Genomic DNA, 57,671 nt, shown 5'->3' with positions numbered 1-57,671 from the left:
CATGGGTTTCGTTGCTGGCTTTGACGTAGGTACCGATACCGCCGTTCCAAATCAGGTCGACCGGCATCATCAAACATTCCCGGATCAGCTCATTTGGCGTCATGCTCGTTTTGGTCGTGCCCAGCATCTCTTTCATTTGCGGGCTTAACTTAATTGACTTGGCGCTACGGGCGAACACGCCACCGCCTTCAGAAATCAGTGCTTTATCATAATCATCCCAGGTAGATGTCGGCAGATTAAATAAACGCTCACGCTCTTTAAAGGAGCTGGCCGCATCCGGATTCGGGTCAATAAAGATATGCATATGGTTAAAGGCAGCCTGTAAGCGAATATGCTTAGACAGCAACATGCCGTTACCGAACACGTCACCGGCCATATCACCAATAGCAACACAGGTGAAATCGGTGGTCTGGCAATCGATACCAATTTCGCGGAAGTGCCGTTTTACTGCTTCCCAGCCGCCACGGGCCGTGATGCCCATTTTCTTATGGTCATAGCCGTTCGAACCGCCGGAGGCAAAGGCATCGCCCAACCAGAAACCGTAATCTTCCGAGATACCATTAGAAATATCCGAGAAGGTCGCAGTACCTTTGTCGGCCGCAACAACCAGGTAAGGATCATCTTCATCTAAACGCACCACATCTTTTGGCGGCACGATCTGACCCTGTTTAATATTGTCAGTAATATCCAGCAAGCCACGGATAAAGGTGCGGTAACACTCTTTACCTTCATTGATAAAGGCTTCGCGACCGCCGGTTTCCGGCAACTTCTTACAAACAAAACCGCCCTTGGCACCAGATGGTACTATTACGGTGTTCTTCACCTGCTGTGCTTTTACCAGGCCCAGCACTTCGGTACGGAAATCTTCGCGTCGATCAGACCAGCGTAAACCGCCACGGGCGACCTTACCGAAACGCAGATGCACACCTTCAACCCGTGGTGAGTAGACGAAGATTTCAAACATCGGCATTGGTAACGGCATTTCCGGGATCAGATCAGGTTTGATCTTAAAGGAAATATAAGGTTTTTCAGCACCATCGTCATAACGCTGGAAGAAGTTAGTACGCAGGGTAGCGTTAATCATATCTACAAAACGCCGGATAATGCGGTCGTCATCGAGGTTAGCCACATTTTCCAGCTGAGCAGCGATTTGCTCTTCCAGTTTCTCCAGCTGTTTGGCGCTGGTTTTTTCGCTGGGTGAGAACTTGGCATTAAACAACTGTACCAGTAAACCGGCCAGGGTCGCATAACGGGCAAAGGTGCTCTCGACATAGCTCTGACTAAAGGTGCTGCCAATCTGGCGCTTATATTTGGCGTACGCACGCAGAATAGAGGCTTCACGCCCGCTCAGACCGGCACCGAGGATCAGGCGGTTAAAACCGTCATCTTCCAGTTGGCCCGCCCAGACTTTCGTCAGTGAGTCCTGGAAGCTTTGCGACGCAGCAGCGAAATCGGCAGGCACTTCACCGTTTAACTCCATTGCGAAGTTCAGGATCCAGCTCACCGAGCCGTCCGGGCACTTAACAGCATAAGGTGTTTCACCGATAACCCGTAAACCGAAGTTTTCCAGCATCGGCAACACATCAGACAAATGAATTGGGTGATCTTTATGGAACAGATTCAGCCGCACAGCTTTACTGTCCTTGCCCTCTTCCTGTGGCCGGTAGAACAACATTTCCAGTTTATGTTCGGCAGATAAAGACTCCAGTTTACCGATGTCGACCAGCGCATCATTCGGTAACATGTCTTCTTTATAGGCGCGCGGGAAGGCATTAACATACTTGCGGCTTAACTCGCGGCCGCGGGCTTCGCCGTACACACCGATCAAAGCTGTTTCCAGTTTATCTTCCCAGGTGCGGGCCGCTTCAACCAGATTACGTTCGATTTCTTTCACATTATACTCGACTTGGCTATCGTTGATCCGCACCAGATAATGGGTGCGAGCCAACACAGATTCTGAAAAATAGGTCGTAAATTCAACCGGCTCGGTTGAGCCAAAGGCCTGCGCCAGGATGGCCTGGGTGTCTTTACGCAACTGGGTGTTGTAGCGCTCACGCGGTACATACACCATCGCCGTGACAAAGCGGCCAAAGGTATCTTCACGCACAAACAGCCGTGTCATATCCCTTTCCTGCATTTGTAACACACCACGGCTTACGTCTAACAACTCGTCAGCATTAGCCTGAATCAGCTCATCGCGGGGATAGGTTTCCAGAATATTCAGTAAGGCTTTATAGGCGTGGGTCCCCACCGCAAACTCAGACTGCTCCATCACCTGTTGCAGCTTGTTTTTCAGCAGTGGAATATCGGCAGCGCTGTTGTTATACAGACTGGATGAATATAAGCCGATAAAGCGGTCTTCACCGACCACCTTACCGTTTTTGTCAAAACGCTTCACACCGATATAGTCAATATAGGCCGGACGATGGACCCGCGATTTAGCATTGGTTTTCGTCAGGATCAACAAGCCACTGGACAGCGCTTGCTGACGACCGCGCTCCGGTAATTCTGACAGCATCAGATCTCGCGGCTCAGAGCGGCGCATCAGACCCAGCGCCGAATCACGGTCACCGACAATCTGGTAATCACCTTTTACCGGCTTGATTTCATAAGAGCGGTAACCCAGCAGCGTAAAATTATCTTTTACCAGCCAGTTTAAAAACTCGGTGGTTTCGGCCAGCTCGGCTGCCGATGCCTTACCGGCATGTTTAGGTAAGGCTTTGATCACATCTAACAGCTTTTGCCGCGCCGGCTGCCAATCCTGCACCGCCAGCGACACATCTTCCATGACCGACAGCAGTTCGGCTTTTAACGCCGCTATTGCATCGGCATCGGTCATACGATCAATTTCAATATGGAATACGGTTTGCTGAGTACTGGCGTCGGCTAAGCGACCCAGCTTAGCGAACTCAGTGATGGCGTTTTTGCTATCACGTTTGGTTTGCAGCGGATAATGCAACAGTAAATGCGCAGTAATATTGTGCCGGTTTAGTGCCATCCGCACCGAATCGACCAGAAATGGCATATCCTGCACCACGATTTCAACAATGGTGTGTTTGGATTCCCAGCCATGACGGGCAATTTCCGGATTGAACACCCGGATCCGCGCTTGAGGTTCGGCATGTTGGTTAAAGGTTTGCCACAAACTTAATGCCGCACCGTACAGATCACTGTCGTTACGACCTACCAAATCTTCACTGGAAATATTGCCATACAAAGTATGGGCAAATTTATCGACCAGCTCGACCTGCTCTTTTACTTTTTGTTTGATGAGTTTGCTGACATTTTGTAGTAGTACTGAGGGTAGACCGTCTATCTTTGCCATTATTGCATCCTTTTATCAATCACTGCGACATTGCAGGATCCACAAAATTAACGGGGATGTTTTAAGCTGCGCAGTGTAGTAGCTATTGTAGCGCTTTTGAAGCGATATTTGTGGCTTTTAAGCTGGTTATACCACTGAATTGCAGGCAGTTCTGGCTGATTATTCAATGGCTCTAAATAGAAAATGGCCTTTCGGCCATTTTCTTGGTTTTCATTGCATAATTATTTGCAAAAATATTTTTTAATTATTTTTGCGCCAGAAAAATGCAGCCAGTGCCGGTAGTACTACTATCGCCCCTAACATGTTTACAATAAACATAAAGGTCAACAGGATCCCCATATCTACCTGGAACTTCAGCGCTGAGAATACCCAGGTGCTGACACCTATCGCCAGTGTAATACCGGTAAAGAGTACGGCGCTGCCGCGCTCTTTCAGCGCTTCAAAATAGGCCTGCCGCAGCGGCATACCATCGCGCAGCTGTTGGCTCATCGTCGACAGGATATAGATACCATAGTCAACACCGATACCGACACCCAATGCAATAACCGGTAAGGTCGAAACGGTTAAACCGATTTGTAGCTTGGTCATCAGTGCCGTTGCCAATACCGACACCACATACAGTGGGATGATCACGGCAGCGGTCGCTTTCACAGAGCGGAAGCTCAACAAACAAAGCACGATCACTGCAAGATAAACGTACCACATCATCGGTTGCTGGGCGGCGCTCACCGCCTCGTTGGTTGCGGCCATAACACCGGCAGGCCCGGTGGCTAACATAAAGCGGGTCTCGGCATCACCCAGTTCAGTACCGTGTAGCTTGGCAGCGCGCACAACCCGCTCAATGGTTTCAGCTTTGTGATCTTCCAGGAAAATCATTACCGGCATCACCGAGCAATCGGCGTTTAACAAACCGGTACTGGTTTCAACCCGTGACGAGGCTTGTACCAGGCTTTGGGTATTGCGCGGTAATACCCGCCATTTCGGATTGCCTTCGTTATAGGCGGCGTTAATCACTTTCGATACCGAGGACAAAGACACCGCTGACTGTACGCCGGGCACATTCTCCATTAACCACTGGAACTGATCGATCCGGTCCATAATGTCATGGCTGGTACAGGCACTTGGGATACTTTCAACCATCACATTGATATAGTCTACCGAGATCGCAAAACGGTCGGTGATCAAAAACGTATCTTGGTTATAGCGCGAATCTTCATGTAGCGCCGGTGCGCCGGCATGCAGATCGCCAATTTTCAGTTGCTGGCTCTGCCAATAACCGTAAGCGAACAGCGCGGCTGTACATACCAGGATCACCGCGGCGTAACGACGGGTCGCAAAGGCCGATAACGCATACCAGACTTTCTCGGTAGCCGGGCTTGGCTCTGACACCCGCTGCTGATAGCTCTTGCTAAAGCGCACAAAAGACATTAACACCGGCAACAGGATCAGGTTAGTCAGGATAATCACCGCCACACCCAGACTGGCAGTAATCGCCAGTTCGCGGATCACGCCGATTTCGATAATCAGCAGCGTCAGGAAACCGACCGTATCTGATAACAAGGCCACGCCGCCCGGTACCAGTAACTTACGGAAACTGGCTTGTGCGGCGGCCTTGGCATTCATGCCGGCGGCAACCCTTTTCCCGGTGGAGTTGATCATCTGCACGCCATGGCTGACGCCGATGGCAAATACCAGGAATGGCACCAGAATCGACATCGGGTCGATCCCAAAGCCTAGCACGGTTAACAGCCCCATCTGCCAGACCACCGCAATCAAGGAACAGGCTATCGGTAGTACCGTTAACATCACCGAGCGCGAGAACAGGAACACCATAATAGTCGTAATCACTATGGCGATACCAAAGAACGCCACTACGCCCTTGGCGCCTTCAGCGACATCGCCCACCATCTTGGCAAAACCGATAATATGGACGCTGATCTGCTCACTCTGATATTTACCGCGGATGTCATTTTCCAGCTTGCCGGCAAAGGCGATGGTATTAAGTGGTAGGTTGGTTTCCGGATCGATCTCCAGCAAGGAGGCGGTGATCATCGCACAGCTATAATCATCTGCGACCATGCGACCGACAATGCCCGCTTTCTCGGCGTTTTCTTTAACCCGGGCCAAACCTTCCGCATCGGCGGTAAAATCAGCCGGGATCACCGGGCCACCGGCAAAGCCGTCTTCTACCACTTCAATAAAGCGTGTACTGGGGCTAAACAGCGATTTAACCAGTACCCGTTCCACCCCCGGCGTATACACCACATCATCGTGAGCACGGCGGAAGTTATCAAAGAAGTTAGCATTGAAAATATCGCCACTGGCATCACACATGGCGATCAAGATGTTATTGGCGCCACCAAAATCCTGCTCATGCTTGAGGTAGGTTTGCATATATTCATGCTTGAGCGGAATATTCTTACTAAAGGCCGCGTCGAGCTTGATGTCGGTGGCCCGCCATAATAAAAACAGCGTGGCCAGCGCAAACAGCACCAGCACCGCCAGGCGATGTCGAAACAGGCTATATTCGAACTTATTAACCAGCCAATTTATACTCATATTATTCAGACTTACTTATCGAGGTTAATCTCACACCAGTTTCCGTCACCAGCACCAACTGTCCTGCCAGTGGCAGACCATTTAAAATTGCCCGACCGTCAGTTTGCGACAGATCGCGAAATGTTTGCCCATCATCGCTACTGAGTAACAGGGTGCCGGCATTCCCGGTCAGGAAAAGTTGTCCCTGTTCATCTTCAAAGATGCTATTAAGGGTTGCCGATTGCGGTAAGCTGATATCTTGCCAGCTTTCGCCGTCATCTGTGCTGCGAAACACATTACCGCGTAGCCCCGCTACCAGTAACGAACCCTGCTTGGTGCGATGCACATCAAACAAAGAGCCGTTATAAAAGTTTTCCAGCCGTTGCCAATTTTCTCCGCCATCCTGACTGACAGCAACAAAGCCCGCCTCGCCCACCATCAGGATTTCATCGCCTTGCACCATTAAGCGGTTAAAGTGCGGCAGTACCGACTCGCGCTCCAACAAATAGCCTTCCGGATCAGTCTCTGCTAACTCAGCCAGAAACTCCTGATCTTCTTCCGAAGCCAGTGCCAGATAAAAGGCCTTGTGCCAGCTGTCACCGCCATCCTGAGTGGTATAGAACATGCCGTAAGCACCAATGGCCATGCCACGCTGGCGGTCAAAGAAATAGACATCCATTAACGGCTTGTCGAGTTGTGGCAGAAATTGCTGGATCTGCCAGCTCTTGCCGCCATCCTGAGTGTGCAGAATAGTGGCATCGTGCCCAACGGCCCAACCATAATCCGCATCGACAAAATAAACGGAGGTCAGCAGTGCCTGCACCGGTACCTGCGCCTGCTGCCACTGCCGACCATCAGCACTTAACAATATATGACCGCGTTCTCCGACCGCAGCAAAACCAGCCGTTGGGATCGCGACCACATCCGTCAATAAACTGCGTTCGGCCAGTGGTACCATAAAGGCCGCCTTGGGTGCGGCATCGGCAATTTCATCGTCAGTTTCGGCAACGGCAATGGCCAGATGGGTCAGGGACAACACCGACATACAGCCGGCCAGAAAATACTTATGCATAGCTTAGTTACACGCTCTGATTATCAAGCGCAGGCTGATGCCTGCAGTTAAAAAAAAGGCTGGCTCGAGCCAGCCTTTTTCCGGCACCCGGTTTAGCGGGTACCCTCACGACGCAGCGATGCTGGTGTGAAGTCGTTATCAGATAAGGTGACAGAGAAGTCATACATCTTATCTTCGTTATCCAGACCAATCGCGATATAACGGCGCGAGTTCAGGTCATGATAAACTTCCAGCGTACTCCAGTGCGTTGGTACTTCGTAGTAGTTTAAACCGTGCGCCACGGCAACGCGGTACAGATCACCACGGTTGTCGTACAGATCGGCAACATGGATCTGCCAGCTATCCTCATCGATAAAGAACACCCGTTTGCCATAAACGTGTCGGGTACCCTCTTTCAAGGTCGCTTCCACTACCCAGACCCGGTGTTTCTCATAACGAACATGTTCAGGATTAATATGACCAGGCATCAGAATATCTGAGTACTTCAGATTATTGCTGTGCAACTTGTAGTCATTGTAAGCGATATACATTTCGCGCTTACCTTTTAACTCCCAGTTGTAACGGTCAGGCGAGCCGTTAAACATATCAAAATCATCGGTAGTACGCAGACCATCCGATGCCGTACCTGGCGCATCGTAGGCCACGTTTGGCGCGCGACGCACCCGACGCTGACCGGTGTTATAGGTCCAGGCCTGACGCGGCGTTGCCACCTGGTCCATGGTTTCGTGTACTAATAAAGCAGTACCGGCCAGACGGGCTGGCGTGGTGACGCTTTGCTTAAAGCGGAACAGAATATTTTCAGACTGCAGTACTTCCGGGGTCGCATCCGGGTGGGAATACTTAAACATAATCTGCTCGTCAAAGCCGATAATGGTATAAGCGCCCTGCGCAGTTGGTGCAGCCTGGCCACCATTACGGCTGGCCGCAACACCACGGTAACGGACGATATGGTTCCAAATCGCTTCCAGGCCATTGCTTGGGATCGGGAACGGAATACCAATGGCAGCATTACGCAGACCATTACCACCCTCAACTAATTCGGCGTTAGCGGCAATCTTCTTAGTAGCATCATAAAAATATTGTGGAAATGAAGCACTACGACGAGTTGGGTAGATATTCATTTTGAACGTATCAGGATACAGATCAAACAACGCAATCTGCCCCGGGCTCAGGAATTGCCGGTATTGCTCCAGGTTGGCTTTGGTAATAGTAAACAGGATTTTATCATCCGCAAACGGATTAGGATGATGATCACCTGGCTTATAACCCGCTGGTGCTGCCAGAATACCGCCAGTCCACTCTGGAATGGTACCGGCAGCATTACCTGCTTTCTCAGCGCCAACCGGCGTTAAGTCCTGCCCCAGACGCGCCACCTGATCTGCCGGTAACTTTGCCAGAGCATTACAACTGAACACCAGCGCAACAGCTGATGCTAATAGGGTGAGTTTTTTCATAATTCGCGCTCGTCCCTTAAATAGAGTACTTGATATTGAAAGAAATAAAGTCACGGTCAGCGGTGTTATTGGTAGTGCCCACGCCGCCCCAGAACCAGTTATAACTTAATTCGCCAGACCATTTGTTCAGGTAGTCGAAAGACACCGCATAAGAAGCGGACTTACGATCTTTGACAAACATAAACAACGGATCAGGTGTGATACCGTTCACATCATGTGAGAACACCAGACGCTGTGATAAGTTCACCCCGGCAAAAACGTTGTTGTAATCCGCCTTGGCTAACACCCGGTAACCCCAGGCCGATGCCGTTGGAAACGGGTTAGTTTCAGGGCCATTCGATAAACCAGTGTGTAAACCTTGTGACGGACCATTAGCACCAATTAATGGCGCGCCGCTACGGTCAGTATTAGGACCATTTAGCCGCAGCACGTCCTGCGCTGGCATATTGTTAATCCGCACGCCACCCACTTCCGCTAACATTGTGAAGTTATCTGCACCCAGCGTCGGGCCAAACAGATGAGTAATGGTTGTTTGTGCTTGCACGGTATCACGTAAGATATAGCCTTGGGCATAATCTCCCGGTGTCGCTTTGGTACCAATAAAACGACCAAGTTGCGAGATACCGACCAGATCCGGACGAATACCGGCATTACCTAGCTGCTCTGGCATACCGGCATACAGAATTTCCACGTCGTCGATCTGTAGCGGTTCATCTTTACGGTAAGCGATTTCACCGGCGACCGAGGTCGTACCCCAGTTGGTGTTAAAGCTAAAGCCGTAAAGTTTGATATCTTCCGGATATTCCAGTAAGCCTTTAGAGAAGGCCCGCAGGTTCTGTACATTGTCTTTGTTCAGATTACCGGCGTTTTGTACCAGATAACCCAGGTCGGCCTGAATCGCCTGCTGGCGGAAATCTGAGGCAATACCTGAGATCACCGGCACCCGGCTGTGATAATTCATGTAATACAGCGCAAACTCGGTATCGCCTAAGTTAGGCGCGAAATATTCCAGTTTAATACCGTACTGACCGCCATCATCGGGCTTAATTTCACCGGCATCACCAAAAGGCCGCAGTGCAACCTTGGTAGGATACGCCAGATAAATTTGTGATGCCTGGGCAGCAGAAATCTGACCGGCCGCTACCGCAGCACCTAAACCATTCAGATTTTGCAGTATGAACGCCAGGTCAATATCCGGGTTACCGGAGAAACCTAACTGAATATTCTGGGCATAACCACCGCGGCCAGCAAAGTCGTTAGTTGAGAAGTAAGTGCCCGGAGGTGGCAGATAGCTTTCCTGCCAGCTGTACTGATAGAACAACTCTGCTGACAGTTGATCGGTCAGACCGACAGCCAGCGTTACCATACCGGTAGGAATAAAGGCTTCTTTTAAATCCGCACCCGGTGCGCGCAGGATCCCGACGTCGACCGGCGTAATATTGATACCGTGCGGGATAAAGGTGCTTTCACCCCAGCTCAATACCTGATTACCCACCCGGATAGTGACCGGATTCATACCATCGTTAAAGGAGAAGTTGCCGTAAACAAAGGCATCAAGTAAACGTATATCTTTACAGGCGAGTTCGCGCGAGCGTTTATCGTCACAAGGATCAACCTTGTTACCACTGAGCGGATTAGTATAGGCAAAGCTGCCTCTGTTCATTGCTGTGTCATAGAAGTACATAAAACGGCTAAAGAAACCGATGTTATCTTTCTTAATCGACAACTCGTGCAAGCCTTTAAACATACTACTGAACATATCACCACGGTCGAAATTCAGGTTGCCGGCGTCGCCGTTGCTGGAATAGGCGCCCGGTCTGAGCCAAATTTCGGAGGGAGTATAGATAACGTTAGTCGCAGCGTTGTAACCGGTCCAGTTAAAGCGTGGATGATTGACTTTGGCAATAGTGTCCCAATTACGCTCCTCAGTGCGCCAACTGGCACCGTATGAGAAGGTCGAGTCAAACACCACTTCTACATCACCGAAATTAAAAGTGGCTGCCTGAGCCGGTGCATAAGACAGCGCGAACAGCGCGGTGGCAATACCGGCTGCCAACGGACTTTTTGCAAAGCGGATTGGCCTTTTCTTCATGTTGTTGTCTCCCCCCCTGTCCCGACAGGTAGTGTTATGTGCTTTTTTATTTATTGTGCTGGTAGCTGAGCAGAGCTCAAACCAGTTCCTTTCATTAAAATAATTACATCATTTACCGGCGTTAGCAAGGCTTGCCTAAATGTAAATCTGTTGATTTTTATTCAATTTTTAACCGTATTGCGGTATTAGGCGCTGGCATCGACGGTTTACAGTTTAACCTTGCAGGCCGGACCAGCTACACCTAAAGCTAAGCTAATGAAATTAAAGGTCAAACCAGCTAATAATGCAAGTTAATGTTTTAATCTCTTGTTTAAAGTATAAACTCTAATTAATTTTTTCCAGTTGCAAAAATTCTCCATTGTCCGTTACCGTTAACCGGAAACGGCCACGGATGCCAATGGCGCTGATAAAGGGTTGGAAATGCCGGAAAGCGAGCTGGATCCGCTCGCCACTGTCCGCGGTAACCAGCACGTAGCGCGATTGCCCTTGGTAATAACGCTGACATTTTTCAACTGACAAAAATGCCCCAAACAAATAGCTGCGACTCATACCAGGCTTCTACTAACCTTCTCATACAGGTCATCGGATAGATCACTACGCTTAGCCAATTGCTGTAGTAAGGCGATTAAAATCTGCTGCCGCTGCTGATCATAGCGCTGCCAGGATAACAGCGGCGTAATTAAGCGTGCCGCCAGCTGCGGATTAACCTGATCCAGCCGGCCTACGACATCGGCCAGCAGACGGTAACCCTCACCATCAGCCCGATGAAATTGCGCCGGATTACGCTGTGAAAATGCGCCATACACCGCCCTGACCCGGTTTGGATTCTTCCAGCTAAAGGCCGGATGCTCGGTTAACTGCACCATGGCAGCAAAAACTTGCGCTTTGGGCGAGCTGACGACCAGATTAAAGTACTTGTCCAATACCTGTACATCGTCAGCAAAGCGCGCCGCGAAATCCTTTAGCAAGGCGGCTGTTTCGGCTACTCCTGCTAACTGGCCACAACGCAAAGCCGCCAGACGATCGGTCATATTGTCAGCACTGTGGTATTGTTGCTGCATTAAAGCGGCACCCGCTGCACCGTGCACCAGATAGCTTAAACATAGATTCCGTAGCGCCCGGCAGCCAACTTGCGTTTGTTCATAAACATAAGGTGTTAGGGTTAAACGCTGGTAACAGGCCAACCAATCTTCATACAAGGCCGTGGCCAGTTGCTGCTGCAGGCTATCCAGCGCCTGCACCAACGCCTCGACCGGGATCTGCTGATACTGCTCAGCCAGACTATCAAAATCCGGCAGCTGTAACAGCTCCGCCGTTAACGCCAGATCAGCCAGCGGCTGTTGCAACCAACGGCGATACAGCGCAAGCAAAGCCGGACTTAACGTTGGTAGCTCAGCCGCAGCGATAGCCTGCTGTAACAACTGACTCCAGTATTGCTGCATCGCATCCCAGCGTGCAAAATCATTGCTGGCCAGCTCGGCAATGCTCAGCCACTGCCCGGCACTGTACTGGCAATGCAACTTAACCGGCGCGGAGAAATCCTCCAGCCAGACTATCAGGGGGCTATCAGCAATATCATTGAACAGAAATTCCCCCGACTCGGCACTTAACACCAACAGCTGTTGCTGGCGGCGACCCGTTGCAGGTTGCAGGATCTCAATTTTTACCGGGATCACCAACGGCAATTTGGACATTTGATCAGCTGTTGCAGCGGTGTGTTGACGCAGCTGCAGTCTGAGTTGCTGCTTGTCCGGATCATAATGGCTGGCAACGGTTAACTCCGGCGTACCGGACTGACTATACCAACGGCGGAACTGCGTTAGATCCTGACCGGTGGCATCCTGCATGGCCTGCACAAAATCATCACAGGTTACCGCCTGCCCATCATGGCGCTGTAAATACAGACTATGACCTGCAGTAAAGCCGTCACGTCCGAGCAAGGTTTGCAACATCCGGATCACCTCGGCGCCCTTATCATACACTGTGACCGTGTAGAAATTATTCATTTCCAGCACTTGCGGCGGGCGGATCGGATGCGCCATCGGGCTGGCATCTTCGGCAAATTGGGCAGTACGGATCAGCTTTACCGCATCAATCCGGGTCAGGGTGGCAGAGGCCATATCGGCGCTAAACTCCTGATCGCGAAATACTGTTAAGCCCTCTTTTAAACTCAGCTGAAACCAGTCGCGGCAGGTGACACGGTTGCCCGTCCAGTTATGAAAATATTCATGGCCGATAATAGATTCGATATTAAAGTAATCACGATCGGTGGCGGTAACATCGTCTGCCAGTACGTACTTGCTATTGAAAATATTCAGCCCTTTATTTTCCATCGCCCCCATATTAAAAAAATCAACGGCGACGACCATATAGCGATCAAGATCATATTCCAGACCAAAACGCTGCTCATCCCAACGCATCGCCCGCTTCAGTGACGACAGCGCAAAACCGGCACGACTGCCCTTACCTTTCTCGACAAAAAACTCCAGCTCTACCTCACGGCCACCGGCAGTGGTAAAACGATCAGCCAACCGGTCAAAATCGCCGGCAACCAGCGCAAACAAATAACTGGGTTTGGGAAAGGGATCATGCCAGGTAACCGCTGTACGGCCATCGGCCAGTAGCTCGGTTGCAACCTTGTTACCGTTCGACAGTAAAAACGGCAGCTGCGCCGTATCAGCGACCAGCGTAGTGGTAAATACTGACAGTACATCGGGTCGGTCCGGGTAATAGGTGATCCGCCGAAAGCCTTCCGCTTCACATTGTGTGCAATATACCCCTTCTGCCAGATATAAGCCTTCCAGCGCAGTATTCTGCTCAGGATTTATTTCAGTAACCAGTTGCAGGCTACCGCTTGCCCCCGGATCGGTGATCATTAGTCCTTTGTCATTCAGCTGATACTCTGTCTGCTGCAATGGCTGCCCATTCAGCTGGATACTGATTAAGGTTAAGGCCTGACCATCTAACCACAAAGGTCCTGCACTCTGGCGTCGGAATACTAACTCAGACTGCACCCGGGTTGCGGTCGGATGCAGCTCAATCCGCAACCTGGTTTGCTCAATCACAAAGGCCGGGATCTGATAGTCCGCTAAACGTTTTGGCTGACGAAGATCGCTCATACGATATATTCCTACTTCTACTGCTGTCTGATGTTAAAAAGCCTGAATCACTTCAGGCTTTTTTGCTAGCTATTTTTACCGGCTAAGATGGGGGCAACCGACTCCGGCGGCGTTAGGCGTAAGATCTTAATACCCAGATAGGCATAGATCACTGCCAGTACCGGGTTAATCAGGTTAAAGAAGGCATAGAACAGGTAATCCAGTGGATTAACGTTCAGTACGCCGTGCATGTAAGCACCACAGGTATTCCACGGGATTAAAGGGCTGGTAATGGTACCGCCATCCTCCAGTGCCCGCGACAGATTAACCGGCGCCAAGCCTCGGCGCTCATACTCTTCTTTATACATCCGACCCGGCATCACGATCGACATATACTGATCAGCGGTTAAGATATTGGTCGCCAGCGAAGTTGCCATAGTGCTGGTAATTAACGAACCTGTACTGCGGGCGAAGGCCAAAATCGACTCAACAAACTTACGCAATAAACCAATATGCTCAACCACAGCGCCAAACATCATCGCCGAGAAAATTAACCAAATCGTATTCAGCATGCTGGCCATACCGCCACCACTTAGCAAACTGTCCATATCGTCATTGCCGGTACTGATACTAAAACCAGCAAACAGTGTCTGCCATACCAGTTTAAATACCGCCACCAGTGCCGGTAATTGCTCATCCGCTAAGCGGCTAATCAGCTCTTGCTGGAAAAATAGCGCCCAGACACCACCGAGTAAAGCGCCGATAAAGACCGTCGGAAAAGCCGGGATCTTACGCATCGCCATCAGCAGCAGTACCGCCAGCGGGACCAATGTCCACAGACTGATATTAAACTGACTCTGCAACACTGCACTGATTTGCTCAATGTGCGCCAGGTCGGCACTGACGGTACTGTTAAAACCGATCAGCACAAAGCCAAGCAACGCCAGTACAATGCTGGGAATAGTGGTCCACAGCATATGCCGGATATGCTGGAACAGATCGGCACCCGCGACAGCCGGCGCCAGGTTAGTGGTTTCACTCAGTGGCGAAATCTTATCGCCAAAATAAGCACCTGAGACAATGGCACCGGCGGTAATAGCAGGCGATAAACCCAGGCCGGTCGCGACACCAATCAACGCCACACCTATAGTCGCGGCGGTGGTCCAGCTACTGCCGATACTCATCGCTACAACGCCACACAGGATACAGCTGGCGGCATAGAACCAGCTCGGGCTGAGTAGTTGCATACCAAAATAAATAAGCGTTGGAACTGTACCCGACAACAGCCAGGTGCCAATTAGTGCGCCCACCGCCAGCAGAATTAATACCGCTGCCAGCGATAGCGAAATCCCTTTTACCATGGCCTGTTCAATCGACTGCCAGCTATGGCCATTTTTCAGGCCAATCACCACAGCGACCGCAGCCGCAATAAAGAGCGCAATCTGGTTCGGCCCATAGGACGAGTCATCTTTAAACAGAAGCACTGACGCTGCCAATAAGGCAATCAGCACTACCATCGGCAGCAAGGCGTCAAGCAAACTCGGCGCTTTTTGTTTTGAGTTATCCATTTGCTGTTTCTCCGTTAGTTGCCGCTAAAGGCACGGAAGACATCCAGCACCCCAATCAGATTTAAAAACACAATAATCACCGCAACCGGCGTGATCCAACGGATAGCAAAGCGCCAGCACTGATACGCCAGCTTGCTGGTCGCCAACTCTTCACGGCTGGCCCGCTCCGACATCACCCAACCGGTAAAGATCGCGATAAAGAGCCCACCAATTGGCAACATAATTGCCGAAGTCAGATAATCTTTCAGTTCAAATAAACTGGCAATAGGTTTGCCGAGCAGAGTCCAGTCCAGCGTCGCCCAGGCAGCACCAGAGAATGAGAACACCGTTGCCAACCCGAGCAACCATAAAGAGATACCAGTACCTAATGTTGCCTGGTAACGCTTTAAGCCTTTCGTTTCAACCAGCCAGGCAACGGTCGACTCGATCATTGCTATGGCGGAAGTGAAGGCCGCAAAGACTAACATCACAAAAAACAGCGTACCAAATAAGGTACCAAAGGGCATAGCACCGAAGGCAATCGGTAAGGTAACAAAAATCAGGCCCGGGCCCTCGGCCGGGGTTAAACCATAACCGAATACCAGCGGAAAAATCGCTAAGCCGGCCAGTAAAGCCACAGCGGTATCACAGAGCGCGATTAATAGCGTGGTTTTGCCGATAGACACATTAGACGGTAGGTAAGCACCATAAATAATCATTGCACCTGAGGCCAGGCTTAAACTAAAAAAGGCATGCCCAAGCGCCAGCAGTACCCCATTCATAGTCAGCTTGGAGAAGTCAGGCTTAAACATAAACTCCAGCGCTTCGGCAAAGGCGCCGTTTAAAGCAGAGTAGATTGCCATCAATAACAACAACACAAACAACGCTGGCATCAGATAATTAACGGCTTTTTCCAGCCCCTTATGCACACCGCGGCCAACCACATAGATCGTCAGTGCCAGTACGACGGCGGAGAATCCCATTAATAAATAAGGATTACTGATAAACTGGCCAAATTCAGCGCCGACTTCGGCGGCTGGCATATCAACAAAGGTGCCGACGGCCGTTTTGTACACATAGTACAGCGCCCAACCGGCGATCACCGCATAGAACGACAGGATCAGGTAGCTGGCCGCCAGGCCACTCCAACCGGCGAGTTGCCAGCGGGTACTAGCATTGGCTTCCAGTGCCAGGGTTTTCACCGATAAACCGGGGCTTTGCCGGCCACGCCGGCCAATCAGCACTTCCGACATCATCACCGGAATACCGATTAGAAAAATACATAACAGGTAGACCAATACGAAGGCACCGCCGCCGTTTTGTCCCATAATGTAGGGGAATTTCCAGATATTACCTAAACCGACTGCAGCTCCGGTGGCTGCAAGAATAAAAGCCAGACGGCTCGACCAGAGGCCGTGCACGGATTGACGAGTTCCCGACATAGTTAACCTTTATAATTATTATGTTGTTGTAATACGTATTATTATTGAGAAAAGGCGGTAAAAACCGCCTTTTCTTGCTTTGGCTATTTCTTCGCCAGCCGGTTTAACTGCAACCAGTCAGACGTAATATAAGCGGCCTCTTCCAGCAGCGGATCCAGCTTGGAAAGCACTTCTGGTGCATCATCTACCGATTTCACGGTAGGCAGGGCCAGGCGCTTCAGACGCTCATTAGTGCGCTGCAGTGCTCTCGCTTCGTCGGCTTCGCGTTTGGCAATCCGCTCCGCTTTGTTCAGCGAAATGCGTTTTTCATCTTTCTGTTGCTGATACTCAGCAATATCCGCCAGCAGATAACTAAACTCCACTTCATTGGCGATGCGCCGCTGATGTTTCTTCACCAGTGCTGGCACCAACTGCTGAATATCCTGCTGCGCACTGTACTGTGCCGGGGCTATCGCATCCCAGGGTAAAGCATAATCTTCTTTGCTCTCGCCCCAATCTGCAGGGTCAATCGCCGATGGGAAGCTGATATCGGGGATCACGCCTTTGTGCTGGGTACTGCCGCCATTAATACGGTAGAATTTTGCCATCGTGTACTGCACGCTACCCAACGGCTGCTCAAACATATCGTAGATGCGGCCAATACCACGGTGCTGCTGCACTGTACCCTTACCAAAGGTTTGCTCACCAATCACCAGGGCCCGACCGTAGTCCTGCATCGCTGCGGCAAAGATCTCCGAGGCTGAAGCACTGTAACGGTCAACAAGTACCGTTAGCGGACCATCATAGTAAGAAATGCCATCGCGATCGCCATTTAAGTCAATTTTGCCATCACCGTAACGGATTTGCACCACCGGGCCACGCTCAATAAAGAGGCCGGTCAGCAGTGTCGCTTCCTGCAGTGAACCGCCGCCGTTACCACGCAAATCAACAATCAGCGCCTCGACTTTTTGCTCATTGGCTTCGGCCAGCAGCTTTTTCACATCTTCAGACAGGTTATTGTAGAAGCCCGGAATGGTAATAACACCCACCTTGCTTTGTAACTCGCCCAGTTTTGGCTGCAACACTTCAAATTTTGCCGCCCGATCTTCCAGTCGGATCTTGTCGCGCACAATCTCAACAATCTGTGTTTGATTATTCAGATCGCTGCCACCTAACACCTGTAACCGCACCCGGCTGCCTTTGGGACCTTTAATCAAATCCACCACATCGTCCAGGCGCCAGCCCACCACGTCCACGAAGTCTTTGTTATCCTGCGCCACACCAATAATCCGATCCTTCGGCTTTAGACGCTGGGTTAAGTCTGCCGGACCACCGGGCACCAGGCTCTGGATCACGGTATAGTCTTCTTCAGCACGCAGTACGGCACCGATGCCTTCCAATTGCAGGTTCATATCCTGCTGAAAGCGCTCTGCATTGCGCGGCGACAGATAAGAGGTGTGCGCTTCCACTGCCCGGCCGAACGAATTCATCACCAGCTGGAACACATCTTCGCTGTTAGTTTGCATTAAGCGTTTTTGGGTATTACGGTAACGCTTTTCCAGGATCTCTTTCGCTTCATCCAGCTTTTTGCCAGTCAGCTTCAGATTCAACAGGTCAAACTTAACTCTCTGCCGCCATAACTCGTCCAGCTCGGCGTTATCAACCGGCCAGGCCGCATCTTCACGATCGTAGACATAATAGTCATCGGCTTCAAAGTCATGCTCCTGCGCCAATTGGGCAATGGCAAAGTCAAAGCGTTCAAAACGGCGACGCTGCGCCAGATTAAACATATCAAAAGCGAAACTCAGATTGCCGCGGTTAATCGCATCGTCAAACTGATTGCGATATTGCTCAAACTGCGCCACATCACTGGCCAGCAGATGATTGCGGAAAAAATCGAGGTTTTTCAGATAGAGGTCGAAAATTCGCCCTGACAGCTCATCATTTAACTGTACCGGAATATAGTGAGCGCGGGTAAAGGTGGCTGCAACACGCTTACTCGCCGTGGCATGCTGCGGCGACTGACTGATCACCGGCAAGGCATTGATATCCGGTGGGTTCACCGACTCCGCTGCTACACCTAACGCTAAAAATAATCCAACCGCTATCAGGGAAAATTTCTTCATAACTCTCTCGTTTTACGTCAGGCCTGATACAGGCTATCCTGACGGGTTTTGATGACCATGCCTGAACTCAACTGCACTGTCACATCAGGCAAATTGACTTCGGTTACCGTCGCCGGCATTGGGCTTGAACCAAGTTTAACCAGCACCGCTGCGCCCACTTTCAGCTGTTCAGCAACCAAGGCCGTTAGTTGTACTACTGGCTGTACCACTGCAGGCTTTTCTGCTGCACGGGCTGGTTTTGCTGACCGCTGTGCAGCATTAGAGGCTGCTTTTGGATTTTTGTTCGCGGTTTTTTGTACCGGTCTTGCCACTTTGTCTTTCGCAGCTGCTCTGTCAGCCTGAGGCTTAGCAGTTTGCTGTGCCCGTTGCTCCTGCTGTTTTACCTTACGTTTCTCAGCGGCTTTTTGTTTACTTTCCGCCAATAATTTTGCCGCATGCTCTGCCTGTTGGGCGTCAATCAGCTCGGCCGGTTGGCCTTCCAAATCAATCCGGTTAACGCCTTCTTTAGTCGCCTCCAGGTAACGCCAACTGGACGTGTAAACCCGCAGCGCTTGGCGCAGCTGGGTTTTACTCACCGTCGCGTTCTCACCTAAGCGGGCGGCCAAGTCCTGAAAGATACCGACTTTTAATGGCTGTAAAGGTCCGCTGCTAATAAAGCATTTCGGAAAGCTCTGACATAGAAATGCCAGTACATCTTTAACATTAGCAGGTTTTTCTGATGTCGGAACAGCTTGTTGCTCGGTTGTTACTTGTTCCAGGGTTGTTGCTTGTTCCGGGGTTTCAGCCGTTACGGGGGTTGCAATGGTCATGCAGCATTCACTCTTCTTCGTCAGCAGCAGGCTCGTCATCAGCCATGCCTTCTTCTATTTGTTGTTGGATATAGGACAGCGCCCAATCAATCAGTTCGTCTTCGTCAGCGTCCAGTAATACCGTATCGCCGCGCAGCTGTTCCCACAATTGTGGCATCAATTGCTGGATTTGGGTAATACTCAGGCTGTCAGGCAAGGCATCCCATACACTATGCACTATGGCATTAAACTTATCGGCAACCAGCTCTTCTTCGCCGTCCCAGTCGCCGACTTCTTCAACCTGCAGCAGGTAATCCTGTACCGAGAGCAAGTCTTTCATCAGGCAGCAACCAAGGCTTGTTCAAACGCAGCAACCAAGGCAGCCAGGCCTTGCTGATCGACGTCGTCAAAGCGGTTCAGTGACGGACTATCAATATCCAGTACCGCAATAATCTCGCCGCCTTGCCGTACCGGTAACACGATCTCTGAGTTACTGGCAGCATCACAGGCGATATGACCCGGGAATTCATGCACATCGGCAACGCGTTGGATTTCACCTGTTGCAACACAGGTGCCACAGACGCCCTTGCCCACCGGGATCCGCACACACGCCACCTTACCCTGGAAAGGCCCCAGTACCAGTTCACCCTGGCGCATAATATAAAAGCCTGCCCAGTTTAAATCGGGCAGGCTTTGAAATAGTAAAGCACTGAAATTGGCCATATTGGCAATCAGATCAGTTTCTTCCTGCAGCAAAGCCTTAGCCTGCTGCAGCAATTCAGCATAGAGTGCGTGTTTTTCGCTCGACATCTTCGTTCGTAAAGTAAGTTAAGGTCAAAAGCAGTACATTACTTGTTTTAAGCGCTAATTTAAACCTTTTTTAGCGCGTCGCGCTTACGTCCAGGCGCAGTCAGTACACTAAACACGGCTAATTGCTGCTTATTTCAGCAAGGGCCGCCCGCGGCGTTAAACTGCAGCGGATTGGCGGGATACAACAGCTGTGGTGCCTGACTCTGGTGACTGAACTTGCGGGTGTCTTTATATGGCAGCTTCATAAAGCCCCCAACTCCGTCACCACTGATTAAACCCACCTTACTGAGAATACTCTGCAGTAGCCGGTTAAATTCTGGTTCAGCCGCCGGATCCAGCAGGCGGTAGTAGCTGTGGATCTTCATATACAAGGGCGTGACCTCAAAGATAATACAACCGGTATGCCGGATCAGGTTAAGCCGCGCGATATCGTCCATAATGGCATCGGGTAATACCAATTGCTCATCCGGATCCTTACCATCTTCAAAGTAAGAGTGCTGCTTACTGGCCTCTTCAGCACTGAGTACCGGCGCCAGCTGATACGGAATACGACTCTCTGGCGGCGCCACAAAGGGCTCCGCTTCCGATGCGCGGCTAATATGAATAGTATTGCGGGCATTAAATAAACAGGCTTTAAAGATCCCGACCTTGCCAATAGCGCGGGCCAGCGTCACCACGTTATTGACCGCCAGCGCGAAGGCCTGACTCAGGCTCTGATCATATAAATTCAGACTGCTGTCGATATAGATGCCGCCGGCCTGCCAGTGGATGGCTAAACCGCCCACTACCGGATAGCGCCCGAGCCGGCTCACGGCAGCGATAAAGGCTTTTTCGGTTTCGCCCATCCCTTCCAGATAGTTTTTGTAATAGCGTTCCAGCTGCACATCATCGACGTAGGCGATATCCAGCTCTTCGTTATGCTCGCGTAAAAAGGATTTGCGCGACGAGTACACCACGGTATCCAGCTCACGCCGCTGTGGGCTCACCCAAACCGGCAATACGGGGCTGTCATCAAACAGCGGCAGTTCCGGTAATACCAACTGCTTTAAGCGCGGCATCTGCTTAATAAAATAATCACCGGCCTGCTGGCGTAATGTCAGATCATCGGCCAGCATACTATCCAGTAAGGTGGCAAACTCCAGCGGCAAACCCAGACTACGTGCCGGAATAGCTTTGCGGCCGAAGCGGCAGGCCTGCCCCGAGGCCAGCGCATAGAGGGTACTGGCGACGCCCTGCTCGTCAAAGCGTGGGCTGGATAACTGCCCGCTGCGCTGTTCCGGGCCAATAAAATAGACATCGCCCATCCGGGCATTGGAGTGTTGCAGATCAGCTGACATCAGCTGCATCACATTATTCGACAGATAATGCCCCTCATGATCCAACTGAGCAAACACCGAGGAGCCCCAGTCAATCAGGCTCAGGTGGCCGCTTTGCTCCTCAAACACCAGATTAGACGGCTTAATATCGCCATGGACTATCGGCGCCGGCGCGCCGTCTTTTTCGATACTACGTAAATATTGCAGCAACTCAGCCAGTTGCGCCGCCAAATCCACCAGCAAACGCACCGGCAGGCGGCCGTGCTGCAGGCTGTATTGCTCTAAATCGATACCCGGCGCCCGATCCATCATCAGAATGCCCTGCTTGCGCACGACCTGATAGGTGATATAACGCGGCACCGCCGGATGTTGCACCTGCGACAACATATAGGCTTCATCGGCAAGCCGTTCCTGAATATGCTGCGGCAGATTGATGCGCGAGAACTTAAACACATAGCATTCGTCGTTAATGCCAAAGCCGGCAAAGGCAAAGCCATAAGCACCCTTACCGAGCAAATGGATATCCCGGTATCCCAGTTGTTGCAACTTGCTGATACAGAGCGCTACCCAATCTTTCAGCTTTTTCGCGTCATTGGCGTTCAGCAGATAGATCGACTGTTCTTCCGGGATATAGAAATTGCGCAGATTACGTTCTTGCATCAGGGCCATTACTCAGCAATTTGACTCAGCTATGTTATTTAACGATACCACGCGCCATCTGGGCACTGATATTAAAATACCAGTTAAACTCATGCTCATCGCGTGGATTAACGATAGTCATCAAATCAAAGGGTTGCTCCTGATGCCACACCAGCGCCTGAGCCTTAGCATTAAAACCATGCAGATTGATAAAGGTATAGAGCTCAGTGGTACTGGTACAGAAAAATGCGGTTTCCGGCGTTTTACCATCACCACTTTGCCAGATTGCGGCCATCAGACCGTCTAACACTTCCTGATGATACTCGCCCTGCTCGGTATTGCCCGACTCAAACTGACAGACCATAGCACCATAATGGCCGTTTAAGCTGATAAACTGCTCCGCTAATAGTTTGGTAGTATGACTCAAACACTGCTGCCAGTCTTTTTTGGCGATGGCTTCAAACATCAGGCTGGACAGTGCCCGCTCCACCATACTGTATGGCCGGTAAGCTGAGGTTTTGGTATAGGCCTGCCGCAAACTGGCCAGTCGCCTTGGCTCTGGTGCTTGCTGCACCTCTGAGAGCAACAGCTGATAGTGCTGGTCCGCCGCGTCTTGTTGCGCTCGCTGCGCATCAGACATTAGGGGCGTAGCAGACATCGCAGGCGCAGCAGACGCCGCAGCTGCGGCAGCCTGCTTTGGTTGAAGCGGTTGGGCACAGCCGCTCAGTAATAGCAGTAAAGCTGTTAAAATACCGATCCGAAACACCATAGTAGTATCCTTTGCTAATGGTTTTATTCATCTAGGGGCAAGCGCCCGGCCCGCACGGTGCGTCTTTGCACCGCCTGTTTCAGCACCTGATAGTCTGGCACCACCAGGGTCAGTTGCTTTGCCGCCCGGGTAATACCGGTATACAGCAGCTCGCGGCAGAGTACCGGGTTATCCCGCTCCGGCAACACCAGCACCGTATGGCGGAACTCCGAGCCCTGCGACTTATGCACTGTCATCGCAAAGACGGTTTCAACAGCGCCCAGGCGGCTGGGTAAGATCCACCTTAACTGGTTATCAGCATCGATAAAGACCACACGTTTTTGCTGATCCTGTGGTGAAACCAGGACAATGCCGATGTCACCGTTACGCAAATTCAGATTATAGTCATTACTGCTGATCATCACCGGCCGCCCCTCATACCAGCTATCCTGCTGCAAATTGCGACTGGCCGGCAGTTGTGGCAAGGCCTGTTGAACCAGCAGATTTAAACCGGCAACGCCAAAAGGACCTTCACGCACGGCCGTTAATAACTGAAATTGCTGATAGCTGTTAAGCACCGCCCGCGCCCACTGCTCAATAGCGCCCGCCTCGGCATCCGCTGCAGGTTTAGCCGCTAGCTGCTGCCAGTAGGCGGCAAAGCCACGGCGGCACAAGGCCGCTAACTGTTGCAGCGGATCTTGCTCCGGCTCCCCGGCTAATAACTGCAGATCCTGATAGCCCGCCTGACCTGATAACAAATAATAGACCTGCGCCTGCTCACCCTGATTGACCGCGCGGGCCAGAGCACCTATACCACTGTGCTGATCAAAACGCCGGCTAACCCGCAACATCACCACCTGTTGCAGCCGCTGCCGCGGCGTGCTGGTGGCCAACTGCGCCGGTATAGGTGCGGCACTGAATTGCTGCAGATAAGCCATAGTTTCTGCACTATAGCCACCCTGCTCGGCATCCTGACAAAGCTGTCCTAAAATAGCGCCAGCTTCCACTGAGGCCAACTGATCCTTATCACCTAATAAAATCAGGCGGCCATCCGCCGGCAGTGCCGCTAGCAGCGCCTGCATCAGCTCAATATCAATCATACTGGCTTCATCAACAATCAACACATCAAGCGCCAGCGGTTTACTGCGCTGATGCTTAAATTGCCGGCTGCCGGCTTGTACCCCCAATAATTTATGCAGGGTCGCGCTGTCGGCGCGGATTGCGGCAACCGCGCTCTGCCAGTCCTCTGCCAGCGCTTGTAAGCTTTGCATCGCCTGGGTAATCGCCTCTTTCATCCGCGCCGCGGCTTTACCGGTGGGTGCTGCCAGCTTGATAGTCAGTGGCGTGGCCGACAAACGCTGTAACAGCGCCAGTAAGCGCACCAGGGTATAGGTTTTACCGGTGCCCGGCCCGCCGGTGATCACACTAAAACGGCTACGCAGGCTATTGGCACAGGCCAGCTTTTGCCAATTGATCTGAGCGAAGGCATCGTCAGCGCTGGCTGCTACCGACTCAGCGCCAAACAGCTGATCCAGATAACGTTTTAGCTGCACCGGCTCTACCGGCAGGGTTACCGCTTGCATTAAAGCGCGCAAATCGGCGGCGATCTGTTGCTCTGCTGACCAGTAGCGGGCGAAATAGAGTATCTGTTGATCTAATACCAGCGGCCGTCCCGGCGCTGCGCTGGCAATCGATTCAGCGTTGGCCGGTGTTACGGTAAGCACCGTATCACACTGTGCCAGGCAGGCCTCCAGCTCTTCCAGACTGAATGACGCCAGCAGCTGCGACGGATCCGGTAACAGACTGCCATCTTGCTGGCTTAACGCCTCAGGGCTTAACTGCGCACTCTGGTAATTAAGTAGCTGTGGCGCATCGGCCAGTAAATCCGCCAGTGGTAAACAGACATGGCCGCGGCCAACCTGTCGTGACAGAAAGGCAGCAAGCAACAAACTCAGGGGTTGTACTGTGGGTGCGTTCTGCGCCAGAAAGCGGGCAAAGGCCAGGTCAAGCTGACTCAACAGCTGCTGGCGCTGATAGGCGGCCAGTAGCGCCAACATCGCCTGACGATCCTGTAGCCGTTGTAACACCTCAGGTAGCACTGCACTAATCAGCATTGGTGACCTCCACAGCAGATTGTGGCTCTTGTTGCATAAAGTATTGCTCTAAACTTAGGATCAACGACTCCGGTACCCGGTCAATAAAGGCGCCACGGCTACTGGCTTGCTGGCCACGCAAAAACAGATACACCACGCCGCCGACATGCTGCTGATAGCTATATGCGTCTTTTAAGCGGGCTTTTAAAAGCTTATGCAGGGCCAGGCTATAAAGCACATATTGCAGTTCATAGCGGCTTTGTAAGATTTTCTGTTGCATCGCTGCCGGGTGATAAGCCGCATCATCCGGCCCCAGATAGTTTGATTTGTAATCCAGCACGTAGTACTTACCCTGATGTTCAAACAGCAAGTCGATAAAGCCTTTTAACATGCCATTTAAGTAGTTGCGGCTCAGCTCAGGTCTGGCGGCACCGCCCAGCACAGCGGCGCTAACCTGCTTATCCAGTTGCCGGGTACTGACACCCTGCACGGCAAACCAGAACTCAGGCTCAGCCCGATAGCTGCGCAAGGCATTAAGTGCTACCTGCCCTCCACCCGGTAACGGAAAACTCAACTGCAGATAGCCATGTAACCAACGACCTAATAACTCAGCGCGCTGTGCCCAGCTGCCGTGGCGGCAACGCCGGGCAACCAGGCTTTGACACAGCTCAGGATCGGCTGCCACGGCGGCGAAGCCGTGCTCGGCCGCATCCTGCAACAAGTTATGCAGCAAGGTTCCCGGCCCGGCTCCACGTGGAAAGTCATGCAAACTGACCAAGTCTGGCGTTGCGGGCAAGGACTGCGCGACAGCGGCAAACTGCGCTGCATTGTCTGATGTTAAGGCTGCCGAAGATATATCCGACATGGCCTCCGCAAGCAGCGCACTGGCCTGCTCTTCCAACAGGTTATGCTCCAGCGCGGTATCGCCCTGACTGGCAGCACTATAGGTTAACGCCGAATAACTGGCGATCCACCAGGGCTCAAAAGGTTGCGCAGTATTGCGTTGCCGCGCGGCAAACTGTGAGGCTGAGCCACTAAGCACCGGCGGCAAATGCTGCGGTGTGCTAAAAGCAGGCAAGGCAACCACCTGAATGTCATTGGCATTAGCAGGCCACAGCGCCTCGGCTTGCTGTAGCAGCTGCAGCGGCTCTGTCGCCTGATCACAGCCCAGCAGATAGGCCAGCGCTGAGCGCTGCCAATCACCTACCGGACTTAAACTAAGCCAGGTCGCATATTTAGCCCGGGTCACTGCCACATAGAGCTTGCGGATATCTTCGCCCAGCCGCTCCTGATCGGCGGTTGCCAGTTCAAGCTTGCCGGGCGTCAGGCTTTGCACCAGTTCACCGGCTTCATTATGAAAGCTGACCAGCCGGTCATCATGACTTACCGGACGGCACAGGCTGATAAAGGGCAAGAATACCAGTGGATACTCCAGCCCTTTCGATTTATGGATGGTCACAATTTGGATCAGCTCTGCATCACTTTCCAGCCGCACTATCTGATCATCGGCAGGCTGGGCAATAGCTTCCTGCTGGTACAGATGCTGATAGAAATAGCGCAGCAACGCATGCACACCATCCAGTTTGACACTGGCCTGCTGCAACAGCTCGGCAAGATGCAGTAAATCGGTCAGATAGCGCTCGCCACCGGCGTTCGCTAACACCCGCTCTGCCACCTGAAACTGCTGCACTAACTGGCGGATCAGCGCCAATACGCCGCGCTGCTGCCAGCAGTGGCTAAACTGATAAAACCATTCCTGATACTGCTGCCAAAGCCTATCGTCATGCCTTAGCGCATCCAACTGCGCCAGCGGCAAGGCTACCAGTGGCGTATAGAGCGCGTTTAGCAACGCCTGCTGATTGGCCGGCTCGGCACAGGCCTGCAACAGTAAATACAGATCGCCGGCCACTTCACTGTCGAACACGGAATTACGATCCGATAAATACACGCTGGCCATACCGCGCTCGCGCAGCTGCTGCTGGATCAAATGCCCTTCCTGATGGGTACTGACCAAAATCGCAATATCTTTACTTTGCAGCGGTTGTAAGGTCGGCGCTGTCGCAGCCTCGTGCTGCAGCATAAAACCCGTGCGCCCGACGGCCGCACTGCCCAGCAAAGCGCCAATATAGTCAGCAACCCGGCCTGCCAACTGCTCCCGGTACAGGGTTTTACTCAATGCTTTGCTATCGTCTGCCCCCTCATCGAAACTACCGGCGCTGGCGGTCCACAGAGTTAAGGCAGCCGCGGCCGCTTGACCGTCAATCACCAGCTCAGCTTTAACGCCCCTGGCGTTAACTTCGGTAAAGGGCAACGGGTTGCCGCTGCTGTCAGCGAATAAAAATGCCTGCCTGGCGGCGCTTTGCTCGGCTGGCCGAAACAACGCATTAACGGCCGCCACCATCTGCTTAATGGAGCGGAAGTTGGTGGTCAGCGTATAGTGGCGCCCTAGGGTATCGCGGCGGGCTTGCAGATAGGTGAAAATATCACCGCCACGAAAGGCATAAATCGCCTGCTTCGGATCGCCAATCAAATAGACTGCCTGTGCCGCTGCATTGCTGGCCAGCTGGTATACCGCATTGAAAATGGCGTACTGCGCCGGATCGGTATCCTGAAACTCATCAATCATTGCCACCGGGTACTGCTGGCGTAAAATAGCAGCCAGTGCCGGCCCGGCATCCCCCTCCAGTGCACGCCGGCATTGCTGGATAATGTCATCAAAGCCCATTTTGGCTTGCTGCTGCAGTTGTTGCTCCAGCCGGGCCTTACACCAAGCTACCGCCTGTGGTAATAGTAATGGCCGCAGCGCCGGTCCCTCTGAGAGTAGCGCAACCAACTCCAGCAAGGCCGCCGGCCAGTCTGCTGCCAGCGGTTCGCCCTGATAATGTTGGTAAAACTGCTTGCCATAATTATCGACAAAAGAGGTTTTTAATTCAGGTAACTGCTGCAAGGCCTCAGCAACAGGTAAAGCCGTCCAATCCAGCAAGGGGGCAAAATCCTGACGGGCTTTTTTCAGATTATAGGTTCTGGGTTTACTAAAGCTGCCGGCCGCTTCGGCCGCGGCAATCCAATCCAGCCAGGCCGGTAACGCCTGTTGCCAGTAGTAAAAGGCGCGACTGAGCCGCTGCTGATAGGCTTGCTCGGCCGCCAACAGCAGCTCAGCTAATTGTACCGGCTCAGAACTGGCACTGGCCTGGGCCCATAACGGCCGTAGATCATCCAGTAAGGCTTCCGGTGTACGGTATAGGGCCTGGATCTGCTGCAGCTGTGCTTCTGGTAGCGGATAGCAGTAGCTGCGCCAAAAGTCTCTTACTGCCTCTAATTGCAAGGCACTAAGATCGGTCAGTAACTCCTGTTGAAACAAACTGCCGCTATTAAACGCATGCTCACGCAGTACCTGCTGGCACCAGCTATGGATGGTTTTTACACTGGCTTCATCCATGGCTTCGCTGGCCATTTGCAGCGCATAGGCGCATTCCGGCCAATGTTGCGAGGCAAAATCGGCTTTTAGTGCCTGTAACACCGGATCGGCACTAGTTACAGCGTCACGAAACACCGCCGCCGCCTCCACTAAACGCTGACGGATCCGATCCTTTAGCTCGGCTGTTGCCGCCTTGGTAAAGGTCACCACCAGAATATCCGCCGGCAATAGTGGTGTGCTGCGACTGGCTGCCGCTGTCAGCCTCGGCAGATGCGCCAGAATAAAACGTAAATACAGCGCTGCTATGGTATAGGTTTTACCGGTACCAGCACTGGCTTCAATCAGTACACTGCCGTGCAGCGGCAATTGCAGCGGGCTGGTTAATTCTTGGCTCATGGCTGCTCCTGGCTCGTGATTGCTAATGGCTTATGCTGCGCCTGAATCATGGCTACGCCTCCGCTGTTATATCCGCGGAATTCTGATCTAAAGTGCCTAACGATGCCACCAGGGCACTAAGCGGTTGTGCTGTTGCTGCCTGCAGCTGTTGGAAGAACGACCGGTAATACGCCACCCATTCGTTAAAGCCGGCATCCAACAGTTGCTGTGCCTGCGGGTAATAGCGCGCCAGATAAGGCGTATCGGCCCGCACCCCCTCCTGATACGCGTTCCCGTGATAACGGCCGGCAAGTTTCGACAGACTGTACTCTTCCTGCTTCTGCTCGGCTTTATACCAGTCTGCCGCCAGCTCTAATGCCAGTGGTAACGGCTGACGCAGCGCCTGTTGTAACCAAGCCGCAAGTTGCTCTAACTCTGCCCTGGCTTGCGACTCACTCAGCGGCGCCAGAGTCAGAAAACCATCGGCGCCCAGGATCACCGTGCTGGGTGCCTGCTTCAGCACAGTGCAGGCGACCAGATGTTTTAGATACCCTGTAACCAGATTGCGCCACTGATAACTGACACTACGCGGCTTGACCTCGACCACCTTACTGGCGGTCAGCTCCAGTTGCAGCATCGTCTCTGGTGTGGCATAGAGTGTGTTGAGCTCCGCCTCCAGCAAGACATCACCCAGTTGCAGCTGATAAGTCTTGGCCGCGAGCGGCGCACTTTGCTGCACCAGCGCAGAGCGTGCCTGATATAACGTCAACACGGCTTGCTCGGTGCGGGCCAGATCCGGCCCGGCTGCTGCACCATAGGGTAAGTCACCGGCTTGCTTCAGACGTTGTTGCTGCTGACGCAGCAGTGCTAAAGCTTGCTGATCATTTTGTGGCTGCTCTGCCAGCAATGCCGTCAGTAGCTGGTGTTTAACCTGCCACACTGCCAGTCCGTCCAAAGCAAAGGGCTCAACATCCGGCAAGGCCTCAGGCGTACTCTGCAGATAAACCCCTAAGCGGCGCCGGGCCAATAACTGCGCCGGCTCTTTTAACAGCAACTGTAAATCCAATAAGCTAAAGGGCGCTTCGGCCTGAAATGGCGCCAAAGGTTCAGCCTTGCCACCGGTAACGCGTACCGCACTACCCGACAACCCGGTTACGCGTTTCAACGGAGATTTATCACTATCCTGATGAATACTAAGCCATTCTTTGGCATAGCTAAAATAACGTGAGTCTGGCTGGGCAGCAAAGTATGCCGGCGCAAAAGGTTGCAGCTTATGGGCGGTGGTCAGGCGTGCGGCCAGTGTCGGGGTGCCCGCTGGCGCTGGCCAAAGTGCATTCAGTTGGTCCTGTAGCTGGCCGACCAGTACCGAAGGCGGCAGTTCACTGTTATCCTGGGCGCTGGCGCCAACCCAGCTGATATAGAGTTGTTGTCGGGCTGATAATAAGGCTTCTAAAAACAGATAGCGGTCATCTTCACGACGCGAGCGATCGCCGGGCCGGTAATGCAGGCGCATTAGATCAAAATCGGTTTTCGGGCTTTGCCGCGGGTAATCGCCCTCATTCATCCCCAGCAAACAAATGCGCTGAAACGGAATGGCCCGCATTGGCATCAGCGTGGCGAAGTTCACACTACCGGCCATAAACCGTTGCTGCAGGTTGGGCTCGTCGACACTGGCAAGCCACAGCTCCGCGACGATACTAACAGGTAAAACCGCCGTGAACTGTGCCTCCTGGGTACTCTGCAACCAATCATCCAGAGCATCGCGTAACCTAACCAGCAGCAACATTTCCTGCTCATTGTCTGCTGTAAACAGTTGATCTAAAAGGTTACTCAGCAGTTGATGCCAATTGGCCGGGCTGCGCTCAACCTGCAGCTGCTGCCAGCAGTGCTGTAAGGTTTCCACCAGAGCTGCCAGCGCCCCTATCGCTTGCGCTTCCAGTGCTGACACCTCAGCATAAGCGGCGATATCTTGCCAGGATGCGGCCGTGACGCCGGCAGCATAACCATAAAGCAAGCGGTTGAGCGCAAACTGCCAGCTGTTTTGCTGCCAGCTATAACTTAACCCGAGCCCCTGGCGCTGGGTAGCATCCAGACCCCAGCGTGCCCCTGCGGCGGCCGCCCATTGTTGTAGTTGACTGACCTGCTGCTCGCTCAAAGCGAAACGTCGGCGCAGTGCCGGGACCTGCAGTAAATCAAACAGTTCACTGTGACTAAAGCGCTGCGTTGGCGCCTGTAATATCAGCTCCAGCGCCTGCAATAGCGGGTTGCGCTGGCGCTGGCCCTGATCGGCCAGCGTATAGGGGATATAACGCGGATCATCCGCCGCCAGCCGGCCAAACACGGCAGCAATATAGGGCGCATAGCTGTTGATGTCAGGCACCATCACCATAATATCGCGCGGTTGTAAGCTGGGATCGGCATCAAAGGCCGCCAGCAAATGGTCATGTAACACTTCCACTTCCCGCAAAGCACTGTGACAACGCTGAAACACTATCGATTTATCCGTTAGCGGATCCGGCGCTGGCCAATGTTGCTGACTTTCCTGATTGGGTCTGAGGTGCAGAATATCGTGTTGCAGGCGGCCTAATAAATGCGTTGGCTCTGCCTCATCAAACAGATCAAACCGCAAATTGGTAAAGGCAGCCGCTTTGGCTGCGGTTTCATCAAATTCATCCAGCAGCCGGATATAGTCCCGCCCCTGTTTGCCCCAGGACGCCAGTAACGGCGGCGCATACTGATGCAGCTCTGACAGCAGCAGCGAGCCGGAGCTTTGGTTTTTGCTGCGAAATCTCGGCTTAGCATACTGGCGCAGCAGATCGCGGCCGGCAATAATATCGGCCCAATGATACTGACAGGGGTTATGGACGCAGAGCACGATCTGACATAGTCCTTTCAGAGCGTGCAGCACTTCCAGCGTTTGCCGGGGTAATGAGGAAATACCGAATACCACAATCCGCGGTGGTACGCCGTCTGGGCGCTGCTGTTGTGCCGTCAGGCTGGCTGCAGCGCTTAAAAAGCGCTGATGCAGTGCGGCCCTGTTGCTACAAATTTGCTCGGCACCAATATCCTGCACCAAAGCCTGCCATAGTTTCGCCTGCCAGCGCTGTTCGTCAGGCAAGGGGATGTTCCGCCCAGACTGGGCCAGTACCAGCTCACCACGGCCCCAACTATCCAGCCAGTCAGCCCGATACACCTGATATTGGTCAAACAGATCGGCCAGCTTGTCGCTTAACTGAAATAATTTGCGCTGATCAGGCCCGGCCAGACTGCTTTGCTGCTCGTCGGTGGCAGACTGCAGCTGGTGAGCCGCGGCCTTATCTGCCGGCGCGATATAATGCGCCAGCGCCTTAAAGTCTGGATCCGCAGCGACCAGTGCCGGCAATAACCGCAGAATACGCCAGCGCAGCCGTTGCTTATCAAAGGGGGACTGTTTCGGAATATCCGGGCCCAGCACACTGCGATAAAGCCGCCATACCAGACGCGCCGGCAAACTGACTTCCAGCATAGTCGCGATACCGGTCTGCCGTGCCAGCGCCTGCTTTAACCACTGCGCTATGCCATTGGATTGCACCAACAGCACTTCCTGCTCCAGCGGCGGCAGTGGATAGCGATCCAGCAATTCGACAGTTAGGGCGGTCAGGTCTTCAAGGCGGTGGCTATGCGCAACAATAAAACCGGGCGTCAGCATCAAGATTCCTTTTCACGGGTGACAGTGAACAGCAGGCCGACAGCATAGAAGATCCGGCTTCAGCTGTCAGACTGTAAATATATCCACTGTACCCTAAACCAGCAGTAGTGCAAGCCTGACACCGCTAACTGCCCGATATTTATCCAGATTATTTAAACTTAACCTCAAGTAGCGCCACCCGGCGATAGCTGGCGCTGTGTCCTGTTACCCATTCACCGTTTTGCAGATAACGCGCGCTCACGGTTAAGATATCGCCAGTCAGGGTACTGACTGACTCCACCATCGTAATGCCGTTGGCATTATTTTCGACTGCCTCGCGGGCGATGATCCGCTGATTATTATCTTCAAACGTCATACTGCCGTGGGTATAAAACCCGGCCGTCGTAAAATAGTAGTAATTGATGCTTTGTTTGGCTTCATCCCAATAAATAATCGACTCGCCGCCATAAACGCCATCATTAATCGAATGCACCGTTTTAATAGCGTTGCCGTTTAAAGCCCGCTGCCAGTGCGAGCGGTCAATCATTTTTTCGGCCGCGTCGCTTTGCGTCAGATCGCCCTGCCAGTAAGTATCCAGATAGGGTCTGAAGGGTTCAAGTTTTGGATGTAATGTTGATTGCTCGGCCTGTAGTGAGAAGTTCAACAGGCTCAATAGCAGGAACAGCAGGATTTGGCTTACTCGCAGCATGGGTTACTCCGTTATCGTTATCATTATTGGGGATCGGATACTAAGTAAAACCGATCAGGCCAATAACTGCAACTCGGCAAGCTCGCGATAAAGCGGACAAGTCGCCACCAGTTCGCTATGGCTGCCACTGGCCAGCAGCCGCCCCTGATCCAGCACCAGGATCCGGTCAGCATTTAATACCGTGCTCAGCCGATGGGCGATAATCAGCGTGGTTTTTTGCTGCATCAACTCCTGCAACGCCAGTTTGACCGCATGTTCACTGGCAGCATCCAGCGCACTGGTGGCTTCGTCCAGTAATAAAATTGGGCGATCCGCCAAAATGGCCCGGGCAATCGCAATACGCTGCTTCTGACCGCCAGACAGGCGCACGCCCCGCTCGCCCAGTTGAGTCTGATACCCTTCTGGCAAGTCGCGGATAAACTGATCAGCCCGCGCCGCAACACAGGCGGCAATCACCTGCTCCAGACTGGCCTCTGGCCGGCCATAACGCACGTTTTCCAGCACCGAGTTGGCAAAGATCACCGCCTCCTGTGGCACCAGCGCAAATTGGCGGCGCAATTGTGCCGGCTCGAGCGCTGTGATCGGCAGTTGGTCCAGATAAATCGACCCGGCGCTGACATCATAAAAACGCTGCAACAACTGAAAGAGGGTACTTTTACCCGCGCCACTGGGGCCAACTAAGGCCACCCGCTCACCCGCCCTCACCGCAAAGCTAAGCTGGTGCAGCACCTGTTGTGCCGGCGACAGCGGATAGGCAAAGCTGACCGCGTCAAAACGTAAATCGCCGCTCAGCTTTGCTGGCAGTGCTATCGGCTGCGCAGGCGCAGCGATTTGCACTGGTTCACTGGCCAGTTCCTGCAGCCGCTCTGCTGCACCCGCCGCCCGCTGCACTTCACCTATCACTTCGCTAATAGTGGCCATGCCGCCGGCGACCATCACGGCATAGAATAAAAACGCGGTAAGTTGGCCGGCGCTGATACTGCCGGTTAACACATTCTGCGCACCAATATAGCCAACTACTGTCACAGCGCCGATGCTAAGTAGCATCACCGAGGCAATAAGTAGGGCACGATAAAAGATCCGGCCCCGTGCCGCCTCCAGTACGGCATCGATTTTTTGCGCAAAATGCTGTTCATCGCGCAGTTCATGGCCATAGGATTGCACGGTATGAATTTCATGCAGGCTTTCATCAACATGAGCGCCAATATCAGCCAACCGATCCTGACTTTGCCTGGCCAGCTTGCGCACCTTTTTACCAAGGATAAAAATCGGTGCTAATACCAAGGGCACCGCCAGAAACACCAATAATGTCAGCTTAATACTGGTAAAGGCCATCATCGTCAGGCCACCGATAGCGGTAACCGCTGAGCGTAGCGCCATCGACAGGCTGGAACCAACCACGCTTTGTAATAAGGTAGTGTCAGCAGTAAAACGCGAAATCACCTCACCGGTGCGGGTTTCACTGTAAAACGCAGGTGACAGTTTAAGTAAATGTTGAAACACCTGGTTGCGCAGATCGGCACTGACCCGCTCACCGAGCCAGCTCATAAAGTAGAAGCGGAAAAATACCGCCACAGCCCCGACCAGCGTGATAGCCAGTACCAGTAACGTCAGTTCGTTTAAACGGCTGCTATTACCGGCAACAAAGCCTTCGTCTACCAGTAAACGTACACCCTGCCCTAAAGCCAGCCAGGCCAGCGAGCTAAGCAATAAAAACAGCAGCGCCGCTAACACCCGGCCGCGATAAGGATTTAAAAACCCGGCAACCCAGCGTAAAACACCTGGCTGCTTTTGTTGTGGCGAAGCACTCATCATTTATCCTGCAATTCAGCTCGGCTAAAAGCTCAGAGGTGGCGCCGCAAGCCGCATTAAACAAGAGGTCGACAGAAAATTTCAGCGTCCGCGCAAAATGCAGCTCAAATCTATGCGGCGACAGCCGATATAAAAATACTGACGTTAAACCCGTTCTGATCGGAGCTAAGCATGGCCAAATTTCATCCGCAGGCAATTACCCCGGAGCAAACCTCGGAACTGCGTTACTTACATAAAGTGATGCAGGCACTGGATATTCTGGGGGAGCACCCACAGCTGCATGTGGTCGCCTACGGCCGGATCTGGCGCTATCCTGATATGCTGCAAACCGCCATGCGCTATGCCTATCTGGCGCAACTCCATGGTTTTAATATTGAACCGTTCCGGCGCTGGTATAACCGCGATGCGGAAATCTTCTCACACTATGGCATCCAGTGGTTTAATGGTCAGCAAGGTTGAAATAAACAGTTAAAATCTTTCTTTTTAATTGCTAAAAGCTATTAGGCTATTCGTTTTAAGTTATTTTTCCTTTTCCATATTGGGGGCTATAGTTATTGCAACTTATTGACGTATCGCGCGTCGTACCCTTTGCAATAACCAAAACAGGAGTGACCCATGGACAAGAACACCCCCTCCACTGGTAAGTGCCCTTTCGCGCACGGTGCTAATACCAGCAGCAGCGATAACGTGATGGCCTGGTGGCCGAAAACGCTGAACCTGGATATTCTGCACCAGCACGATAGCAAGTCTAACCCGCTTGGTGCTGACTTTAACTATGCGGCCGAGTTTGCCAAGCTGGATCTGCAAGCTGTTAAAAACGATCTGAAAGCGCTGATGACGCAAAGCCAAAGCTGGTGGCCGGCAGACTGGGGCCATTATGGTGGCCTGATGATCCGGATGGCCTGGCACAGTGCAGGTAGCTACCGCATTGCTGATGGCCGTGGCGGTGCCGGCACCGGCAATCTGCGTTTCGCCCCACTGAATAGCTGGCCGGATAACGGCAATCTCGATAAGGCCCGCCGCTTACTGTGGCCAATTAAGAAAAAATACGGTAACAAAATCTCCTGGGCCGATCTGATGATCCTGGCCGGTAATATGGCCTATGAGTCGATGGGCTTTAAAACCTTCGGCTTTGCCGGTGGCCGCGAAGATATCTGGCATCCGGAAAAAGACACCTACTGGGGTAGCGAAAAAGAATGGCTGGCCAAATCTGGTAGCGAAGGCAGCCGTTACTCTGGTGAACGCGATTTAGAAAATCCTCTGGCTGCGGTAATGATGGGTCTGATCTATGTCAACCCGGAGGGTGTGGATGGCAATCCGGATCCGCTGAAAACCGCCCACGATATGCGCGTTACCTTTGCGCGGATGGCGATGAACGATGAAGAAACGGTGGCGCTGACCGCCGGTGGTCATACTGTCGGTAAGGCGCACGGTAATGGCCGTGCCGAAAACCTGGGCCCGGCACCAGAAGGTGCTGAATTACATGAGCAGGGTTTTGGCTGGATGAACCATAAAACCCGCGGTATTGGCCGTGATACTGTCACCAGCGGCCTTGAAGGTGCCTGGACCAGCGAACCGACCAAGTGGGATAACGGCTACTTTAAAATGTTGCTGGAACACGACTGGGAGCTGAAAAAGAGCCCGGCCGGTGCCTGGCAGTGGGAGCCGGTGAATATCAAAGAGCAGGACAAGCCGGTTGATGTTGAAGATAGCGCCATTCGCTATAACCCCATTATGACCGACGCCGATATGGCGCTGAAAATGGATCCTGAATACCGTAAAATCTCGGAGCGCTTCTACCAAGATCAGGCCTACTTTGAAGATGTATTTGCCCGGGCCTGGTTTAAATTAACCCACCGCGATCTGGGACCAAGAAGCCGTTATCTCGGACCAGATGTGCCAACAGAAGAACTGATTTGGCAAGATCCGGTACCGAGCGTGAGCTACAACCTGACTGAGGCCGAAATCAGTGAGCTGAAAGCAAAAATTCTGGCCAGCGGTTTAACGGTAAGTGAACTGGTCGCCACCGCCTGGGATAGCGCCCGCACCTTCCGCGGTTCAGATTATCGCGGCGGCGCGAACGGTGCCCGCATCCGGCTGGCGCCACAAAAAGATTGGGAAGCCAATGAGCCGGTAAGGTTACAAAAGGTACTGAAGGCGCTGGAGGGCATTCAAGCTGGCCTGAGTAAAAAAGTCAGCCTGGCCGATCTGATTGTACTGGGTGGCTCGGCGGCGATTGAACAGGCAGCTAAAGCGGCCGGTGTGAATATCACAGTACCTTTTGCACCGGGCCGTGGCGATGCGACTCAGGCGCAAACTGACGTTGAGTCATTCGAAGTGCTGGAGCCGCTACATGATGCCTACCGCAATTATCTGAAAAAAGATTATGTGGTACAGCCTGAGGAAATGATGCTGGATAAAACCCAGTTACTGGGTTTAACCGCCCCGGAAATGACCGCTTTAATCGGTGGCATGCGGGTATTGGATACCAACTTTGGTGGCAGCAAGCATGGCGTCTTTACCGATAAGCCGGGGGTGCTGAGCAACGATTTCTTCGTCAATCTGACCGACATGAACTACAGCTGGCAACCGACCGGTCGCAACAGCTATAACATTGTCGAGCGCAGCAGCGGCAAAGTGAAATGGACCGCGACCCGGGTTGATCTGGTGTTTGGCTCCAATTCGATTCTGCGCGCTTATGCTGAAGTCTATGCCCAGGATGATAACAAACAGAAGTTTGTACAAGACTTTGTTAACGCCTGGGTAAAAGTGATGAATGCCGATCGTTTTGATCTGAAATAAGTGGTCTTTACCCAAACAGGCCGGTCACCAGACCGGCCTGTTTCGTAATCTTCATCTCGCCTAAAACTTCGGTACCTGACCTTTTGATAGCCGTTTCTGTATCGCTTCTGCCGTTAACTGTTCAACCCATTGTTGTCGGCTGCGTTCTGTGTGCACTATCGCACCCAGATCCATTAGTTCGCCACTAAAGCTACTGATCGGATCGCCCGGGAAAAAGTAACTCAGGTAACTACCACAGTCAGTAAATTCTTTCGGGAATAATCCCTTACCAGTATTATTGCTGGCCCGGCTACTAAAGAACTGCTCCGCACTGACATTGACTAACACACTTTCACCAAAACCCGGCGCAATATTCACCTGCGGCTCATTCTTATAATCCCGGGCTTTCAGACAGGACATCTTGCCGCTCGCTTCCCATACCGGCTGATCTTTTTGATTACGATTAAATGCCGTTGGTTGACCATAACGTGCCGTAAGCGACTGCATAAATTGCGCTGACGCCGGCTGGTTGCTCAGGATCAATCCCTTGCGGGCCACGCCAATTACCCGTACCTCGCCCACCGGACCGGAGAAGAATACCTTTAACACGGCCCCCTGATTCCCTTGTAAGGCTTCTATCCGATCCAAAAACTCCGGGCTGGGTTGCAGATTGGCGCCATCGTTCAGGTCAAACACCGCAGCAACTTCTTCAATCTGTAGCTGGGGATCAAAGGTATTAATGGCTGCCTTGACTTCATCAACCGTCATACCAAGTTTTATACCGGCAATATCCAACTGCTCTGCCGGCACTGCCTGAACCACGCTGGAAAAATAGAACAGTAGGCTAATCGCTGATGTTCTGAGTATTTTATTTCTCATACTGGCTCTCCTTGATGCATATTGCTGATAATAACTACCAACCGAAGCGACATCAAAACGCCAGCTCTAGTATAGACGCGGAAAAGACCGCCGTATTACCGGCGGCATAAAATAGGTTTAAAATACCGGTGCCAGCTTCGGCAATTGCACCGTCGTTTGCTGTGGCTGCTGGCCGATTTCTATTGCCAGCTTTGGCACATCCTGCTCGTTTAATAAGTCTTTATGCCAAACCCGCAAGGTATAACTTCCGGCCGGTACCTGCTCCAGCCTGGATAATCCCTGCTGATCACTGCGGCTGTAATAAGGCGTATCCAGCGCCACCACCCAGGCAATCATTTCATCGTGAATATTGCAGCCAAGCACCGCGACGCCACTCTGATCGAATAGCACCGGCGAGGCAGGGGTGCCAACATAAAGCTTAATTTCAAACGGCTTGATGGCAGAAAACGAATACACATGATGTCGCACCGTATCTTCGTTGGGAAAATACACGGCGGTACCGCGCGGGATCACCAGCACATCCGGGATAAAGGTTTTATCCTTTTGCACAATACGGGCATCGTCGACAGGCTTTACCGCTGCACTGGCAGCAGCGGATTCTAAAAACACCACTGCCCCGGCAACCGGTTTGCCTTGCTCGTCAATCACCTGTACCTGCAACCCGGCGGCCAGGCTAACGCTGCTAAATAGCAGCGCCAGCGTCAGTAGTATGGTCAGTAGTTTAAGGTTCAATGGCGATACCCGTTATGCTGGTCGGTAACTCGCCAAGTAACAGTGTTTTACCACTGGCCAGATCCACCTGATACAAGCTACTTACCGCTGCGCCTTGTTTGCTGACTGCCAACAGGCCAATATTACGCAGATCGGAAATATCAAAGGCGACGTCGCTAAGTGCCGCTAAGCCCAGGCTACCTACTGTGAACAGGGTACCGGTGTTGGGTGAAACTGCCGGCTCCTGGCCTTCAATACTGCCCTGAGTCACCAGCGTGCCTTGTGCCAGATCGATAGCATAATTGGTGGTGAGTTTCTCATTTTGCTGATTATAGGTATAAGCGGCAGCAACTATCGCTGGTTGCTTATTGGCATTGACGTCGTCCGCGGCATAATGCAGCTTGGGATCAGTAAAGGCCAGCGCGCCGGTTTCCGGATGCAGGCGTAAATTTTGTCCCTGCACATTAACGACCCGGAGCCGATCTGCCGCCGGGTTAAAATCAAAACCATAAGCAGCCTCAGTCAGACTGCCGGCGGGTAATGCAGTACCAACTTTAGTCAGGCTGCCGTCTGTCGTATTGATCTGATAGAGCTGGCCCTGATTCGATAAACCAAACAACACGCCGTACGCCACCCGGTAATCAATACCAATTAACCGCTCTGCTGCAGAGAGTCCCTGCAAGGCACGTTGCTCGATAACTTGTTGTGGCGCCTTGGCCGCAACTTTAACCAGCTGCTGTTCAGCCGTTAATAACCACAGCTGTTCATTGCCTTTCAGTTCAGGCATTGCCTGCAAACAAAGAGGACTTAACAATAGCGCTGCTGCAATACTACAGGTCTTGGTTGTTACCGTCATGGTTGTACCTCGCTTTAAGAACGCCAACTGGCAGTTACACTACGGTACTGCCATTTCAGCGGTTCAGCAAGGGATTAGCGGCTAATCAGTCCTGCCAGCAGACCAAGCACACCACCAAAGACCCCGCCCCAAACCACCAGCCAGCCCAGATGCTCGCGGATCATCCGTTGAATAATCTGTTTCACCAGCTCTGGGGTCAGCTCAGCCAGCCGCTGTTCAACAATTTGCTCAATTTGTTGTCTGAGCTCGGCTAATTGCTCCGGGCTGTCCAATTGCGTCAACAGCAACTGGTTAAACTGCTCACTCTGACTAATCTCAATCAGTGCGCTCTGTAATTTTTCAGTAAAGGGCTGTTGTAAGGGTTTTAGCATCGCACTGCCGCCGAACATCGACAGCATACTGCCAAAAGAAGATTGCTCCACGGCACTGACCAGCGCATTAAAGGCCGGACTGAGATCGGTTTGCTTGATTACCGGTTCAAAATCAAAGGCCCGGCTGTGTTGTTGTTTTTTCTCCGCTAAAAAGCGGTCAATATTTTCACTGCTAAAAAACTCGGTCATCACCAACTGATAGATCCCCTGCCGGAATTCCACAAAGCGCGCCGGGATCACACCTGAGCCATACAGCAGAGGCACCCGCTCAAACAACATATGGATAGCCAGGGTATTGGTAATGGCGCCGGCCAAAGCAAACATACCGATACTCAGCAGCAGTGGCTGAGCAAGCAGCACGCCGCCCAGTACCAGCACCAAAGCCGCCCCATTTGTCAGTAGATTTTTATTCACCATGCACTCCGCTTCGCGTTGAAGATCCAGGCCGGCGATTTTATGCAGAAGTACCGCCTTTGGCAACGTTAGCCGGCACAGCATTTTGGCGTGGGCGTGCGGCTGGTCTTTCTGCCCGCAATACGCGTATACTCAAACCATAACAGCAGTTTGGAGCCAGGTATGGCCGTATTACAAAAAATTGTGCTTCTAAAAAGCCGCTTACGCAGCGCTGAACTGGCGATAGCGGACTATGTACTGGCGAACTCAGCACAAATTCGTCAATTATCATCACAGGAACTGGCACAGGCCGTTGGCGTTAGTCAGGCTACAGTGGTCCGCTTTACGCAAAAGCTGGGTTATAAGGGCTACCCGGATTTTAAGTTTGCAATTAACGACAGCCTGCACCAGCAAGCCAGCCCGAAAAGCATTAAATTGCATGGTGATATTGCGCTGAATGATAATTTTCAGGAAATGGCGCGCAAACTGCTGGCGGGTAAAATTGAAGTTCTGACCAATACCCTTAGTGCCAATGATCAGGCCAGTATGGAGCAAGGCTGTCAACTGCTGACCCAAGCCAGACGCATTATGCTAACCGGTAAAGGTGCCTCCTTTCTGGTGGCACAGGATTTTTGCCTGAAGCTACGCAAACTGGGGCTACAAGCCATCGCAGAAAGTGATAATCATATCCAACTGGCTGATTTAGCCCACTACAACAATAAAGATTTACTGGTGGTGATCAGTGAATCCGGTGAAACACCGGAGATGATCGTCGTCAGCCAGTATGCCAGTAGCCGTGGCATTCCGCTGCTGAGCCTGACCGGTTTTGCGCCTAATACCGTAGCGAAACTCTCAGTGCTGAATTTAAAAACCGTCGCCAATGAAAATGCCGCCCGGCTGTCGTCTATTTTGTCACGTAATGCTCAGGAGCTGGTCATTGACCTGCTGTTTATTATGCTGACGCAAAGCTCAGCACGCGGGCGCAAAATGGTCGAAGCCTCAAATCAGGCAGTAGCTGAATACCGTAAACGCTAAAGCATGCACGCGACCTAGCCAGAGCGGGAATATCTGAGTAAACTACTCAACTATTCTGTCACTGCCTTAGAGCCGTTATGTCATTATTTCAGGTTGAACATAGCTACCGAACCCTGCCTGCTGCCTGCTACGCTGATTGTGTGCCAACGCCGGTGCGCGCCCCGGCCTGGCTGGCATTTAATCAAACACTGGCCAGCGAACTAAAGTTGCCAGAACAGTATCAGCGCACAGCTGAGGGCTTAGCGCTGTTTAGCGGTAACAACCTACCCGATTGGACATTGCCGCTGGCTCAGGCCTATGCTGGCCACCAATTTGCTAACTATGTTCCCCGCTTAGGCGATGGCCGGGCGCTGCTACTGGCAGAGCTGCGGGCCAAGGATGGTAAGCTTTACGATCTGCAACTAAAAGGCGCTGGCCGTACCCCGTTTTCACGCAGTGGCGATGGCCGCGCCCCACTGGGTCCGGTATTACGGGAATATCTGGTTAGCGAAGCCATGTATGGCTTAGGCGTACCCACCACCCGGGCGTTAGCAGCCGTGAGCAGCGGTGAGTTAGTGTTCCGTGATGAAACACTACCGGGCGCTATCTTAACCCGGGTTGCCAGTAGTCATATCCGGATCGGTACAATGCAGTATGCTGCCAGCCAGCCTGATCCGGCTGCGCTGCCCGCGCTGGCAGACTATGTCATAAACCGTCACTATCCGCAGCTGTGGCAACAGGATAATCCGTATCTGGCACTGTTACAGCAGGTAGCGGAGCGCCAGGCGCAGTTGGTCGCGCACTGGATGAGCCTGGGTTTTATCCACGGTGTCATGAATACCGATAATATGAGCCTGAGCGGCGAAACGATAGACTATGGTCCCTGCGCCTTTATGGAAGCCTATCAACCGCGGCAGGTTTACAGTTATATCGATCAACAGGGTCGCTATGCCTATCAGAATCAGCCAGCCGTTGCGCAGTGGAACCTGGCCCGGCTGGCCGAAGCCCTGCTGTCCCTGATTGACCCGGATCAAGAGCAGGCGATTGCGCTGGCAATGTCGGTGTTGAACGCCTTTCCACAGTATTATCAAACTGCATACCGGCAGCGCTTTCGGGCCAAGTTGGGATTAACGGCACCGAAACAGGAGGAGGCGGACGATCAGCTGATCGCCGATTTTCTTGCGTTACTGAGCGCTGGCCAGGCTGATTTTAGCCAGAGTTTTTTCGCGCTGCGCCAAGGCGACAGTGCCTATTTAACACAGCAACTGGACAAACAACAGTACAGTGCCTGGCAGCGGCAATGGCAGCAGCGCCTGAGCCAGCAGACTGCCGATACGCAGGCTATTATGGCAACCGCCAACCCTTATCTGATCCCACGCAATCACCTGATCCAACAGGTGATAGACCAGGTCAGCCAGGATGGTGATTTAGCTTTATTCCAACAGTTGCAGCAGCTATGGCAACAACCCTATCAGCCATCAGCAACAGGTGAGCCATACAGCCTGGCAGCACGCCCGGAACAGCGCGTCTGCCAGACTTTTTGTGGTACCTAAAGGATCCAGCTTTGGTAAAGTGGAATACCGATTAAGATATTAAATGGGAAGGTGATCCCGAGCGCCGCCAGCATCGACAGGCCGATATCGGCCTGTGGAATGGCGGCCCGGATCGCCGCGGGTGCCGCGATATAAGAAGCACTGGCCATTAGCGTCGCAAACACCAGGGCACTACCCGCTGGCATGCCCAGGATGCCGGCAACCAGCAGTCCGACACTGGCCAGTACCAACGGCGTAACCAGTGCGAAAATCATCAGCCGCCAATGCTTCCACGGCAACGGATTACAGACCCGGGCCGTGCACAGGCCCATTTCCAATAAAAACAGCGCCAGCATGGTTTTAAAACCACCCAGCAATACCGGGGTAATTTCCGATAAGCCCTCATTACCATAAAAAGCCCCAATCAACATGCCGCCCAATAACAGCAGCACACCGCGGCTGGTCAGGGCTTCATGTAAAATTGCCAGACCATTGGCCTTGGTGCCATTAATAAAGCGGTACAGCCAGAGCATTACCACGATAGCCGGCAATTCCAGCAGCACCAGGTAAAGTGTGGTCTGGGCGGATAATTCCAGATTATTCGCCATCGCAACCGCCAGCACCACCGCAAAGGTACCCGCGCTGACAGAGCCATAGTGCGCGGCAATACTGGCAGCGTTGGCACTATCCAGCTTAATCAGGCGTCTTAACAGCGGATACAGCAGCAGTGGGATCAGGGCACCACAAAATACGATTAGCGCCAGCTCCGGCAGCAGCGGCAACAAGGGTTCGCCATGCAATGCCATACCGCCTTTCAGGCCAATTACCAACATCAGTAAAATTGACAGGATTTCATAAATCGACACCGGCACTTTGAGATCGGATTTCACCAGGCCGGCAATTAAACCCAAGGCAAAAAACGCTATAACCACATCTGGCATTAAGTTCTCCCCGTTCTAGAGCATCATGTAGTTTTAGTTTGTGTAAATATCGGCGGCGATCTTGCCTGCAACCTACCCTTTATGCTAATTAATAATCTAACAAATCACTATTGATAATTATCTATGGACGCCCGTCATCTTAGTTTCCGGCTATTACAGGTTTTCCGCCAGGTTGCCGAAAGTGGCAATATTACCGCCGCTTCCCGTTTACTGCACCTGACGCAACCCACGGTATCATTACAACTTAAAAAACTGAGTGAAATCATTGGCGAGCCGCTGTTTGATTATCAGCAACAACGCTTACAACTGACCGCCAGTGGTGAACTGCTGTATCAGGCGGTGCTGGATATTGATGAACGGCTATCAGAATTTAATCAGCAGCTACATCAACAGCGCCGTGGCGATGCCGGCACCATTTCGCTGGCGGTAGTCAATACCGCCCAATATCTGTTGCCACAACTGCTGGCTGATTTTAGCCGTGACTATCCGAGGGTGGTGATCAACCTGCAGATCGGCAACCGGGCCCATATTTTAAACCGCTTTGCCCAGCAACAGGATCACCTGTATTTATTTAGTCACCCACCCGGCGGGGAAAATGTTAAAGCCAAGGCCGTAGTCGCCAACCCGCTGTATCTGGTGGCCCCGCCCGGGCACTGGGCCAGCCGGCAAAGCGGCTTAAGTTTTGGTATGCTGCAGGAGGAACGCTTTATTCTGCGCGAACCCGGCTCTGCCACCCGCATGACCTTTGATAGCTGGCTCAGTAGCCAGGCCACTGAAATCAAATATAGTATGCAAATGGAGTCAAATGAAGCGATCCGGCTTAGTGTGATGGCTGGTCTGGGCGTAGCCTTGTTATCTGCCCATACCTTGCAGGGACAGCAACATCTGCTGTCTGTACTGGAGGTAAGCGGTTTTCCGCTGCTAAGTCACTGGTATCTGGTACGGCACAGTAATAAACGCTTGCCGCAGGCCGCCGTCAAACTCGGCAGCTTTATTGAGCAGCAGTTGGCGCTGTGGCAGGATCCACTGCAGGCGGAAAGAAACGCTCGCCCTGGGTCGCAAAATCCTGCAACCACTGGCTAAAATCTTTGGCGGATAACGGTTTGGCGAAGTAATACCCCTGCACCTGCTGACAGCCGGCATCCAGTACCCGGCTTAAACCGGCATGATTCTCCAGCCCTTCTGCCGTAACGGTCAGCCCCAGTCCTCCCGCCAGCTGCGCTGTCGCCTGCACAATCAACGCATCCTGTTGGTTGTGTTCGATATCTTTGATAAAGGCGCGATCGATTTTCACTTCATGTACCGGCAAATTCTTCAGATAAGCCAGTGATGACTGCCCGGTCCCAAAATCATCAATCGCCAGCTTGATCCCGGCCTGCTTTAATACTTTCAGATTAGCGATAGCCCGGCTGGCATCCTGCATCACCGCACTTTCGGTCACTTCCAGTGTTAAGGCACTCACTGGCACAGCGGCTTCAGCCAGTGCGGCCAAAATACGCGCCGGCAAAGCATCATCCAGCAGATCGGCCGCCGATAAATTTACTGCCACTGCCACTTGCGGGTGCAGCTGTTGCCAGCTGGCGAGTTGCCGGATCACCTGCTGTAACATCCAGTTCGAGATCAGGCTAATATTGCCGGTTCGCTCGGCCAGGGTAATAAACTCCATGGGTGAGACAAAACCCAGTGTAGGGTGTTGCCAGCGGATCAACGCCTCTGCCGCCCGACAGCGGCGGGCAACGATATCGACCTTCGGCTGGAATACCACAGAAAACTGACCACTGTCTAACGCCTGTGGCATATCGCGGATCAAGGTCAGCTCCCGCTGATGGCTTTCATCCTGCCCGGTGCGATACCAGGCTTGCGGCAGATTGTCCGCTTTGGCGTTAGCCAGGGCAATTTCCAGCCGCCGCAATATCGCATTGACATCCTGCGCCAGCGCCGTGGTGGCATAGACACCGGCCACCAACTGTAGATTAATCGCCGAACCGGCCAAATCGAAGGGTTGCGCCAGATTAACCAGCAAACTATTGATCTGCTCCTCTTCCAGCGTGGAGGGGATCACCAGTAAAAACTCATCAGCCCCCAGCCGGGCACAAAAATTAATTGTGGTTTCATTGTTAAGCCGCAGCGCTAGCTGTTGCAATAACAAATCGCCACTGTGATAGCCCAGACTATCGTTTACGTAACGAAACTTTGCGATATTTAATAGCAATAAGGTCGACGCCTGCTGCTGCAGCCTGGCTGCCAGGTGCTTCTCGACCGCCAGCCGGTTTGCTAACCCGGTTAACGGGTCGCGCTCCACCTGCTCCAGTAGTTGCCGCTCACGCTGCTGAATTGCCGCACGCATCTGGGTAAGGGTATTTGCCAGCAAGCCCACTTCAGCTAGGGCTACCGCCGGCGGCTGTACTTCCTGACCACGCCCGATCGCCTTGGCGTAGCGCACCAGTTTATCCAATGGTCGGGTGACACTACGGGTATATACAAAGGCCACCACCAGCGCCAGCGCCAGGCCCAGACTAAAGATCTGTAGCAGCTGATTACGCAGTGCCTGATAATTCGCCAGCCACTGCGCATTTGGCAGGTGCAATACGCCCCACAACTGCTGGGTTTCACTAAGCGCAAATAGCTGACTGATATGCTGGGGTAACAACTCCGGCAATACGCGTTCATCAAGCATGATATGTTGCAGCTGCTCGGCCAGCTGCTGTTTGGCCGCTGCCGAAAGCGTGGAACTTAGCACCAAACGTTCGCCGCTGAGCCTGATAAAACTCACCTGCAGCCCGGTTAAATCGGCGATTTGGCTGGCAAGTTGCTGATCGACACTAAAGCCCATACCAACCCAGGCAATAATATGCGGCGCCCGTACCGGCACCAGCACTAACTGATAGGCACGCTCTCCCACGCTAAGTACGCTGGCCTGCGAACCTTGCTGAGCACGGGCTTGTTCAAATAAACCGGGTAATACGGCGTTATCCTGCACCGCAGCGGTACTGGCCAGCATCCGGCCATCCGGGGTAAATAAAAACGCCAGATCGGCGTTAATCCGGGCGCCATGATTGTCTAAAACACTGCTGATGGTTTCCGCTTCGGCGGTGGCCACGGCCTGACGAAAGCCAAAGTCGGCCGCCAGCAGGCGGACGCTGTCAGTTAACTGATCACTGCGCACTTGCAGCGTTTGGCCAGCGGCGTTACTGGCAACCTTGAGCAGCTGTCGTGCTTGCTGCTCACTGTCGTTACGCATAGTATTTAGGGTGGCATAACCGGTAAATACAGCCAGCAACAGCAATAAACCGACCAGCAATAAGGTTAACTGACTACGTAACGACCTTAACATCGAGCCCCCGGGCCTGCGATTTGCGTTTAGCGTTTAAACCGATGAACCAAATCGGCCAGATTATCCGACACTTTTTTCAGCTGGCTCAGCGTATGGGCCGCTTCCGTCGCTGCCTGAGTGCTATGTCCCGCCAACGTGGAAATGCTGACAACCTGACGGTTGATATCGTCTGCCACATGGGCCTGCTGCTCTACCGCAGCTGCCATCTGGGTTGACATATGGGCAATTTCATTCACTGCGCCATTGATACCACTTAACATCTCACCACTTTCCAGCACTTTTTGTAAACCATTTTCGGCATCCTGGGCCCCTAACTGCGCCACATGTACCGCGTTATTCGCCCGTGCCGTCAACTCCGCGACGATAGCATAAATTTCTTTGGTCGATTGCTGGGTACGCTGCGCCAGATTACGCACCTCCTCTGCCACCACCGCAAAGCCCCGCCCCTGTTCGCCGGCGCGAGCCGCTTCTATCGCTGCATTTAACGCCAGTAAATTGGTTTGATCGGCAATTTGCTCAATAAACTGTGCTGCCTTGGCAATCTTATCGGTTTGATCAGACACCTCAGTCACCGACTGGCCGATACTGCTGACCGTATCGCGTAATTTCTCAATCGAATAGCGGGTGGTACCGGCAATTTCATTGCCCCGTGCCGCTAATTTGTTGGCTTTATCGGCCTGGGCTGCAGTATCAGTAACATGGTGCGCCACTTCGGCGATAGTCGTCGTCATTTGATTCATCGCCGTGGCCACCTGCATGGTTTCGGCCTGCTGGCGATCAATCTCCTGGTTGGCTTCCTGCGTCAGTTGTAAGCCGCGCAGTGAGTCCTTAGCTACGCTACTGGCCGCATTTTCAATCCGGGTTAGCATGGCACGCAAATGCGAGCGTTCGCTAAGTACATTCACTTTTAACTTGCCTACCGCATTACGATCATCGGTATAACTTAGCACCGCCAAGCGATCACCAAAGGCACCGGGTAATAAGGCATCCAGCTCACTAAAGAGTTTGGCCTGCTGCCATTTTTGTAACAGCGCCCAGGTCAGTGTCGCAGCAGCAAGCACCCACGCCAGCGCCATTAAACCGCCTTGCCACAGCGCTAAGCTAGCGACCAGCAGCGTCAATAAACCGAGCCCCGCCTCCACCGACCAGCGCTTTGCAGCAGCTTTGCCCTGATTGATGTGTTGATACAGTTGTTCAGCGCGGGTGACATCCTGCTCTTTCGGCGCACAACGCACCGACTCATAACCCACGATCTGGCCTTTTTCGAAAATCGGCATCACATAGGCATCCACCCAGTAATAATCACCGTTTTTACAGCGGTTCTTCACCAGGCCCATCCAGTTTTTACCCTGCTTCAGGTAACGCCACATGGTTTCATAGGCTGCCGCAGGCATATCCGGATGCCGTACCAGATTATGCGGCTGTCCCAGCAGCTCCTCTTTGCTGTAGCCACTTACCGCGACAAAAGCCTCATTACAGTCAACAATAATACCGCGGGTATCGGTAACCGAGATTAACCGCTCCTCAGGGCCAAATGTACGGCGTTGATTGGTAACAGGCAGGTTTTTACGCATGGTGTAAGCTCTTTAAATAATTAGAAAAACACATCAAACATTGTAGCGCAATTTACCACCTTGGAGGTAGAAAAGCGTGTAGCAGCGCTTTTTATCCGATTAAGTGAGCTGCGGCTTACCATGCTGAGGACTCCCGCCTGACTGTACCTGCAGGCCGGCGATCGGTTATTATGCCGCTATATGCTCTAATGTTAGTAAGCTGCTGAAATTCCGGACAGGAACCGCCATGAGCCAAGCGCCAAGCTTTTATTTCTATGACTTTGAGACCTGGGGCGCCGATCCGAAAAAAGATCGCCCGGCCCAATTTGCCGGTATCCGTACCGACCATGAACTGAATATTATTGGCGAGCCCGAGATGTGGTATTGCCAGCTCGCCAACGACTACCTGCCCCATCCGGCAGCCGCCCTGATCACCGGTTTAACCCCGCAGCTCTGTAATAAAAAAGGCTTAGTTGAAACCGAGTTTATGCAGCGGATCCTAAACGCCTTTAGTACTCCCAATACCTGCGTGCTGGGGTATAACAGCCTGCGCTTTGACGATGAGGTCACCCGCTACGGCCTGTATCGTAACTTTTATGATGTGTACGGCCGCGAATGGCAGCAGGGCAACAGTCGCTGGGATCTGATTGATTTGGTGCGCACCTGCTACGCGCTGCGCCCCGAGGGTATTAACTGGCCGCTACGTGATGATGGCAGCCCCAGTTTTAAGCTGGAGCTGCTAACCAAAGCCAATAATTTAGAACATAGCGCCGCCCATGATGCGCTGTCTGATGTGTATGCCACCATCGCTATAGCCAAACTGATTAAACAGCAACAACCTAAACTGTTTCACTATCTGTTTGAACTGCGTAAAAAGCAAAAAGTCGCCGAGCTGATTGACGTTGCAGGCTTAACACCCTTGGTGCATATTTCTTCAAAGTTCCCGGCGATTCAGGGCTGTGCCAGCTGGATAGTGCCGCTGGCCTACCACCCAAGCAATAAGAACGCGGTTATCTGCTATAACCTGCAGCTCGACCCCAGAGCGCTGCTGGATGATGATTTGGCTACACTGCAACAAAAACTCTACCGTAAGAGCAGTGAACTGGCCGAAGGCGAACAGCGACTGGGGTTAAAACTGATCCATCTGAATAAATGCCCGGTGCTGGCCAATGCGAAAACCCTGAGTGCCGAACGCGCAACCGAGCTTGGCATTGACCGCAACCAATGCCTGCACCATCTGGAATGGCTGCGCCAAAATCGCCAGTTACAACAAAAAGTGGTCGAGCTGTATCAACAAGCCGGCGACTACGGCGCTGAAACCAACCCCGATTATCAGCTGTACAACGGCTTTATCAGCGACGCCGATAAACAAAAAATGCAACAGCTGCACCAGCTGGATCCGGCCAGCCTAACCGCCGATAGCCTGATCTTTAGCGAAGAGCGGCTAAACCGCTTATATTTTTTATACCGGGCACGTAATTACCCGCTCAGTCTTACCGATAGCGAGCTGCAAAAATGGCAACGTTACCGCACTGACAAGCTGATGCACGGCCTGGATAATCCCAACCTGACTCTGGAACAGTTTAGCCTGGCACTGGAAAATCTGGCGCATGAGCACAGCGCCGATGAGCAGAAAATGGCGATTTTAAAAGCCTTGTATCGCTACGCAGAAGCACTGTAACAAATCCCATCTGATTGTCGGGTGGTCGCAAAAGCGGCTTTTTTGTGCGCCATAGTGCCTGTTGCTTCGTATACTAAGGTGAGAACAAAGCAAAGGAGACGAGGTAAAGATGCGTACCACCCTTACTAAAGTCAGCCAGTTAAGTTTAATCGCTGCCGCACTCTGGGCTGCAAGCGCCGCAGCCCACCACGGCTGGAACTGGACCGAACAGCAGCAAACCGAGATGAGCGGGGAAATTACCGAAATCTATATTGGCCCGCCGCATCCGCGTTTAATGATCAACACCCCGGATGGTGCCTGGCAGGTCGACCTGGGTAATCCACGGCAAACCCGGGATGCCGGTTTTGTCGAAGGCGAAGCCGCAGTCGGTGATACCGTGCTGGTGCGTGGCCATCGCTCGGCAAAAACGGATGAGCGGATTATCAAAGCAGTTCGCGCCACCATTAATGGGAAGGTGTATACCTTTTATCCGCAGCTGCTGCGCGAAGACTAAGCCTTGCTGGCAAACAGCCTGACCAGCCTGTCCGAACTGGCGCTCATTAACCTTATCCGCCAGTCGGCACTGGCGTATCCGGCACTAAGCGCGCTGCATATTCTGGGCATCGCCCTGCTGCTTGGTAATATTCTGCTGTTGGATCTGCGGCTACTCGGAGTGCTACGCCAAAGCGCGTTATCAGCGTTATTAAAGCTGTTTAGCCAGCTGGCGGGCATCGGTTTGCTACTGGCTATCGGTAGTGGCGTGCTGTTATTTAGCGTGCAACCCCTGCAATATCTGAGTAATCAGGCTTTTTTGCTGAAAATGCTGTTACTGGCCCTGGCACTGCTTAACCTACTAATAGTGCACCTGAGCCGGGCCTGGCAGCAGGCCTGCAGTGGCGGGCCAGTCAGTAACAGTCTTAAGCTCACCGCCGCCAGTTCGCTACTGCTCTGGCTAACCATACTTTTCGCCGGGCGCTGGATTGCTTTTGTTTGAACAGCAAGTACTTAAAATCCTAGCCTATAACACATCACGATACTTTTCATTTGCCTGATATGCTTCCACTTCCAGGGGGGCGTTGTCATAGCCATAGGTCGCCAGATCGCTAAAATGCTGTGTGATAACTTGCTGCAAACTGGAACGTTCAATTTGCAAAACATGCACCAGCTCATGGGCCAGACGTGGCGTAGTAAGCGGGTAGTCTTCGCGGACATAAATGGAGTAGCCAAATACCTGAGCATTATTGACGATACCCTCGCCGATAAAGCCCACGGCTTCACCCACTGTTTTTAACAGCAGGTTATCGTACGGAAAAGGGACTTGATCAACAAAGACCAGCCTCACCTGTTGCGGGTTCTTGATACCAATTTCCCGGGCGAGTGCCAACTGTATGTCATCCAACGGCTGTCCAGTTTGCAGGCCCAACAGTTCAGTCTCAGTGGCCCATTCAATATACTGCGGCAGTATCAGTGCCGAAATCAGCTTTTGATGGAAAAATACGATACCACTCCCCATGGCGAGCACAAAACCCAACACCAATATCCATTTTTTTACTGCGCTACCTTGCATATCCGCTCCTGAAAAGAGGCAACCTTTACTATTTTGGGGTAATCACAACGACATTCCCCACGACGGGAAAATAATACGGTGTGCGCGGCCAAAGCAATCAGTGTTATGGCCAACTGCCAGTATGACAAGACTGTGATAACACTTTCAATTTAAAACTGCGTAGTCCTTCGCAAAATAACTCCGATTCCGCCCGGCTTCCTTAGCTTGGTACAGCGCCTGATCTGCCAGAGTCAGCAATTCAGCAAGCTGCTCGGTATCGTGCTGTAATCCCACAACACCCGCGCTAAAATGCAATGGATAATCCGGCGCCAGCTTCAACCGTTCGGCAGCCGCGGCACTGCGCAACCGCTCCAGGATGGTATTCGCCTCATCACGGTCTACTCCCTGTAATACCAGCAAAAACTCCTCGCCTCCCCAACGGCCGAATACATCCCCCGGGCGCAGCACTTTATCCGCCACCTTGGCAAAACGCTTCAGCGCCTCATCACCAGCATCATGACCATAACGATCGTTGCAGGTTTTAAAGCGATCCAAATCCAGTAGTGCGATAAATAGCGGCTGTTGCCGGGCTTTAGCATGAGCGAAGGCCTCCTGTGCCCGCGCCTCGCTAGAGCGGCGGTTTGCCAAGCCGGTTAACGGATCGGTAAAGGCCATCCGCCGGTAAAAACGCCGGTGTCGCAGCAGCAGCATCACGATAACGCTAAGCAGCAGCGTCACTATGACACCACTGACCAAGAGTAAGCGGTGGCGGCGATCCTTTTCTGCCGCTTCCTGGGTTTTGCGCTCCAGACTTTGTACCAACTGTTCTACACGAAACCGCGCCTGTATGAGCCTGTTATTGCGTGCCCAGCTGTTATCGCCAAACTCCAACAGTTCGTTCAAGGCGACATTAAGATCTGACACCGCAGCTTCGTAATGACCCAAAGCGGCATAAGTTTGCCCTCTGATAAAGTAATACCTGTAGCCATGATAACCGACGTCCCATTCTGGCCAGTCTTTAGCTAACGATTCAAGTATCAACATGGCTTGCCCCGGCTCTTTATTCGCCAGCAGCGCCGCCGCATAATTCACGTTAGTGCTGTACTCGGTGATATGCCAAATGCCCTTTAGTTTAGGTAAGCTGGCGCGGCAGCTTTGCAGAGCCTCTGCAACCCGTCCCTGCTGCTCCAGCACACCACAAAGCCCGGCTTCGGCATAGGCCACACCAAAAGGATTGTCGGCCCGTTGTGCCGCTTCGGCAGAGCGGCGAAAGAGCTGTTCGGCGTTTTTCAGCGATTGGCTATCCCGTTGCCTCCACCAGGAAAACGCACTCATATATAACTCATTGGCAACCATATCGTGCATTTGCTGAGCCTCGAAGTAACGCAGCGCCTCTTCGCTCAGCGCCCGACCGTAGTCACCATCTGTTCTCAGGGCAATCTGCCCCAGCACTGATGCTGCTTCGGCACGCATCCAGGCCAGCGACTCATTATCAGCGCTCCGGTAAGCATTTGAAGCCAATTCAAAGGTTTCGCCATTAAGTGCTTCGATGTCGGCCATAACGGAGGCAAGACGAATCTTCAGACAAAGCGAAGCGTTATTTGCCGGGCAACGAAGTCGCCCTCTTGATGGGATTGTCATAGAAAAGAACCGAGGCCGAATAGAAGCAAGAAGTTACCATGTAAAAGACGCCAGCGAACTGAAGGGAAACTTTAGTAAATGGGTTGGTCTGCAAACCGTTGGAATGAATCTAAGTTACCGGGAAGTAAAAGGAAAAAAATCGGAACTCACTTATCGTTACTACATCAGTTCAGCCAAGCTGAACGAAGTACAGTTAGCCGAGGCGGTTAGAGCTCATTGGGCCGTTGAAAATAGCCTACATTGGGTGCTGGATGTCAGCATGAAAGAAGATGCTTGCCAGATTTATCAGAATCACGCGGCGGAAAACTGGTCAATACTACGGCAATGGTCTTTAAATATGCTAAGAGCAGAGCCATCGAAAGGCAGCATCCCCGCAAAACAAAAACGTGCCTGGATGAAAACGGATTATTTGGAAGATGTCTTAAAAGCTGGTTTCAGCAGCAGAGTGTTTGAAAATTAAACACTCATGCGGGAGCCCTGCCCAGCGAACTAACAACACCACATAAAATAAGTACTACATCACTATTTCTTATACCAACAAAAATAGCGACCAATCCAATAATTAGAAAAAACAGATTTCCAAACATGTCGCAAACCTCCCTAGAAAACATAACGCTCAAAGCAGCGGAAAACAAAAGTGTAGCAGAGCGGAGCTTTTGGTTTTCCGCTGCCTTTACTTGTTAGCTTTTTGATACCGGTACCGAATAAGTAGCAACAACGTGCGCCACCGGTTCAGCAAGACCTTCCGAATATAAAAATACCTCTCCGACCACAAGGCTCTTTCCTATCTTTAATAATGAGCAACGCCCGATAATATCCCGATCGGAAGACGGCTTACGCAGGAAATTAATGTTGAGACTGGTCGTTACAGCAAGCGGCACCAAACCTATTTCACCCAGGATAGCTACGTAGAGTGCCACATCGGCAACTGCCATCAATACGGGACCGGAGACCGTACCGCCAGGACGGAGTTCTTCAAAACCGATACGATGCCTAACCGTAGCGCCACGCGAACCGATCTCCTCGACCGTACACTTTGTTTGAGGAAACTCCGTTTTTAAGAACTCTGTAATTTCTTCTTTGGAAACCATGTTTGGACTCCGGCGAAAGCTAACGCCAAGCACAACGGCAGTTTGTAAGGCGCGCGTTGTGGAATACTTTTGCGAAGCAAAACCACATAAGCGCGACTTACAAACTGTCCAGCCACGCAGTGGCGTGTTGCTGCGCCTTGTTATGGCAGCGATGGTTTGAGCTTTTAGAAACTGCGTTTCTGCTGAGGTATCCCCAGAAATTTTGTAGCTAAAATAAAATGTTAGGCGATTAGGGAACATTCATGGCGGTTCCCTATCTGATCTTTCGCCAAAAAAATTCAAATTGAAGTAACGCCATGAATGTTAAAACCATGCTCGCCGATTTCCTCGGATTTGTCACCCCCCAAACCATGCATAAAGCGCGATTTTCTGTCCTGTTAGACGCGGTTACTGCGCTTGCTAAAGACGCGCGTTGTACTGTGACCGCCATTGGGCGTGCTATGCCAGGCTCTTCTGACAAAGTCAGTATCAAGCGCGCGGATAGATTACTGAGCAATACCAATTTACAACGGGAACTGCCTCTTATCTATGCTGCCATGACTCGGTCTATCGTGAGCAGTAAATCTCAGCCACTCATTTTGGTTGACTGGAGCAACGCCGATACCGCGAAACGGCACTTTATACTGCGAGCCAGTATGGCAACTGATGGCAGAGCATTGACGCTATTACAAAAAGTGGCGGTGGCAGAAGATTATACTTGCCCACATTTACACCGAGCCTTTTTAAAACAACTCAAGGCCATGTTACCCAAAGACTGCAAGCCCGTTATCGTCACCGATGCTGGCTTCAAAGTGCCCTGGCTTAAACAGGTACACAAATTAGGCTGGCATTATGTCGCCAGAGTCCGAGGTAACGTGAAGCTTAAACTGGCAGAGCAATCTGAACTTATGACCGTCAATGCGTTTTATAAAAAAGCTCGCGCTACCCCCAAAGACTTAGGCGAAATCGTGCTGACTCAGTCGCAGCAGTATGAAACCCGCGCCATTCTGGTCGGTAAAGGTTATAAGCTATTGAAGCGAGACAAAAATAAGTCTTACAAAGAGCCCTGGTTATTGGTGTCATCGCTACCTGAGTGCCATGACTATGCGAGTAAAATCGCCAAATGCTACAGTAGCCGAATGCAAATTGAAGAAAGCTTTCGAGACCCAAAAAGCCCACGTTATGGTTTAGGAAGCGACTTGCACGGTACCAAATCCAAATCTCGTTTGGATATATTACTGCTATTGGCGGCACTGGCAAATTGGTTCCACTACCTGATGGGGGCCGCAGGTGAAATAGCGGGTGTGCATTTACGATATCAGGCCAACACGATAAAAAACCGACGGGTACTTGCTCTAAACTTCCTCGGAATATTGCTATGTAATGAATCGAAGCTCCCTATCCGCAGACACGATTATCAGCAAGGGCTAAAGCAAATCTTGCACTGGGTAGCTCAATGGGACTGGGCGCAAATAAAATTGGCAAAGAACTGATACTATGGGGTGCAAATTTGTGGGGATCCCTCAGGCGTTTCTGCGAAAAGCTAACCGAAGCTACCGATTAAAAATACAACTGCGATTATTCACCGCAAACTAACTTAGTGGCAACCCATAATGCGAAGTGCGTTTTGTGCTGAATTTCTATTAGCACCGGAACGACACAGCGCCCTTTGAAAATCACGATAAAGCTTAAAAGTATTTGCTTGGCAGAGAATTTCTACGATGCACGTTCAAAAACAATTCGCACGCTATAACGCTTTACTCACCGGAAAATGACGAGCGCCAGCGAGTTATTTTTCCGGTGCAGTAATTTGTTAGGCTTTTCTTGACTTTATTTCTTCAGGATCAAAGCCTCGCTTCTTCAAGATGCCATAAGCAATAGCTTTTTCTTTCTGTGACTTACCGAAAAAGCCATCGCTATGCACCACTCGCAAAAGTTCATCGTCGCTCATGTCTTCATATTTCTGCTTTATTTCACGAATTTCATTAGCTGAAGCTTCAATTTGATTAGCTACAGTAGTGCCGACATTCTTTGCAACTTCAAAAGCCTTATCCCAAAATCCCATTTTTAGTTCCTTATTTCCAAGTTTTACCAGCGTGTTCTTTAGCTTTAGCTTCATTCTCTTTTTGCATTTTGTACTGCGTTTGAGCTTGAGCCATATACTGATTATATTTTTCTTTGTCTCCTCGCTCTTTTGCCTCCATTGCTTGCGCATAGAGTCGGTCACCATTTTTTTTGCAGTTCTCAGCCCTTTGTTTAAACATATCTGATTGATTTTCGTAATGAGCCATTGGTGTTCTCCATTGATGGTAATTGATTGCCTAACGCCCAAATTTAGCGT

General features: G+C 52.1%; 41 protein-coding genes and 1 pseudogene (1 of these 42 running past the window's edge). 10 read left to right on the top strand and 32 right to left on the bottom strand.

All coding sequences use genetic code 11. From position 1 onward, the window contains the following. The 20 genes from AEST_RS08290 to AEST_RS08195 all read right to left on the bottom strand — a co-directional run. A protein-coding gene (locus tag AEST_RS08290) for an NAD-glutamate dehydrogenase (protein WP_008608394.1) crosses the window boundary here: on the bottom strand, positions 1–3,325 show its 5' portion. The gene continues 1,502 nt to the left of window position 1, outside the view; only the first 3,325 of its 4,827 coding nucleotides appear in the window; it begins with the start codon at positions 3,323–3,325; its stop codon lies beyond the left edge, outside the window. 240 nt (positions 3,326–3,565) lie between these two features. Next, the gene (locus tag AEST_RS08285) at positions 3,566–5,884 is read right to left on the bottom strand and encodes an efflux RND transporter permease subunit (RefSeq protein ID WP_008608391.1); all 2,319 of its coding nucleotides are present in this window, start codon (positions 5,882–5,884) and stop codon (positions 3,566–3,568) included. 1 nt (position 5,885) lies between these two features. Continuing rightward, complete coding sequence (locus AEST_RS08280) at positions 5,886–6,935, bottom strand: WD40/YVTN/BNR-like repeat-containing protein (RefSeq protein WP_008608390.1); 1,050 nt, start codon at positions 6,933–6,935, stop codon at positions 5,886–5,888. Positions 6,936–7,027: 92 nt separating this feature from the next. Further along, on the bottom strand, positions 7,028–8,392 hold the full coding sequence (locus AEST_RS08275; protein WP_202948015.1) for a DUF1329 domain-containing protein: 1,365 nt from the start codon (positions 8,390–8,392) through the stop codon (positions 7,028–7,030). Between the two features lie 13 nt (positions 8,393–8,405). After that, a complete protein-coding gene (locus AEST_RS08270; protein WP_008608386.1) occupies positions 8,406–10,481 on the bottom strand; it encodes a DUF1302 domain-containing protein in 2,076 nt (691 codons plus the stop codon). Positions 10,482–10,805: 324 nt separating this feature from the next. Further along, a complete protein-coding gene (locus tag AEST_RS08265) occupies positions 10,806–11,030 on the bottom strand; it encodes a DUF2835 family protein (RefSeq protein ID WP_008608384.1) in 225 nt (74 codons plus the stop codon). Continuing rightward, the gene (gene pepN / locus AEST_RS08260) at positions 11,027–13,600 is read right to left on the bottom strand and encodes an aminopeptidase N (RefSeq protein WP_008608381.1); all 2,574 of its coding nucleotides are present in this window, start codon (positions 13,598–13,600) and stop codon (positions 11,027–11,029) included. Before pepN ends, AEST_RS08265 begins: the two co-directional genes overlap by 4 nt. Positions 13,601–13,665: 65 nt before the next feature. Then, positions 13,666–15,147, bottom strand: coding sequence for a Na+/H+ antiporter NhaC (gene nhaC, locus AEST_RS08255; RefSeq protein WP_008608380.1), 1,482 nt, complete (start codon positions 15,145–15,147; stop codon positions 13,666–13,668). 14 nt (positions 15,148–15,161) lie between these two features. Beyond that, on the bottom strand, positions 15,162–16,568 hold the full coding sequence (locus AEST_RS08250; RefSeq protein ID WP_039925303.1) for a sodium-dependent transporter: 1,407 nt from the start codon (positions 16,566–16,568) through the stop codon (positions 15,162–15,164). Positions 16,569–16,651: 83 nt separating this feature from the next. Further along, complete coding sequence (gene prc, locus AEST_RS08245; protein ID WP_008608376.1) at positions 16,652–18,673, bottom strand: carboxy terminal-processing peptidase; 2,022 nt, start codon at positions 18,671–18,673, stop codon at positions 16,652–16,654. A gap of 17 nt (positions 18,674–18,690) precedes the next feature. Next, positions 18,691–19,521 (bottom strand): RNA chaperone ProQ, encoded by an 831-nt coding sequence (gene proQ / locus AEST_RS08240; protein WP_238534577.1) that lies wholly within the window; start codon positions 19,519–19,521, stop codon positions 18,691–18,693. Continuing rightward, a complete protein-coding gene (locus AEST_RS08235) occupies positions 19,490–19,801 on the bottom strand; it encodes a hypothetical protein (RefSeq protein ID WP_008608374.1) in 312 nt (103 codons plus the stop codon). The genes proQ and AEST_RS08235 overlap by 32 nt, the downstream gene beginning before the upstream one ends. After that, a complete protein-coding gene (locus AEST_RS08230; RefSeq protein ID WP_008608373.1) occupies positions 19,801–20,271 on the bottom strand; it encodes a GAF domain-containing protein in 471 nt (156 codons plus the stop codon). The genes AEST_RS08235 and AEST_RS08230 overlap by 1 nt, the downstream gene beginning before the upstream one ends. A 134-nt stretch (positions 20,272–20,405) precedes the next feature. Further along, entirely contained in the window at positions 20,406–22,247 is a 1,842-nt protein-coding gene (locus tag AEST_RS08225) for a protein kinase domain-containing protein (RefSeq protein ID WP_039925330.1), read from the bottom strand. Between the two features lie 34 nt (positions 22,248–22,281). After that, entirely contained in the window at positions 22,282–22,995 is a 714-nt protein-coding gene (locus AEST_RS08220; RefSeq protein WP_008608370.1) for a DUF4919 domain-containing protein, read from the bottom strand. A 23-nt stretch (positions 22,996–23,018) separates the two neighbouring features. Further along, positions 23,019–25,088 carry an exodeoxyribonuclease V subunit alpha gene (gene recD, locus AEST_RS08215; protein ID WP_008608369.1) on the bottom strand — a complete coding sequence of 690 codons (2,070 nt, stop codon included), beginning with the start codon at positions 25,086–25,088 and terminating at the stop codon, positions 23,019–23,021. Continuing rightward, a complete protein-coding gene (gene recB / locus AEST_RS08210) occupies positions 25,078–28,881 on the bottom strand; it encodes an exodeoxyribonuclease V subunit beta (RefSeq protein WP_008608366.1) in 3,804 nt (1,267 codons plus the stop codon). Before recB ends, recD begins: the two co-directional genes overlap by 11 nt. Positions 28,882–28,933: 52 nt before the next feature. Then, positions 28,934–32,548 (bottom strand): exodeoxyribonuclease V subunit gamma, encoded by a 3,615-nt coding sequence (gene recC, locus AEST_RS08205; RefSeq protein ID WP_008608365.1) that lies wholly within the window; start codon positions 32,546–32,548, stop codon positions 28,934–28,936. A 148-nt stretch (positions 32,549–32,696) separates the two neighbouring features. Then, positions 32,697–33,236, bottom strand: a complete 540-nt coding sequence (locus AEST_RS08200; RefSeq protein ID WP_008608364.1) for a hypothetical protein — start codon at positions 33,234–33,236, stop codon at positions 32,697–32,699. 54 nt (positions 33,237–33,290) lie between these two features. Then, positions 33,291–35,048 (bottom strand): ABC transporter transmembrane domain-containing protein, encoded by a 1,758-nt coding sequence (locus AEST_RS08195; protein WP_008608363.1) that lies wholly within the window; start codon positions 35,046–35,048, stop codon positions 33,291–33,293. 171 nt (positions 35,049–35,219) lie between these two features. On the opposite strand from AEST_RS08195, the gene AEST_RS08190 reads away from it, so the two are divergent. Further along, positions 35,220–35,507, top strand: coding sequence for a hypothetical protein (locus AEST_RS08190; protein ID WP_008608362.1), 288 nt, complete (start codon positions 35,220–35,222; stop codon positions 35,505–35,507). 156 nt (positions 35,508–35,663) lie between these two features. Continuing rightward, positions 35,664–37,850 carry a catalase/peroxidase HPI gene (gene katG, locus AEST_RS08185; RefSeq protein WP_008608361.1) on the top strand — a complete coding sequence of 729 codons (2,187 nt, stop codon included), beginning with the start codon at positions 35,664–35,666 and terminating at the stop codon, positions 37,848–37,850. Between the two features lie 60 nt (positions 37,851–37,910). On the opposite strand, the gene AEST_RS08180 is transcribed toward katG, so the two are convergent. The 4 genes from AEST_RS08180 to AEST_RS08165 all read right to left on the bottom strand — a co-directional run bounded on the left by AEST_RS08180 (position 37,911) and on the right by AEST_RS08165 (position 41,060). Further along, complete coding sequence (locus AEST_RS08180; RefSeq protein ID WP_008608358.1) at positions 37,911–38,708, bottom strand: hypothetical protein; 798 nt, start codon at positions 38,706–38,708, stop codon at positions 37,911–37,913. Positions 38,709–38,825: 117 nt separating this feature from the next. Beyond that, positions 38,826–39,440: a methylamine utilization protein gene (locus AEST_RS08175; RefSeq protein ID WP_008608357.1), complete on the bottom strand. Its 615-nt coding sequence runs from the start codon at positions 39,438–39,440 to the stop codon at positions 38,826–38,828. After that, complete coding sequence (locus AEST_RS08170) at positions 39,430–40,275, bottom strand: DUF4394 domain-containing protein (RefSeq protein ID WP_008608355.1); 846 nt, start codon at positions 40,273–40,275, stop codon at positions 39,430–39,432. The genes AEST_RS08175 and AEST_RS08170 overlap by 11 nt, the downstream gene beginning before the upstream one ends. Before the next feature lie 74 nt (positions 40,276–40,349). Beyond that, positions 40,350–41,060, bottom strand: a complete 711-nt coding sequence (locus tag AEST_RS08165) for a DUF445 domain-containing protein (RefSeq protein WP_039925328.1) — start codon at positions 41,058–41,060, stop codon at positions 40,350–40,352. Positions 41,061–41,222: 162 nt separating this feature from the next. On the opposite strand from AEST_RS08165, the gene AEST_RS08160 reads away from it, so the two are divergent. Beyond that, positions 41,223–42,074 carry a MurR/RpiR family transcriptional regulator gene (locus tag AEST_RS08160; RefSeq protein ID WP_008608352.1) on the top strand — a complete coding sequence of 284 codons (852 nt, stop codon included), beginning with the start codon at positions 41,223–41,225 and terminating at the stop codon, positions 42,072–42,074. Between the two features lie 77 nt (positions 42,075–42,151). After that, entirely contained in the window at positions 42,152–43,606 is a 1,455-nt protein-coding gene (locus AEST_RS08155) for a protein adenylyltransferase SelO (RefSeq protein WP_008608351.1), read from the top strand. On the opposite strand, the gene AEST_RS08150 is transcribed toward AEST_RS08155, so the two are convergent. Then, positions 43,603–44,526, bottom strand: coding sequence for a sodium-dependent bicarbonate transport family permease (locus AEST_RS08150; protein ID WP_008608350.1), 924 nt, complete (start codon positions 44,524–44,526; stop codon positions 43,603–43,605). The genes AEST_RS08155 and AEST_RS08150 overlap by 4 nt on opposite strands. 123 nt (positions 44,527–44,649) lie before the next feature. Here AEST_RS08150 and AEST_RS08145 point away from each other — a divergent pair, with 123 nt between their 5' ends. Further along, positions 44,650–45,609: a LysR family transcriptional regulator gene (locus AEST_RS08145; protein WP_008949330.1), complete on the top strand. Its 960-nt coding sequence runs from the start codon at positions 44,650–44,652 to the stop codon at positions 45,607–45,609. Here the strand turns inward: AEST_RS08145 and AEST_RS08140 are convergent. Then, the gene (locus AEST_RS08140) at positions 45,518–47,860 is read right to left on the bottom strand and encodes a putative bifunctional diguanylate cyclase/phosphodiesterase (protein WP_008608349.1); all 2,343 of its coding nucleotides are present in this window, start codon (positions 47,858–47,860) and stop codon (positions 45,518–45,520) included. The genes AEST_RS08145 and AEST_RS08140 overlap by 92 nt on opposite strands. A 26-nt stretch (positions 47,861–47,886) precedes the next feature. Further along, entirely contained in the window at positions 47,887–49,434 is a 1,548-nt protein-coding gene (locus AEST_RS08135; protein ID WP_008608348.1) for a methyl-accepting chemotaxis protein, read from the bottom strand. 226 nt (positions 49,435–49,660) lie between these two features. Here AEST_RS08135 and sbcB point away from each other — a divergent pair, with 226 nt between their 5' ends. From sbcB to AEST_RS08120, 3 genes are all read left to right on the top strand, one after another. Continuing rightward, positions 49,661–51,094, top strand: coding sequence for an exodeoxyribonuclease I (sbcB, locus tag AEST_RS08130; RefSeq protein WP_008608347.1), 1,434 nt, complete (start codon positions 49,661–49,663; stop codon positions 51,092–51,094). A gap of 109 nt (positions 51,095–51,203) precedes the next feature. Then, positions 51,204–51,587, top strand: coding sequence for a hypothetical protein (locus AEST_RS08125; RefSeq protein ID WP_008608346.1), 384 nt, complete (start codon positions 51,204–51,206; stop codon positions 51,585–51,587). A 3-nt stretch (positions 51,588–51,590) separates the two neighbouring features. Further along, the gene (locus AEST_RS08120; protein WP_008608345.1) at positions 51,591–52,067 is read left to right on the top strand and encodes a DUF6644 family protein; all 477 of its coding nucleotides are present in this window, start codon (positions 51,591–51,593) and stop codon (positions 52,065–52,067) included. Positions 52,068–52,091: 24 nt separating this feature from the next. Here the strand turns inward: AEST_RS08120 and AEST_RS08115 are convergent, their stop codons facing one another. Beyond that, positions 52,092–52,640 carry a hypothetical protein gene (locus AEST_RS08115; RefSeq protein ID WP_008608344.1) on the bottom strand — a complete coding sequence of 183 codons (549 nt, stop codon included), beginning with the start codon at positions 52,638–52,640 and terminating at the stop codon, positions 52,092–52,094. 144 nt (positions 52,641–52,784) lie between these two features. Further along, positions 52,785–54,179 carry a GGDEF domain-containing protein gene (locus tag AEST_RS08110; RefSeq protein WP_008608343.1) on the bottom strand — a complete coding sequence of 465 codons (1,395 nt, stop codon included), beginning with the start codon at positions 54,177–54,179 and terminating at the stop codon, positions 52,785–52,787. 40 nt (positions 54,180–54,219) lie between these two features. On the opposite strand from AEST_RS08110, the pseudogene AEST_RS08105 reads away from it, so the two are divergent. Continuing rightward, a pseudogene (locus AEST_RS08105) lies at positions 54,220–54,720 on the top strand (ISAs1 family transposase); the annotation flags it as partial. A gap of 220 nt (positions 54,721–54,940) precedes the next feature. Here the strand turns inward: AEST_RS08105 and AEST_RS17605 are convergent. Next, positions 54,941–55,591 carry a PaaI family thioesterase gene (locus tag AEST_RS17605; RefSeq protein ID WP_238534576.1) on the bottom strand — a complete coding sequence of 217 codons (651 nt, stop codon included), beginning with the start codon at positions 55,589–55,591 and terminating at the stop codon, positions 54,941–54,943. Between the two features lie 56 nt (positions 55,592–55,647). Between AEST_RS17605 and AEST_RS08095 the strand changes: the two genes are divergently transcribed. Beyond that, positions 55,648–56,823 (top strand): IS4 family transposase, encoded by a 1,176-nt coding sequence (locus tag AEST_RS08095; protein ID WP_008608340.1) that lies wholly within the window; start codon positions 55,648–55,650, stop codon positions 56,821–56,823. Positions 56,824–57,143: 320 nt separating this feature from the next. Here the strand turns inward: AEST_RS08095 and AEST_RS08090 are convergent, their stop codons facing one another. Together AEST_RS08090 and AEST_RS17025 are read right to left on the bottom strand one after the other, a co-directional pair. Continuing rightward, positions 57,144–57,395 (bottom strand): hypothetical protein, encoded by a 252-nt coding sequence (locus AEST_RS08090; protein ID WP_008608339.1) that lies wholly within the window; start codon positions 57,393–57,395, stop codon positions 57,144–57,146. A 10-nt stretch (positions 57,396–57,405) separates the two neighbouring features. Then, positions 57,406–57,621, bottom strand: a complete 216-nt coding sequence (locus tag AEST_RS17025) for a hypothetical protein (protein WP_008608338.1) — start codon at positions 57,619–57,621, stop codon at positions 57,406–57,408. Between the last annotated feature and the right edge of the window lie 50 nt (positions 57,622–57,671).

Origin of the sequence: Alishewanella aestuarii B11, assembly GCF_000280055.1 — a bacterium.
GTDB lineage: Bacteria > Pseudomonadota > Gammaproteobacteria > Enterobacterales > Alteromonadaceae > Alishewanella > Alishewanella aestuarii.
The sequence above is the reverse complement of the archived record's forward strand: the minus strand, read 5'-3'. Positions and strand labels throughout refer to the sequence as shown.

Excerpts from the sequence above, each read along its gene's own strand:
- AEST_RS08285 (WP_008608391.1), bottom strand. The coding sequence starts at position 5,884 with ATGAGTATAAATTGGCTGGTTAATAAGTTCGAATATAGCCTGTTTCGA.
- AEST_RS08280 (WP_008608390.1), bottom strand. The coding sequence starts at position 6,935 with ATGCATAAGTATTTTCTGGCCGGCTGTATGTCGGTGTTGTCCCTGACC.
- AEST_RS08270 (WP_008608386.1), bottom strand. The coding sequence starts at position 10,481 with ATGAAGAAAAGGCCAATCCGCTTTGCAAAAAGTCCGTTGGCAGCCGGT.
- AEST_RS08265 (WP_008608384.1), bottom strand. The coding sequence starts at position 11,030 with ATGAGTCGCAGCTATTTGTTTGGGGCATTTTTGTCAGTTGAAAAATGT.
- pepN (WP_008608381.1), bottom strand. The coding sequence starts at position 13,600 with ATGAGCGATCTTCGTCAGCCAAAACGTTTAGCGGACTATCAGATCCCG.
- nhaC (WP_008608380.1), bottom strand. The coding sequence starts at position 15,147 with ATGGATAACTCAAAACAAAAAGCGCCGAGTTTGCTTGACGCCTTGCTG.
- AEST_RS08250 (WP_039925303.1), bottom strand. The coding sequence starts at position 16,568 with ATGTCGGGAACTCGTCAATCCGTGCACGGCCTCTGGTCGAGCCGTCTG.
- prc (WP_008608376.1), bottom strand. The coding sequence starts at position 18,673 with ATGAAGAAATTTTCCCTGATAGCGGTTGGATTATTTTTAGCGTTAGGT.
- proQ (WP_238534577.1), bottom strand. The coding sequence starts at position 19,521 with ATGACGAGCCTGCTGCTGACGAAGAAGAGTGAATGCTGCATGACCATT.
- AEST_RS08235 (WP_008608374.1), bottom strand. The coding sequence starts at position 19,801 with ATGAAAGACTTGCTCTCGGTACAGGATTACCTGCTGCAGGTTGAAGAA.
- AEST_RS08230 (WP_008608373.1), bottom strand. The coding sequence starts at position 20,271 with ATGTCGAGCGAAAAACACGCACTCTATGCTGAATTGCTGCAGCAGGCT.
- AEST_RS08225 (WP_039925330.1), bottom strand. The coding sequence starts at position 22,247 with ATGCAAGAACGTAATCTGCGCAATTTCTATATCCCGGAAGAACAGTCG.
- AEST_RS08220 (WP_008608370.1), bottom strand. The coding sequence starts at position 22,995 with ATGGTGTTTCGGATCGGTATTTTAACAGCTTTACTGCTATTACTGAGC.
- recD (WP_008608369.1), bottom strand. The coding sequence starts at position 25,088 with ATGCTGATTAGTGCAGTGCTACCTGAGGTGTTACAACGGCTACAGGAT.
- recB (WP_008608366.1), bottom strand. The coding sequence starts at position 28,881 with ATGAGCCAAGAATTAACCAGCCCGCTGCAATTGCCGCTGCACGGCAGT.
- recC (WP_008608365.1), bottom strand. The coding sequence starts at position 32,548 with ATGCTGACGCCCGGTTTTATTGTTGCGCATAGCCACCGCCTTGAAGAC.
- AEST_RS08200 (WP_008608364.1), bottom strand. The coding sequence starts at position 33,236 with ATGCTGCGAGTAAGCCAAATCCTGCTGTTCCTGCTATTGAGCCTGTTG.
- AEST_RS08195 (WP_008608363.1), bottom strand. The coding sequence starts at position 35,048 with ATGAGTGCTTCGCCACAACAAAAGCAGCCAGGTGTTTTACGCTGGGTT.
- AEST_RS08190 (WP_008608362.1), top strand. The coding sequence starts at position 35,220 with ATGGCCAAATTTCATCCGCAGGCAATTACCCCGGAGCAAACCTCGGAA.
- katG (WP_008608361.1), top strand. The coding sequence starts at position 35,664 with ATGGACAAGAACACCCCCTCCACTGGTAAGTGCCCTTTCGCGCACGGT.
- AEST_RS08180 (WP_008608358.1), bottom strand. The coding sequence starts at position 38,708 with ATGAGAAATAAAATACTCAGAACATCAGCGATTAGCCTACTGTTCTAT.
- AEST_RS08170 (WP_008608355.1), bottom strand. The coding sequence starts at position 40,275 with ATGACGGTAACAACCAAGACCTGTAGTATTGCAGCAGCGCTATTGTTA.
- AEST_RS08160 (WP_008608352.1), top strand. The coding sequence starts at position 41,223 with ATGGCCGTATTACAAAAAATTGTGCTTCTAAAAAGCCGCTTACGCAGC.
- AEST_RS08155 (WP_008608351.1), top strand. The coding sequence starts at position 42,152 with ATGTCATTATTTCAGGTTGAACATAGCTACCGAACCCTGCCTGCTGCC.
- AEST_RS08150 (WP_008608350.1), bottom strand. The coding sequence starts at position 44,526 with ATGCCAGATGTGGTTATAGCGTTTTTTGCCTTGGGTTTAATTGCCGGC.
- AEST_RS08145 (WP_008949330.1), top strand. The coding sequence starts at position 44,650 with ATGGACGCCCGTCATCTTAGTTTCCGGCTATTACAGGTTTTCCGCCAG.
- AEST_RS08140 (WP_008608349.1), bottom strand. The coding sequence starts at position 47,860 with ATGTTAAGGTCGTTACGTAGTCAGTTAACCTTATTGCTGGTCGGTTTA.
- AEST_RS08135 (WP_008608348.1), bottom strand. The coding sequence starts at position 49,434 with ATGCGTAAAAACCTGCCTGTTACCAATCAACGCCGTACATTTGGCCCT.
- sbcB (WP_008608347.1), top strand. The coding sequence starts at position 49,661 with ATGAGCCAAGCGCCAAGCTTTTATTTCTATGACTTTGAGACCTGGGGC.
- AEST_RS08125 (WP_008608346.1), top strand. The coding sequence starts at position 51,204 with ATGCGTACCACCCTTACTAAAGTCAGCCAGTTAAGTTTAATCGCTGCC.
- AEST_RS08115 (WP_008608344.1), bottom strand. The coding sequence starts at position 52,640 with ATGCAAGGTAGCGCAGTAAAAAAATGGATATTGGTGTTGGGTTTTGTG.
- AEST_RS08110 (WP_008608343.1), bottom strand. The coding sequence starts at position 54,179 with ATGGCCGACATCGAAGCACTTAATGGCGAAACCTTTGAATTGGCTTCA.
- AEST_RS17605 (WP_238534576.1), bottom strand. The coding sequence starts at position 55,591 with ATGTTCCCTAATCGCCTAACATTTTATTTTAGCTACAAAATTTCTGGG.
- AEST_RS08095 (WP_008608340.1), top strand. The coding sequence starts at position 55,648 with ATGAATGTTAAAACCATGCTCGCCGATTTCCTCGGATTTGTCACCCCC.
- AEST_RS08090 (WP_008608339.1), bottom strand. The coding sequence starts at position 57,395 with ATGGGATTTTGGGATAAGGCTTTTGAAGTTGCAAAGAATGTCGGCACT.
- AEST_RS17025 (WP_008608338.1), bottom strand. The coding sequence starts at position 57,621 with ATGGCTCATTACGAAAATCAATCAGATATGTTTAAACAAAGGGCTGAG.